Origin of the sequence: Mesorhizobium sp. M0119 (genome assembly GCF_040322615.1) — a bacterium.
In the GTDB taxonomy this organism is placed as follows: domain Bacteria; phylum Pseudomonadota; class Alphaproteobacteria; order Rhizobiales; family Rhizobiaceae; genus Mesorhizobium.
Genome location: NZ_JAMYTU010000038.1, coordinates 1 through 50702, shown reverse-complemented (window position 1 = coordinate 50702; position 50702 = coordinate 1). Strand labels below are relative to the sequence as shown.

Genomic DNA, 50702 nt, shown 5'->3' with positions numbered 1-50702 from the left:
TCCGATGCTGGCCTCCACTCCAGCCAGCATCTTGAATCACAAAACAGATAAATCTGGAATCCCCTTTGATTCCGTCAAAGGGGGAACCGCTCTAGTCGGCCGCCAGAGTAGAATTATCAAAAAGGTTCTAGATGAACTGCACCTGGACTATCTCATAGCCCCTGGCGCCGCCCGGCGCATTGACCTCGATGGCATCGCCGACTTCCTTGCCGATCAGGGCACGCGCGATCGGCGAGGAGATCGAGATGCGGCCGGACTTCACGTCCGCTTCCTGGTCGCCGACGATCTGGTAGGTCTTTTTCTCCTCGGTGTCCTCGTCGACCAGCACCACGGTGGCGCCGAACTTGACCTTGTCGCCGCTGAGCTTGGTGACGTCGATCACCTCGGCCCGCGCGATCAGGTCCTCGAGTTCGTTGACCCGGCCCTCATTCAGGCTCTGTGCCTCTTTTGCCGCGTGATATTCGGCATTTTCGGAGAGGTCGCCATGCGAGCGCGCTTCGGAAATCGCCTCGATAATACGCGGCCGCTCCTGTTGCTGGCGCCAGCGCAGTTCTTCCTTCAATGACGCGAACCCCTCGCCTGTCATCGGGACCTTGTTCATAATGCCTGACCTTTCCTGCCGCCGCCCCCGCAATCGGGAGCGACCTTGTCGATGGTACAAAAAGAAAACGGTCCGGCAGCCTCGCTAACGGAACCGTCTCACCACAATCTTGCAAGATATAGCAATCTTCGCGGGTTTTTCACGTCCAAAAAGTCGGATTTTGAAAAATCATCCACCGATGGCGCGGCTGACCTAACGTCAAGGAGCGCATCACGTGTACCGTGAGGCCAATTCCGGTTCGGGGCAGCATGTGCAGCACAGTAAAAAACCGGCTGCGATCGCCGCAGCCGGTTATGAGCAGCGTTCCGGAGGTCGGATCAGCTCCTCATGAAATGATCGATCTGCTCCGACAGCATGCCGTATTCGCGAGACCCCTTGCCCGTGCGCTTCTCGATTTCGCGGAGCTGTTCCTGGGCGCCGGCAAGATCGCCGATCTGCAAGTGCGCCTCGCCGAGATATTCGCGTACCAGCGTGTAATTCGGGTCGATGCGCAGCGCTTCCTCGTAATAGCCGAGGCCGACGGTGATGCGGCCGGAATGGCGGTGCGAATAGCCGAGATAATTGAGGATGCGCGGGTCCTGCTTGTTGGCGGCGAGGCTGAGCACGGCGATCGCCTCGTCATAGCGTCCATCCATCGCCAGCGCGCGACCGGCATCATAGATGCTGTCGTCGTCCAGCATGCCTTGCTTCGGCGAGACACATTTCTTCTGCTTCTTGTCCCAAACCGCCCCCTTCTTGCACTGCGTCTGGCCGCCATCGCTGCCGCCCCCTCCGCCTTCACCAGCCGAAAACGCCGGCGCCACAAACAGCGGCAGGGCGGCGATGGCCATGACCTGAATCAGCAGTCGTCTGCGCATTACACTCTCCTTTGAACCTGACAATGCAACACTAACGCCGGGCCAAAGCCGTTTCGTCCCGGAAAATGCCATCCTATCTCAAAACCGCGATCTCTCCCAGCAAAGCCGTCTTATCCCGGGAACAGAAGGCATCGGAAATCATGCTTCACGATTAACGCCGACGCGCAAGAGAACGTGACGAGCGCTGCAAATCCGCTATCATCGGGCTGACCGAGCACGAAGCAGGAGACGGCCGGTGCAGCAACGCGTTGAACGAGACTGGGAGCTTTCGATCGGTCCCGACACCGTGCGCCTGTTCATCCTGAAGGCGAAGGCGCTCAGCGCCGCCGTCAACGAAGACTATGCCGACGGCGCCGAGCACGAGGTAGAGCTCGACGGCAACGCGCACGACAACCACCATCATGACGGCCTTGCCGAGGAAAGCTCCGAAGACCTCACCGAGGAAGAACTGCGCGAGCTGATCGACGATCTCAATGTCGACGAAGCGGCCGAACTGATTGCGTTGGCCTGGGTCGGCCGCGGCGACTATGACGCGACGGAATGGACGGACGCGCTGACCGCCGCCCGCGAGCGCGCCAACAAGCGCACGGCAAAATATCTGCTCGGCATGCCGCTGCTGGCGGACTGGCTCGAGGAAGGCCTGGAAGCGATCGGCGCGTGACGGCGCGGTTACCGATTGTGATCGGCCGCCCCCCTCGCCCAAGGCAACTTCCCCGCATTCTGGCCGTTGCGAACTAATGGCGGCGTTTGGCTTCTTCAGATTGGGCAGATTGCTGCTGGCCGTTGCGGCTACGCCGCTGACGGGACCCGTTTTAGCCAAGGCGCCCGAGCTGCCGCAAACCGCACCGGTTCCGCAGTTCAACCAGGAAGCCACCCCGCCGCCACCAACCGAGATCCCGGTCCCCGAACCGCGCCCGGCGGATGCCCCGGCGGCTGAGCCGCCCCAGGCCACTCAGCCGCAAAGCGGTCAATCTCAGAACGGCCAGCCCCAGAACGGCCAGCCCCAAAATGGCCAACCAAAGACCGAGCAGCCGGAGCCGCCGGCGATTGCACCGCAGCCGCCCGAAAAGCCGGCACAGGCTGAGCCGCCGGCAAGCCCACCGGGCGCGCCACCAAACCCGGCAGAGGCAGACGAGAAGGCGGAGCAAAAAATCCTTCCAGATCCTCGATCGGTCGCCATTGCCGGGAAAGAAATGCCGGCCGAGGAATTGGCCTGCCGCAGGCGGCTGAAGTCGATGGGCGTCGATTTCGAGGAGCGCAAGCCCGAGCATGATACGGCGGTCGGTTGCTCGATCCCCTACCCGATCGTGCTGAAGACACTCGGCAAATCCATCGCCATCGGCCCGGAGCCCGAGCTGAATTGCCAGATGGCGGAAGCGGCCGTCCGCTTTGCCGCTTCGGTCATCCAGCCTGCCGCAAAGGCCGAGTTCGGCACGGATATCAAATCGATCGGCCAGGCCTCCGCCTTCGTCTGCCGGCCGCGCCACGCCGGCGGCAAGCTATCGGAGCACGCCTTCGGCAACGCCCTCGACATCGCCAGCTTCACGCTTTCCGACGGGAAGGAGATCGATGTCGGTCCGACGCCACCGGAGAAGGAAGCGAAATTCCTGGATGCAGTGCGCAAGGCGGCCTGCGGTCCGTTCAAGACCGTGCTTGGCCCCGGCAGCGATGCCGACCATTCGATGCATCTCCACCTCGACCTCGAACCGCGCCGCAATGGCGGCACGTTTTGCCAATGACCTCGGGCGCCGATAGGAGGCGCCGCAATTTGGCCGCAAGCGTGAACGGTACCGCTGATTTTTCCTTTACTCTTCAGGTTTAGAGTCTGTGCCATCTGGGGACAGGAACCCTTCCGATGGCCGGGCTACTTCGCGCTGCGTTTGCCGCTGCGCGGCACACAGAATGCGCGCGCATAGCCGGCAGGCTTGCCGCGCTGCTTGCCATTGCGGCGGTCTCGGCCTGCAACACCGGCAGCGTGCTGTCGCTGCAGCCGGCCGTCGATGTCGGCAGCCAGACCGCTGCCGTCCCGCCCAATTCCGACCCACAATATTCCGGCCCCCAAGATTCCGGCCCAGAATATTCCGGCATGCAGCGTCTCGTCCCGTCCAATCCCTATATGACGGCCGCCTATCCGCGCCTGGACAACCCGATGTCGCCGGCCGAACAGATGCCGGCCGCAGAGATCGATTGCCGCAAGGAACTGAAACGCCTCGGCGTCGTCTACACCGACGTTGCGCCGATCCATGAAGGCCAGTGCGGCATCGACTATCCGGTCAAGGTCTCGGCCGTCGGCAGCGTCGAGATGAAGCCGGCCGCGACGCTGACCTGCGATATGGCCGCCACCTTTGCCGGCTGGACCAGGAACGAACTCGTCCCGTCGGCCCGCTGGCGCTATTTTTCAGGCGTCAGGACCATCCACCAGGGCTCGAGCTATTCCTGCCGCAGGATTGCCGGCGAAGGTGTTTTGTCGGAACACGGCAAGGGCAATGCGCTCGACGTGATGAGCATCGAGCTCAACAATGGCGACGACATCGACGTCCGCAAGCCCGGCCTGTTCGCCTTCCGCACACGCGGCTTCCTCAACAATGTGCGCGCCGACGGCTGCCAGTATTTCACCACCGTGCTCGGCCCCGGCTACAATTACGACCACCGCAACCATTTCCATTTCGATATCAAGAACCGCAAGAACGGCTATCGCGCCTGCCGGTGATTGCAGCCCCTGCCCAAGACTTGCTGCGCCGGTTAAGGTGGTGCGCAGACGCTTGGGTGGTGCCTCTTGAGCCAACGAAGCCTTCGACGACGTGCAACGACCTGGCTGGTGGCATGCTGTGCCGCTTATCTTTCGCTCGCCTATTTCGCCGCGCCTGAGTTCTGGACGTTGCGGGACCGCAATTTTCGCAATCAGCAATTCGAGATGGTGACGCACACGCCGCAAGGCATTCCGGGCGATCCGATCAATGTCGGCCTTGTCGGCACCAAGAAGGAGCTTGTCCATGCTTTTGCCTTCGCCGGCTGGGATACGGCAGACGCGGTCACGCTGAAGACCGCCATCGAGATCGGCGAAAGCGTGCTGTTTAACCGCCCCTATCCCGACGCACCGGTCAGCCGTCTGCTGTTCGAAGGCCGCGCCCAGGACCTCGCTTTCGAAAAGCCGGTCGGCGACAGCGCCGACCGGCGCCACCACGTCCGCTTCTGGCAGACCGATGCGACCGGAGACGACGGCCGGCCGCTTTGGCTTGGCTCGGCCAGCTTCGACCAAGGCGTCGGCCTCAGCCATGACACCGGCGCGATCACCCACCACATCGGCCCCGACATCGACGCCGAGCGCCATGCGCTGATGCGCGACCTCACCGCAGCCGGCATGTTGATCCAGACCAGCGAGATACCAGGCGTCGGCGCCACAAAGACCGGGCGCAACGGCGAAGGCGATCCCTATTTCACCGACGGCAAGGCCATCATCGGCGTCCTGCTGCAACTCCCGTAGGCGCGCAATCGGCCTTCCCGTCTGACAGCCATTTTCGTCCCGACGAGGTCAGGGCACGGTGATCACGATTTTGCCAAACCGTCCCGTCTCCAGGCGCTCAAATGCCTGCGGCACCTCGTCGAAGCCAAACACCTTGTCGATCACCGGCTTGATCGCGAGCGTCTCGATCGCCTGGTTCATTCGCTCGAAAGCGCGGCGGTGGCCGATCGATATGCCTTGTACGACGATCCGGTTGCGCAGGAACGGAATGATCGGAAAACTGAGCTCCATGCTGCCGAGAAGGCCGATGAGCGACAGCCTGCCGTCGGCGCCCAGCGCATTGAGCGAGCGCCGCGCATTGTCGCCGCCGACCATTTCCAGCACATGCCTGACGCCGGCCCCGTTTGTCAGTTCGCGCGCCGCCTCGTCCCATGCCGGCTGGCTGCGATAATTGATCCCCTTCCAGGCGCCGAGCGCCTTCGCCCGCTTGAGCTTCTCGTCGCTGCTCGAGGTGACGATGGCGCGCAGGCCGAAGGCGGCGGCAAATTGCAGCGCAAACAGCGACACGCCGCCGGTGCCCTGGATGAGAATGGTTTCGCCCGGGATCGGCTTGGCCGCCTCGACCAGCGCGAACCACGCCGTCAGCGCCGCGATCGGCAGCGTCGATGCCTCGACGTCGCTGAGCGACGGCGGCGCCGCCACGGCGGCATCCTCATGAAAAAGCACATGCTCGGACAGCGTCCCGCGCAGTGACGAACCCAACGTATGCTTGTGCAGCACGGGCGGCGCGTCGCCGTCCGGCCAGTCGGCGATCACCTGGCCGAGCACGCGCTGCCCGATGCCGAAGCGGCTGACCTTGCCGCCGATCGCCACCACCTCGCCCACCGCGTCCGATGTCGGCACGAACGGAAAGCTGAGGTCCGGTATCAGCACGCCATCGACGATCATCCTGTCCTTGTAATTCAGCGATACCGCTGTGACGCGTACCAGAAGATCGTGCGGCCCGGGTTGGGGCAGCTTTCCCTCAGCCGGCTTCAGCCTGGACAGGCCGAAACCGTTCATCTGCCAGGATCTGTTTTCGGTGCTCATTTGGTTCGCGCTCCGTGGTTGATGGTTGCGCGAGACATTTACGCCGTTTCACTATGGAGAAAAGTGCTTCCATGTGGCATGTTATGCAACAGATTAAGGAGCAAAACTCTACAATAGGAGCGCTTCATTGGAATCGGCCAATTTGCAAGGCATCGTCGCATTCGTTCATACGGTGGAGGCCGGCAGCTTCACCGGCGCCGGCGCGCGGCTGCATGTCACGAAATCGGCGGTCGGCAAGTCGATCGCACAGCTGGAACAGCGGTTGGGCGTTCGCCTGCTCAACCGCACCACCCGCAGCCTCAGCCCGACCAGCGAGGGCCTGAGCTATTACGAAGCCTGCGTCAGGGCACTGGCCGAGATCGAAGCCGCCCAGTCTCTGTTGGCATCGCGCAAGCAGGTGCCTTCCGGCCGGCTGCGCGTCGACCTGCCTTTGGCCTTCGGCCGCCGGTGCGTCGCCCCGGTGCTGTTCGACATTTCCAAAAAATTCCCGGATCTGACGATGGAAATCTCGTTCAACGACCGGCGCGTCGACCTGATCGAGGAAGGCATCGACCTGGCGGTGCGCATGGGCGACCTCGACGACAGCCTTTCCATCGCCGCGCGCCGCATCTATGCCCAACGTTCGGGCATCTGCGCCGCCCCCGCCTATCTCGACGCCCATGGCAGGCCGCAATCGATCGAGGACCTGGCCAGGCACAGCCTGATCGGCTACGGCCGCGACGGCACGGTCCATCCGTGGACCGTCAGGCATGCCGACGGCCGCCTCGAAAAGTTCGCGCCCAACGCGCGGCTGGTGCTCGGCCACGGCGAACCGATGCTCGATGCGGTACTGGCCGGCTGCGGCATCGTCTATCTGCCGACATGGCTGACGGCCGACAGCATCAGCCGCGGCGAACTCGAAATGGTTCTGTCGGACTGTCTTGTCGAAAACACCGTGGTGCATGCCATCTGGCCGGTAACACGCAACCTCGCGCCAAAGGTGCGCGTCGTCGTCGACACCCTGATCGAGCATTTTTCCGCGCCGCCCTGGGATGCGGCATGGGGTGCCGCCTGATTGCCCCGCTCGCTAAATCTAAAAAGCGCGACCGTCCTATTTTCGAAAGCCGCGCGGCAATGCTATGGACCGGCATGCTTTATGCTGAAATTGCCATCGTGGTCGTCCTCATCTGTGTGAACGGCCTTCTGTCGATGTCCGAGCTCGCCATCGTCTCGTCGCGGCCGGCGCGCCTCAAGACGATGATCGACCGCAACGTCAAAGGCGCCGGCCGGGCTCTGGCGCTCGGCGCCAATCCGGGAAAATTCCTGTCCTCGGTGCAGATCGGCATCACTTTGGTCGGCGTCTTGTCCGGCGCGTTTTCCGGCGCCACGCTCGGCGAGCGGCTGGCCACCTTCCTGGCGTCGGCCGGCGTCCGCGAAAGCCTCGCCGACCCGCTCGGCGTCGGCATTGTCGTCGCCATCATCACCTATGGCTCGCTGGTCATCGGCGAATTGGTGCCCAAGCAGATCGCATTGCGCGACCCCGAACGGGTCGCCGTCAGGGTCGCCCCGGCGATGACCATCCTCGCCAGCGTTTCGGCGCCGCTGGTCTTCCTGCTCGATTTTTCCGGCCGCGCCCTGCTGTGGCTGCTTGGCCAGCACGGTCAGAGCGAGGATAAGGTCACCGACGAGGAGATCAAGATGCTGGTCGCCGAAGCCGAGCACCACGGCACCATCGAATCCGACGAACGGCGGATGATCGCCGGCGTCATGCGGCTCGGCGACCGTGCTGTGCGCGCGGTGATGACGCCGCGCACCGAGGTCGACTGGATCAATCTGCAATCCGACGAGGCGGCCATCAGGAAGCTGCTGATGGACACCCAGCATTCGCGCCTGCCGGCCGGCGACGGCGGCGTCGACGCCATGATCGGCGTCGTCCAGACCCGCGACGTGCTGGCGGCGATGCTCGGCGGTCGCGCCCTCGACCCGCGCCGGCACGTACGCACCGCCCCGATCGTGCATGACCAGGCCGACGCGCTGGACGTGCTTGCGACGCTGAAGGAATCCGACGTGCCGATGGCGCTGGTGCATGACGAATACGGCCATTTCGAAGGCATCGTCACCCCGGCCGACATACTGGAAGCGATTACCGGCGTCTTCCGCTCGGACCTCGATGCCGGCGACGAGGAAAACGCCGTCAAGCGCGAGGACGGCTCTTGGCTGCTCGCCGGCTACATGCAGGCCGACGAGATGGCGGAGGTTCTCGGCATCGACCTGCCCGAGAGCCGCGACTACGAAACCGTCGCTGGCTACGTGCTGTCGCATATGCACCATCTGCCGGCGACCGGCGAATGCGTCGACGCGCAAGGCTGGCGCTTCGAGGTGGTCGATCTCGACGGCCGCCGCATCGACAAGCTCATCGCCACCCGCCTGCCCGGCCGCCACCGCGAGGTCGTGCGGTAAGAAGCGGCGCGACTTGTGGGCTATATGCTCGCGGCGACACCGCTCGCACAGTCAAAGTTGATTGGGAATACCGCCTATGGTCGATCACCTTTTCGCCGACCCATATCTCGCTGCCGTCTACGATGCCTGGCACCCGAGATCTGCGCGCGACGACTATGATTTCTACCTGCCCCGCATTCTAACAGCAGACGCGGTGCTTGATGTCGGATGTGGAACGGGCACCCTCCTTCACGAGGCACGCCTGGCCGGACATTCAGGGCGGCTCTGCGGCATCGACCCAGCACCCGGCGTGTTGAATCGCGCACGAACGCGCACGGATATCGAATGGGTCCTCGGCGATCTCCAATCGGCGGGCTGGACAGCCGAGTTTGATCTCATTGTGATGACGGGGCACGCATTCCAGGCCCTTGTCAGCGACGAAGACCTGGGGGATTTCATGGCGGCTGCGCAACAGGCCCTTGTGCCAGGCGGATGCTTTGCGTTCGAAACGCGGAACCCTTCGGTGCGGGCGTGGGAACGCTGGACACCCGAAAATGCGGTCGTCGTTGAGCTACCTGACGGGTCTCTGGTGCAGATCACAACAGAGGTGATCATGCCGTTCGACGGACAGACGGTGACATTCACCCACAGGTTCGGCGGAAAGCATCCGAGCCTTCCGCAAGTTAGTCGCAGCACCTTGCGATTCCTCGACATGGACGCCTTATCGAGCCTGCTGGGGAACGCGGGGCTACGGATCGAACAGCAATTCGGCGGCTTTGACGGCAGCCCACTTGGCCCTTCGAGCCCCGAGATCATCACGTTCGCGACGAGATGAAAAGGAGCATCCGCTCTCCAGCCTGCAAGGAATGACAACTCGCGGACCCATTGCGGACGTGGAGCCGTATTTCGGGGCGACTGCCACCGACCGTAGGTCAGAGCCAAGCTTGGCAATCGCAGGATTTGGCGATCAATCGATTGCCTCGATGCCTTGCGCCTTCAGCCGTTCGAGATGGTCCTTCATCTCCTTCAGCCGCTCGGGGGAGTGGCCCTGCCACTCGGTGACCTCGCCCGTGATCCTGAGCGGCTCGCGGCAGCGATAGGACTGCGTCGGATTGCCGGGAAATTTCTTGTCCGTAAGATTGGGGTCGTCCATGATCGGGCCGGTTGGCTCCACGATATAGATCCTTTCCCGTCCGTCACCAGCAGCCAGCTCTGCACCCCAGATTGCCGCATCCAGAGTGCCGGTCAGATAGACCCAGGCTGCCTGCTTTCTCGCTCCGTAATTGGAGCTGTAGCCGGCTTCGATCAGGTCTCCCGGTTTAAGGTCGGCCCGGGTGCCGTGGTAGAATTGGCGCGGCTTGTCGGGGGCTGTCATCGGCTCGCTACTCATCCTCGCTGTCTCAGGCATCACGGTGTCGTGACGCGCACTATTTCATGCACGTCACCAAATCAAGCATCTGGCCGTGCGGTTATCGGCTCCCGACACCCATTCCGGTTATCCCGCCCGATGCACGCTATCGGTTGGCTGCCGGCGCGGTTATTATCGGCGCCCTGTACCGTCGCTATGGTGGAAAAATGGATCTGCAAACCTTCAGGGATTCGATTGCCAAACCACAGCCGCCAGCCGGCTTGAGCCCTGCCCTGCAGGCGCTGTGGTGGGATGCAAAGGGCGATTGGGCTAAGGCGCACGAATGCGCGCAGCAGCGCGACGATACGGCGGGCATGCACGTGCATGCCTATCTCCACCGCAAGGAAGGCGACCAGTCGAATGCGGAATACTGGTATCGCCGCAGCAATGCCGCGCCGTCGACCTCAACGCTTGACGAGGAATGGCAAGAGTTGGCGCGTGCACTTCTAGGGCAAAGCTGACGCCTGTTCGCCAAAAATAGCCAGTCCTGCAACCACTCGCCGGGGCTTCAGCTGGCGCCCTGTGGCTTGTCCCTGCCGTTCCATTCCGCATTGCGCGCCCGCGCCTCTTCGGCGATCAGCTTGAACTCCCGCATCTTCGCAGCCTCGATGGCGAATGCGCGGCTTGGCAGGACGCCAGGGTCCTCCTGACTGTTCTGAAACTGAAAACGGGCCTCCAGTTCGGCCCATATTCGCTCGGGCGCCCTATCCTTGCTGGCAAGCAGCGCGACGACCAGCGCCAAAGTCTCGCGCTGGGCGTTCAGCCGCCCTTCGATCTCTTCATTCGGCAATTCGGACATGCGGGTCGCTTCCAGTTTCTGGCTCAACGGCAAAATCGCACCCTTGTTCCGGAATTCAGCGCCGGCGCGTGAGCAATTCCGACAACGCGAGCAACAGTTTTTCCCTTAACCGACAGGGTCCGGCCGGGGCTGAGGTTCCGCACCGTCGACCGCTCCAGGTTGACAGCGCAGGCCCATCGATTTAAGTTCGCGTTAGTGGCCACTAACGCGAAATATTGGACAGCGCTCGGAGACTCGACGAGGCGCACGATATTCGAACTGTTGGTTGAACAGCCTTGTTCGGTCAGCGGACTTGCTCGTGTGATGCCTGTGACCAGGCCGGCGGTCTCTCAGCACTTGAAAGTACTCAAGGAGGCCGGGCTTGTGGCCGACACGCGCTCCGGTAAGGAACGAATATACCGTATCGATCCGGACGGCCTGGCAAGTCTGCGCGCGGAAATCGATCAGTTCTGGAGCAAGACCCTGGCGAGCTACAAACTGGCCGTCGAGCACCCAAAGAAGGACCAGCCATGAGCAAGCATGCTGCAACCGCGCCCGTAAGGCATTTCGTCGTTGTCGAGGCACCTATCGCGCGTGCGTTCAAGGTCTTCACCGAGGATTTCGGAAGATTCAAACCTCGCGAGCACAATCTTCTTGCCGTGCCGATCGCAGAGACGATCTTCGAACCCTGGGTCGGGGGTCACGTTTACGATCACGGCGTGGACGGCAGCGAGCGCCGCTGGGCTCGTGTGTTGGCTTACGATCCCCCCAGCCGGCTGGTTCTGAGCTGGGACATCAGTCCTCGGTGGCAGATTGAGAGCGACCTGAACAAGACCAGCGAATGGGAAGTCAGGTTCACGGCTGAGACGGAGAACCGAACCCGGGTTGAGATCGAGCACCGGAATCTCGAACGCCATGGCGAAGGCTGGGAGGGCGTGCGCGGAGGGGTTGATAGCGATCAAGGCTGGCCGCTGTACCTGCGGCGGTTCCAGGACCTTTTCCCTGGTGCGGCGGCCTGACCGTCCGCGCCTTTGCGAGCATGACTCGCAAGCACCGTCTGGTCCACTGCGATGCCAGGGAGCGGAGACAACATGGAAGTCTATTGGTTAAGCATTCTCGAAGTGCTCGCGCTCTGTTTGCTATCGGCAGTATTGGCAGTCTACTCGGGTTCGTCCAGGGGGTTTGCAGGAGCGCTGGCAGGACCGGTAGTCCCGGCAGACGACGACAACCGGCTCTATAGGATCGACCGGGTTCACATGAACTCGGTCGAGGCACTGGCGGCCTTTATCGTGCCCGCGGCGCTAGCGATGATGGTTGGTGTTGGAGCGGCCACTTTGGCGACATTGGTCTGGACCCACGTCGCGATACGCCTCCTCTACCTGCGTGGCGGAAACGCCGCCAAGGGAGATAGTGTCAGGACGATCTTGTACGTCTCTGGAGCGTTGGTCACGTTTGCCCTTATTCTTGTGACTGGATGGGCAGCGCTCAATTAACGTTGGCCCACTCCGTTTACGCTACAGTTCGCGACACTCGGCGGCTGACGCTATGAAACCTTCTGATTTTTAAGCCGTTATCGCCGGATGCCCGAGGCTAAATTCAAGCCGAAATCGGTTGACGGCGCCCAATCGCGCGATGTCGAGAAGTCGCGCCACGAGAAGCAATCGACCGTCGAAGTCGCGTCAGAGGTCGTCGGCGAGCCCGCGCCGCCGCCGGATTTCATCGAACCCGATCCGGAGCTGACACCTGAAGAGGCCGAGCAGGCGCGCAAGAGATATCTGCTGAAGCGCTTCTGGATCAGCGCGCGCGGTTATTGGGGCAGCAGTGGCGACAGGGTCGCTTGGCCGTTGACGATCGGGCTGTTGGTCCTGATCGTCACCAATGTCGGCTTCCAGTATGGGATCAATGTCTGGAATCGCGCAATTTTCGACGCCATTGAGCAACGCGATGCCCACACCGTATATTGGCTGAGCGCCGTTTTCGTGCCACTCGTGCTCGGAAGCGCCAGCCTCGTGGTGGCACAAGTCTTCTTTCGCATGAGGATACAGCGCCGCTGGCGTTCCTGGCTCACCACTGCGGTCATCGCACGTTGGCTCGCAAGCGGCCGCTACTATCAGCTGAACCTGGTCGGCGGCGACCACAGCAACCCCGAAGCCCGCATCGCCGAGGATTTGCGGATTGCCACCGAATCGCCCGTCGATTTCATCGCCGGTGTTATCGTCGCATTTCTGTCGGCCGCGACCTTCATCGTGGTGCTCTGGACGATCGGCGGCGCCCTGACCCTGACAATCGCAGGTTGGACCGTCACCATTCCCGGCTTCCTTGTCATCACCGCGGTGCTCTATGCCGCGATCACGTCCACCTCGATGACGGTCATTGGCCGCCATTTCGTCCACCTCTCCGAGGAAAAAAATCAGGCGGAAGCCGAGTTCCGCTACACGCTGACGCGCGTGCGGGAAAACGGCGAGAGCATCGCATTGCTCGGCGGCGAGGAGGAGGAGCGCAGCGGCATGGACAAGACATTCGCCTATGTGCTCAGGCAATGGGCGCTCCTTGCAGGCCAGCACATGCGCACGGCGCTGGTGTCGCAAGGGTCGAGCCTGTTTGCGCCTGTCGTGCCGGTCTTGCTTTGCGCTCCAAAGTTTCTCGAAGGCAGCATGACACTTGGACAGGTCATGCAGGCTGCCTCGGCGTTTGCCATCGTGCAGGGCGCGTTCGGATGGCTGGTCGACAACTATCCCCGTCTCGCGGATTGGAACGCCTGTGCACGGCGCATCGCCTCGCTGATGATGTCGCTCGACGGGCTCGAGCGGGCGGAGCAGAGCAACACGCTGGGACGCATAAAGCGGGGCGAAACCGGAGGCGATGCGATGCTCAGCCTGAACAATCTCTCCGTGTCGCTCGACGACGGCACCGCCGTGGTCAAGGAGACCGAGGTCGTGATCGAACCGGGCGAGCGGGTGCTCGTGGCCGGCGAATCCGGCTCGGGCAAGAGTACGCTGGTGCGGGCCGTCGCAGGTCTGTGGCCATGGGGCAGCGGCAGCGTCAACATCCGCGCCGACAGGCGGTTGTTCATGTTGCCGCAACGGCCTTACATCCCCACCGGGACGCTTCGCCGCGCAGTCGCCTATCCAGGCGCCGCCGACAACTGGACGCTGAATAAGATCAAGGCTGCCCTCGACAAAGTGGGACTCGATTATCTCAACGACAGGATCGAGGAGGACGCGCCATGGGACCAGACGTTGTCGGGTGGCGAAAAGCAGCGCCTCGCCTTCGCACGTCTGCTGCTGCACCGCCCCGATATCATCGTGCTGGATGAGGCAACGTCGGCACTCGATGAGAAGAGCCAGGACAAGATGATGGAGATGATCATTCGCGAATTGCCGAAGGTCACCATCATAAGCGTAGCGCACCGCGCCGAGCTGGAAGCCTTCCACAGCCGCAAGATCACATTGGAGCGGCACAAGGGCGGCGCAAAACTTGTCAGCGATATCGAACTCGTCCCCCGCAAGGACAGACGGAACTTGCTCATGCGCCTTCTGAGGCAACGGCGCGCCAACGGAAGGCCAGCACAACCTTGAGCAAAGCGGCGCTGCCCCAGACAAAAAGGGAAGTCCGCCGGTCAGGAACCCGGCGGACCGTCGCCCGTTCGAGTCACTGCCCGCATCTGGTCCTGAAAGCACCAGCCGTGATAGCTTGATTCCGTGCAGGTGTTGCTGTCGGAACGTCGATGGCACGAGCGCATTTCCATGTTTGTGGTGCAACGCCGATGCCGGCTGTGAAAACCCGGGTTGATTTCAAAAGCCCAGATTGATTTCGAAAGCAAAGGGACCAGCAATGACAATCGCCAAGAACACGATCTGCCTTTGGTACGACAAGGACGCCGAGGCTGCGGCTCGCTTCTATGCCGAGACTTTTCCCGACAGTTCGGTGAAGTCCGTCCACCGCGCTCCCAGCGACTACCCGTCCGGCAAGGCGGGCGACGTGCTGACCGTCGAGTTCACGGTCGCCGGCATCCCCTGCCTCGGCCTTAATGGCGGGCCCGCGTTCAAACACAACGAAGCCTTCTCCTTCCAGATCGCCACCGACGATCAGCAGGAGACCGACCGCTACTGGAACGCCATCGTCGGTAATGGCGGCCAGGAAAGTGCCTGCGGCTGGTGCAAGGACAAATGGGGCATCTCCTGGCAAATCACGCCGCGCGTGCTGACCGAAGCGATGGCTGCCGGCGGCGATGAAGCAAAGCGCGCATTCGAAGCGATGATGGAGATGAAGAAAATCGACGTTGCGGCCATCGAGGCGGCGCGGCGCGGCTGACAGTTCGGGGGTGGAAGTCGGTGCATAACCCGGCCGAGGAGGTCATCGAACAGAGCGGCGCCAGCAATGCCGTACCCAGTCCACGAACCAGTCTTTTACGGTCTGGACGTCGATGCTGCCTATGACCCTTTGCTTGGCCTGCAACTGGTAAAGGATCCGCTCCCCCGCGCGGATGTGGATGTCGATGCGGCGCTGCGGTGGTTGCGCGATCTGCTCGACGCGCATTTGACCGCGGGACGGTGTGCTTTTTGACTCGCGCGCCTAGATCATCACCTTATTCGGGGGAGCAGATATTCACCGGGCCGTTTTGCGGACATTTCACCTTTAGGCGAATCTGTCTCCTCCGCTCGGGCCTCCGATCAACCCATTTGCGGCGTGACTTCTGAAAGCAGCCAATCCCGAAAAGCCTTGACTTTGCGCTGACGGATCGCCTCTGGCGGGTAGACGAGATAGAAGCTGGAGGGGGATTTCAGGGCGTGGCCGAAGGGGCGGACAAGCCGCCCGGCGGCGAGGTCGGCCGCAACCAGCATGGTCCGGCCGAGCACCACCCCCTCGCCCTGTGCGGCCGACTCCATGGCAAAGGTGGCAGAGTCGAACGTAATCCCGCTCTGCGGGTCCACGCCCTCGACCCCGGCGCTTGCCAGCCAGGTCGCCCAGTCGATTGGAAAGCTGTCACGGATCAGCGTGTGGTGTCTGAGGTCCTGAGGCGTACGGAGCGGATGTGCGCCCTCAAGAAGCTTTGGGCTGCACACTGGAAACACCTCCTCGCCGGTGAGGAACTCTGACGTGAGCCCCGGACAGTTTCCGCTGCCATAGCGGACGGCTACATCGATGCCGTCACCGAGGAAGTTGGTCAGTTTCCCGCTCGTCGAAACCCGCACATCGATGTCGCCATGCGCACGGTGAAAGCGATAGAGGCGCGGCACCAGCCATCTCCCCGCGAAGCCATCGGAGGTACTGACGTTCAATGTCGAGCTCGAATAGCGGTCTGTTGCCGCAGCGGTGGCAGTGGCCAACTGGTCGAGCACCTCGCGCACCGCCCGCGCATAGGGCTCGCCAACGGCTGTCAGGCTCACCGAACGCGTACCGCGCTCGAACAGCTGCACACCGAGCTGATCCTCGAGGTTCTTGATCGCCCGGCTGATGGCGCCGTGGGTGACATGAAGTTCCTCTGCCGCCTTGGAGAAACTCAACAGGCGCGCCGCCGCTTCGAAGCTCGGCAAGGTGGTGAGGGGAGGCAGCTTCCGGGGCATGGATCGATACCTGTATGTGTGAGTGATGCTCACACATTGTCGCCGATAAGTCGTTTGTCGTCCAGGCCGGAAGACGGCATGTTTGCTCGCGTGATCAGTCATTCACCGCGGCTGCAAAAGGCGAGTTCGGTGTGACTGATACTCTCGCTGACGAAGGTCGCGGGGCAACTGCTGAAACCAAAACTGCCGCCATTCTGGGAGAGCACCATGACCGCCAAACGAGTTGAACCCATCGTCGACGTCCTGACCGGCATGGCCGGCCGCATCCTCGCCTCGAGCAGGCGGCGCCGGACCGAGCGGCAGATTGCACGCTTCTCGACGCGCCGGCTCGATGACCTCGGATTTGCCCGCGACTGGGACGGCTCGGTCTATCGGCCGTCGGACCACCGCTAGCCTGAACGAAGCAACAGCGGACAGGCTCTTCGCCAAAGATCGCTGTCGCAAGGAATTAACGGAGAACGGACATGGCCACCATCCACCCATTCCTCTGGTTCAACACCGACGCCAAGGAGGCCCGCGATTTCTATCTCTCGGTCTTCAAGAACGGCAAAGCGCTCCGGACGATCGAATACGCAGACTGGGTGTCAGGAACCGACAAGACGGTCCCGCATGCCACCTTCGATTTCGAGCTCGAGGGTCTGCACCTTACAGCGCTCAATGCCGGGCCGCAGCCGCCCTTCAACGAGCGGCTCTCGCTCTATATCGAGACCAGGGACCAGGCCGAGACCGACTACTACTATGAGGCGCTCACCGCCGGCGGCGGCAGGGCACAACCCTGCGGCTGGCTCACCGACAGATACGGCGTCTACTGGCAGGTCATCCCGGAAATCCTGCCGCGGCTCAGTGCCGATCCGGATCGCGAAAAGGCCAACCGCGTCCGGCAGGCGATGTACGGGATGCGCAAGATCATCATCGCCGACCTCGAAGCCGCCTACGCCGGCAAGGCTTAACCCTCCCACCGCAATCGCAACGAATGGAGAGCCCCATGACATCGCTCGTGGACAAGAAAGTCATCGTCGTCGGCGGCAGCTCCGGCATCGGTCTCGGGGTCGCGGAAGCTGCTCTCAACGGCGGAGCGAAGGTCGTGATCGTCGGCCGGTCGCCCGAGAAACTGCAGGCTGCCGAACGGACGCCCAATGCAGGTAATCGCGTGACAAGCGTGGTCGCCGACATGACCAACGAAGCAGACGTTGCTCGCCTGTTCGAAGAGGTCGGTCCCTTCGATCACCTGATATCGACCGCCGGAACACTGCCGCCCGGCGATCCCATCGGCAGTACAGACATGGAGGCTGTGCGAGGCTTCGTCGATAACAAGCTGATTGGCGCCGTGATGCTCTCCAAGCATGCTGTGCGCACCCTGAAAGCCGACGGCTCCATGACCTTCACCTCGGGTATCAACAAGGACAAGCCGCCGGTGCCGGGAGGCTCGGTCGTCTCCGCGATTGCCGGCTCATTCAGCTACTTCGCCCGCGCCCTGGCGCTCGAACTGGCCCCGACGCGCGTCAATGTCGTGTCGCCCGGATGGGTAGACACACCGATGTGGGACATCGTTGGAGAAGCCAAATCCGGCTTCTTTGCCGACATGGCTGCCCGGTTGCCATCGAGAAAAATTCCGACCGCTGCGGACGTCGCCGCCGCCTACCTCTACCTCATGGAAAGCGACGTCACGACCGGCGAGACAATCCGCATTGATGGCGGCCATAACCTGATCTAGCCGCCATTTGCACGCCGCCTGAATGGGTTGAGCCGGCATGACCGCTAGACCGGCGCACTCCTGCCGAAGGCGACGAACGCCGCGGATCATGCCGGCGTAGCCCAATCGGGGTTTACATCGGCAGCCAGGTCCCTAGTTTTAGCGTTTCGCGCCGCGCACCCGAGTGCGTGGATGATCGAGGACGGGACCGTGAGCTTTGCCGGCCCCTCGAAACTTTCAAAGGATGGCTATCATGACACAGGCCAAGAATGGCGACACCGTGCGCATCAATTACAATGGCCGCCTGGCGGACGGCACTCAGTTCGATTCTTCCGGCAACGAACCGCTGCAATTCACGTTGGGTGAAGGACAAGTGATCGCCGGTCTCGAAACCCATGTCGAGGGCATGGAGGTGGGCGCGAAAAGCACCGTCACCATTCCCGCCGAGGCCGCCTACGGCCCCCACCGCCCCGAAGCGGTCATGACCGTCGACCGCGCCCGCGTACCAGACAACATCAACGTCGATATCGGCGCTCGATTGCAGGTCAGAACCCCAGAAGGGCGCCCGATGCCGGTAACAGTCGTCGGCGTGGACGACACCAGCGTCAAACTCGACGGCAATCACCCGTTGGCCGGACGGGATCTGGTGTTCGACGTCGAACTGGTCGAGATCGTTCAGGCGGCGTAGGACACCGTCAAAGGCCGCGGTGGCTATGATTTCGGGTGACGCACTTCTGCTGGTGGTTTCGGCGGTGCGTCACCCGTCGAAGGGAAAGACCGCGACGGCGGAAATCGTGTAGCTTGCAGCAACCCATAGAGACATTCGGCATCTGGAATGTCCAATTCAGCGTCGCAGTCTCGAGGACCTGTGGAAGACCTCGCTTGACAGCCGACTTCTCGTGACAGCAAAGTCTCGTGATGCGGGCGATTGGCTGGAATAGAATTGCGCGTGCCGGGGCAATCGTGCTGATGATTGGCACAAATGTTCCTGTTCCGGCACGTTCCGACTCGCTCCTTCTCACAAGCCCGTCCCAGCCAGCCAATGTCGGCGATGCGATGCTGGCGGCTGCCAATTATCATGATTCCGGCGACTATGATCGCGACCTTGCCGCTGTGGCGAAGCAGGCCGGCGATTGGGTCGTCAAGCGCGCATTGGAGGTGCCTCGCCCCGCACTGGTGCTCGACATCGACGAGACGGCTTTGGCCAACTGGGAAGTGATCACACGTGACAATTTCGGCCGCCCGATCGGCGGTGCCTGCGACATCGCAATCGACGGTCCCTGTGGCTGGGCCGCCTGGGACCAGCTTGCGAAGGATCCGGCTATCGACCCGGTGCTGGAGGTTTTCCGGCAGGCGCAAACGGCGAAAGTCGCGGTATTCTTCATCACCGGACGTCCGGAGGACCAGCGTCAGGCAACCGAACAGAACCTGCAGTCGGCCGGCTATGCCGGCTATGAGCACCTTTACATGGTCCAGCCTGGGGCCAAATACGGCTCCGCCGCAGATTTCAAGGCACCCGTAAGGGCCGAAATCGAAAAGGCCGGCTACACGATAATTGCCAATGTCGGTGACCAGCCATCCGACCTGTTCGGGGGGCATGCCGAGAAGCTGTTCCTGCTGCCAAATCCGTTCTACCGGGTTCGCTGACGGCCGGAACGGCACAAGCCCGAATCCTCGGCTCCTTGCCGAGCACCTACTAAGGTATCAAGACGACCTTGCCGGTCGCGCCGCGCTCGTCCAGCAGGCGATGCGCCTGACTGGCCTGGTCGAGCGGGAAGCGACCGCCGTTGATCACTTTAAGCTCACCACTTGCCGCCAGACTGAAGAGCTCCGACAGGTCATCACGGAGCAAGTCTGCAGAGAGCAGCGGCAGCAGTGCAAAACCTCTCAACGACTGGTTGCGGCCGATCATCGCCTCCATCTGCGGGGCGCCGAGCGCATATCTGCCAAGTGCGGCAAACACCAACTCTCCGCGAGGTGCCAGAGCCTCCAGCGCAACCGCCGTCAGCGGGCCGCCGACAATGTCGTAGATGATGTCGACGCCAGCGCCGCCTGTCGCTGCCCGGACGTGCTCCGGCCAATCCGTCTTGCTGTAATCGACGGCAGCATCGGCCCCCAGCGACAAAGCAAGGTCGAGCTTGGACTTGCTGCCGGCAGCCGCGATGACACGGCTGGCACCGGCGCGCTTGGCAAGTTGGACAAGCAACGAACCGACGCCGCCCGCGGCAGCGGCGACCAGCACCGATTTGCCGGCTGGCGGGCTTTGCCGCGATAGATGCAGCGCCGTCAGCCCTTGCACCATCAATGCCGTCGCGTCTTCGAACGAGACCGCATCCGGCAGCGGCACGGCCAGGCTTGCGTCGATCGTCACATAATCGGCATAGCCGCCAAACGGCCGGCTCGAAGCGAACAACGGCGCGGCGACGCGCATGCCGAGCAAGGAAGCCTCCACCCCATGCCCGAGCGCCTCGACGATCCCGGCGGCCTCGACGCCAGGGATCATCGGCAGCTGCGGCGTCACCGCATAGAGATCCGCGCGCATCAGCACTTCGAAGAAATTCACTCCGGCCGCCCGAACGCGGACCAGGACCTCGCCGGCTTGCGGCTCAGGCTTCGGCACCGCGACCATGTCGAGAACGTCGGGCCCGCCGAAACGGTTCAGTTGAATGGCTCTCATCGCATGCACCGTTCGTTGTTGGCATCGGCCGCTGTTTGCCACTATCTGCCTGGCTTCGACTACACACCGATTTGTCGGCTGCTGACCGGGAGGTGACCATGGCCAAGCTGATCAAGAGACTGCCGATGCTGCCGGCGGAGCGCGCGCTGAAAGTGATTTCGGGCCGCTGGAAGGCGGTCATCCTGTACCATCTCTTCGACGGGCCCCGGCGGCTGTCGGCGCTGCAGGCGCTGATGCCCGGCATTACCCAGAAAGTGCTGATCCAGCAGCTTCGCGAAATGGAAGAGCACGGCCTCGTGCGCCGCGAGATCTTTGCCGAGATCCCCTCGCGCGTCGAATATTCGGCGACGCGGCTCGGCGTCAGCCTCGAGCCCATCCTGCTGGCACTTTGCCAGTGGGGCCAGCATCACGCCGACGAACTGAATGAGATGGACCGCCTTGCCGATTGCATTATCAGGCCACGGCAAGCGCGGACGTCCATGCCGTATGAACAAAAAGGGCGGCGCATGCGCCGCCCCAATGCTTGGGAGAATTAATCCTTGGGAGGACTGTTCGAACCTGTGCTCAGGCCGCCTTGACTTCCTCGGCGACGGCATCGGCCTGACGCGCCGTCTTCAGCACCCTGGCCCACCATGCAATGTCGTTGACCAGCGCGGTTGCCGCCTGGTTGAGGTGCTCGAACTCATCGAGCTTCTTGTCGCCTTGCTTGACGGCAAGGAAATCGGCCCAGGCGATGTGTACGGCGGACTTCACCGGCGCCATCTGCAACTCGACCGCATGCAGCCTCAGCTGCTCGACCGCGCGCGCGCCACCGACGCTGCCATAGCCGACGAAACCGGCCGGCTTCTTGTTCCACTCGTTGGCGGCGTAGTCGATGGCGTTCTTCAGCACGGCCGTCGGGCCATGATTGTATTCCGCGGCGGTGAAGATGAAGCCGTCGAATCCGGCGACCTTCTTTTGCCAGCGCTGCGCCACTTCGTTCTGCGACGGCACCCAGGCGGAGGATGCGACCTCATCGAAGAACGGCAGCGGGAAATCGCGCAGGTCGACGACTTCAACGTCGATGTCGGCGTGCGACTTGGCGATCTTGGCAATCCATTGGGTCGGGACATCGGCAAAGCGGGCTGCGCGGGTAGAACCAATGATGATGGCGATTTTGGGTTTTGACATAGAGGGGGCTCTCCTTACGGGAATACTGGTATCGTTTAGATACCTGAGCTATATGAGTAACTGGCCGCTCAATGTGCAAGGAGGCACTTTTTTGTTACCAAGGCACCCGCACCGCACCGAGGACTGCCGCGCCATCTCGGAAATCCTGCAGCGCGTCGGCGACAAATGGACCGTGCTCGTCGTTGGCAAGCTCGGCAACGGGCCGCTGCGTTTCAACGAGCTGCGCAGCGCCGTCGGCGGCATTTCGCAAAAGATGCTGACCACGACCTTGCGCGGGCTCGAGCGCGACGGCTTCGTCACCCGCACGGTATTCCCGACCATCCCGCCGCGGGTCGACTACGAATTGACCGATCTTGGTTACGAGCTGCTGGTGCCGGTCGATGCGCTCGGCGAATGGGCACGCAAGAACACCGAGCGCGTCAAGGCCGCGCGCGAGAAGTTCGACGCCATGCACAGCTGAACCCTTGCTCTGCAAGGGTTTGAACCTGTCGGGGATGCTGCGAATAAGCCCTACTGCTGTAACTGCATCTTGCTCTTCGGCAGCTTCTCGATCCGGTTCCATTTCGGGTTGGGACTGACCACCTTGCCGCCAATCGTGCAGGTCGTGGTCGTCTCCTTGCGGCAATTGCTCACCGTCGTGCCGCTGGTGTCGCATTTCGTCGCCGAGCAGATCTCGCACTTGGCCGCTTGCCCGTTGATGGTGCGGTTTTCCGACGTGCAGGTAGCGCCTGGATCGCCTTTTTTGACCTCGGCAAAAGCGCTTGCGGACGACAGGCAGAGCAAGGCTGCAAAGGCACCCGCCAGGGCAGCGTTCAGCATGTATTGACGCATTGTCTTCCTCCCAAGATCCCGCCGGTCGCGCTGCAGGCGCGCATGCGGGAACCCGTTGGCCAAAGACCACGCGGGATCGCTGTCCGCATCCGCCGCGCGGGAGAGACGGCTGTTTAAATCCGTCTTCTGGAACAGGCCGGGTCAGCCTTCGGCCGGAACCGCCTTCGGCTTGCCTTCGCCGTCCAGCGCCACCATGACGAAGTCGGCGTGGGTGACCTTCTCCATCAGGTCGGAGAGATAGCGCTGCGCCCAGGCCTCGACCTTGAGCGTCATCGAGGTGCGGCCGACGCGTTCGACATGCGTATAGATGCACAGCGTGTCGCCGATCTTCATCGGCTTGGCGAAGGACATTTCCTTCACCGCCGCCGTCACCACGCGGCCCTTGGCGCGCTCGGCGGCGCGGATGCCGCAGGCGAGATCCATCTGTGCCATCACCCAGCCGCCAAAAATGTCGCCTGCCGCATTGGCGTCGGAAGGCATGGCCAGCGTCCTGAGCGTCAGATCGCCGATCGGCCGCCCGTCCGCGTAATGCACCATGGCCAAATCCTCTCGAAGCCGATTGTCCCGATCCCGTACCGTCATGGCACGGACAGGTCAACGCCACTGAATGGTGTCGCAGCCTGAAGTTCGGGTATCGGTCGACAGTGTTGAAAAGATGCGGCGCGAAGCTAGACGAGCGCAACCATTAGGATTGCATTCCGTGGCGGAGCTGGCAGCGTATTCGTGATACGCGATCAACCTCGTCCTGAAACTAAATTCTAACGGAATGTGTCAGGCGGTTGGCTGGGTGACTTTTTCAACAATATGGGCGGAAAGCGGTCAATCGATATGGGCTATGGCGCTCTATAGCACGCCATAAACCCACTCCTTTCAAACCAGCCGTCCTTGAAATTGCGACACAGGAACCGACCTGTGTAACCTTCAGAATATCCAAGGACGAGCACGATCGCGAGCACAGTTGAAGCGGCCAAGACTCGTCTCCATTTCATGGTTCCATGCTCCTGCTCCGGCAATCTTGTAACCGAAGTTCGCCGTTCTCTAAATGGCTGCAACGAGAAAGCTGGCGCGCCCGATGGCGCGACAGAACCAAGCCCCCGCCGATAGGCGTGCTTCACAAAGTGGGCCAGGGGGTCGGGACGTAGGCGCAGGTGTTGCCTTCGCGGATAACATGATCGATGCCTGGGAAGGGCAGGTGACTGTGGATCAATTCGGGCTGAAAAGAAGCAAGGTTCTGGCTCCATGACGGCGGCAGAGCCGATGGTCCCGCCAGCGCAATTACTTTCTCTGCCCGTTTCGGACCGACGCTTTTCAGAACGCGAAATCCGCGGACTGAACGACATCGGCTGGGAGCCAGGTTTCATGAACCTGCAAGATCTCGGGCCCGCGGCTGTAGCCGCGATCGCGGACCACCATCGTCGTGACCCGGCCATTGTTCGGTTCATCGGAGTCCTTCGCGTCGCGTTGCCATTCGTGGTAGTTCACGACCGCCAGGTCGGCGCTTTGATGGCTGATCCGGATGTCGCGTATTTTGATACGGAAGGCCGGATTCGATCCGTAGATGCTCTTCATGTAACCTGCGAAGTCTTTTTTCCCGAACGCCCTGCCGCCTGGCATGATGGCGACCAGATCGTCGCTGATCCGGTCGAGCGCGTTCTTCTTGAACGTCGCGTCGTCGCCAGGGCATCGGCCCGCCACCCAGTCGGCGAAGAATTCGTGGATGTCGTGGATCGTCGCCTCGATTTCCTTCGTTTGAAGGGGCATTTTTTCCTCCTGTCTCAAGATGATGCTGGATCAGGCGCTTTACGCCGTGGCTTGCCCCGACCGGACGCTGCTTGAGGACAGCCCGTACCACGCGAGCCACAGGCACATGAGAAGCGAGGAAATCAGCCAGATCGGACCCCCGATGCCGATCCCGAGCTGCTCACCGAGTGTCCACCCGGTTGCCGAAAGGATACCGAACGCCGAGCCGACGATCGCGGCCCATCGGGGCAGTATCCCGACGTTATCGCGGGCGTCGTGATACGCGACAAGCGCTGTCGCCAAGGCCAGCGCCCAGAATCCGTTACCCATGCCGCCGGAAAACGCCCACCAGGTCATGAAGGCGTTGGTGTCACCCCGGTCGGCCGCGACCGCGACCACCGATGCCTCGGCGACTGCGGTGGAAAACGTGGTCAGGGCGCCGAGAGCCATCACCATCCAGGCGGAACTCAGCATCGGCGAATGCCGGACCCGGGGGTTGAGCGCCAGGTTCAGGAACGAAGCGCCGGCGATCAGGAACAGCGCCGCTGCCGCCGTCCAATGGACCGTAGCCCATCGCCCATGGCCCTCGGCGATATTCTGCATCTGAACAGACAAATCCGCGTCCGGTGGCCCGTGAAAGACGAGCGCAGCCGCCAGCAGCAGCGTTCCGGTGGCGAGCCAGACACCGCCCGGCCCGCTCATGCTGTTATTATTCGTTTGCATCGGGAAAACCTCCTGTGGCCTTTACCACGCCATGAAGTTTAGACCCGCGCCACCGTTGCCCGCTTCGGCGTAAATACCCACGCAGCGAGAAATTTTGGCTTGGGCAGGATTACCCAGATACGCCCATGCCGATCAGGCCGTGCTCGACCGCAAAGGCCGTGGCTGCCGCGCGCGTGCGCACGTTCAGCCGCGTCAGGATATCGCTAACGTGACGGTCTACCGTCCGCTGGCTCAGACCGAGCTCGCCGGCAATTTCCGGATTGGTCAGGCCTGACGCGATCAGGCGCAGAACCTGCGTCTGTCTGGGGGTGAGAGCTTCGCTGCCTGTCGCCGTCATGGTAGCCCGCAGCTTGCCGGCAACGGCTTCGTCGGGGCGCGCGCCGAGCTCGCGGAAAAGTCTTATCGCTTCGTCCAGTTCGGTCTGCGCCGCTTCAGTATCGCCGGTTGCGAGACAGGCCCGCGCTGTCACCACCCGCATCCGGGCAAGATGATAGGGCGCCCGAAGGTCCCAGAGGATTTCCACTGCGCGCCGGATATGGGCCAATGCCTCCGCGGCTCGACCAGCATGGATCAGCACCCGCGCGGTAGCCTCGGCGGCTGCGGCGCGGACTGCATCAGCGGAATATTGGCGCGCGCAGTCGCGCAGTGTTTCGCACAGTTCCCAGGCGTCATCGGCCGAACCGACAGCGAGAGTGATTTCCACCGCAGCCGGCAAGAGGCGGAGTTTGCCGGACATGTCGTCGACCGACTGCAGTGCGCGGCGGATCGCCGAAAGGGCCGGCTGCTCGTGCCCCTGCTGCAATCGCATAAGCGCCAGCCCCGGCTGCGGATCGAACCCGAGCCTGCTCGCTGCGCGATAGGCGACATCGGCCTCGTCCCATTGGCCGCGGAGGCGAAAGACCTCGCCCTTCTGGTAGAATGCCGGACCGGCGTGGTGCTTCGAGGGCCCCTGCTGAAGGCGGATGCTGGCGACACTGGCCTCGCGGCCGGCCTCGTCCCAGTGGCCGTCGAGGATCAGGATTTCGGCCCGGTGGATCAGGCATCGGCCGGTGAAGGCAACGATGTCGGGCTGTCCCGCGCACCATCCGACCAGCGCCGATGTCCATTCCCTCGCCCGGCTCGTGGCATGAAATTTCTGACAGATCTCGATCACGCTGCAGTAGACCAGCCCGGTAACGATCGGTGAGAGCCGGCCCGAGATGACCGAAACCATCGCCTCGTCCAGCAGTTCGAAGCCGCGCACATAGTCACCGCGCAGGATCAATATCCGGCCTTGAAGGTGGCGCGCGATAGCCAAGAGGTCCGGATCTTCGCAGCGCTGTCCGATCTCCGCTGCACGTGTTGCGTGGGCGAATGCTTCGTCCAGACTGTCGGCGGCGAGGCATTGTTCGACCATTGGAAGCTGAAGGTAGCCGTGTTCTGCACATTCCGGCGCATGATCCGCGACCAGCCGGTTGGCACGGGTCAGCCATCCGCTGCCTTGGGCGAATTCGCCGCGAAACATCAGGGTGAGCCCGATCCAGAAGCCGCAACGCGCTGCAGATCGTTCGCGTCCGTTCCGGACATGCTCTTCGAAGGCCCTCTCGTAGTCCCGAACGAATTCCTCCTCGCGCCCAAGCATGTAGGCGGCTTCCCCGAGGCGCTGGAGCTCGGCGCCGCCAAGTTCACTGCGGCGGTCTCTGTCTGACAGTTCGCGGTGAAGCCTGGACCAATCTCCGCGATTGGCTAGCTCCGCATACGGATCCGATGCAACTGCACCGTCTTCCGGCGACTTGTCGGGTGATCGGTCGGAGGGCGCGGGCATATCCTCAGAATAGCACATATCTTGCTGAGGAGGTTGCGGCAGGTTACCGATGTGGCAGAAGTTCGTTTCGGGCTCAATCGAGCCGTTCATCGCGTCCGCCGCCGAGGACCGGGAAGGGTCGCACTCTGCCGTCTGCAAGGTGTTTGTCCAGCGACTGTTGTGTGGCGATACCGGCTAAAATCCCTGTCGTGTGAAACTTGTCATGGCCGCTTAGGGTGTCATTTCGCCCTCTACCGGAACCGCCCCCAACGTCGGCGCCTCTTGCTCGATATGATCCCACAGACGGTTCGAGATCGGCCCGTGCGGCCGGTCGCGGCGGCGCGCCACCACCAACTCCTCGGTACGGCCTGGCAGATGACGACCGGCAATGGATTGCAGGCGTCCGTCGCGCAGCTCATCCTCGATCAGGAAGCGGGGCATGTGGCCCCATCCGAGGCCCTGCAGGATGATTTCCTTCTTCATCCCCTGATCGGCCACCATGCATTGAGGCGCACCCTCGATCATGAAGTAGTCTTGTTGCGGTGAATGGCGGGCCGTGTCGCGCATGACACATTGGGTGAACGCGTGCATCTGATCCGGCGTGATGGGGTGCTTGATGCGCTCCGGCAGAAAGCCCGACGCCACAACTGGGACGAATGGCACCTTGCACAGATCGATCCATTCCACCCGCGGATCGCTCTTGTCGATCCAGTGCAGGATCAAATCGGCTTCGTCATCGAAGAGGCGCTCCCACGGGCCGCCCACCGCCTCGAAGTGCAGATGCAGGCGTGTGCCCGGGCACTGGGCGAAGAACCGCCCGAGCATGCCCAGTGCCTGCGGGCGCGGGCACAGGTCGCCGATCACCACATGGATCTCGCTTTCTTCGCCCATTGACAGCTGAGCAGCATGAAGCCGCAAGCCTTCCAGCTCGCGTAGCAGCGATTGTGCCCTGCGATGGAACGACAGCCCTGCCTCGGTGGGGCGCACGCGATAGCCGCTGCGATCCAAAAGGACGAGGTCGAGTTGCCGCTCCAGCTTTGCAACGGCGGCGAACACCGCCGGATGCGAGCGATGCAGCATGGCCGCCGCAGGCTGAAAGCCGCCGCAGCGGACCACGGCATCGAAGCATTGCAGGTCGTGCAGGGTGAATTCGGCCATGTCAGCTTCTATTACAGAGATGGTCCCATCTTTGTAATATCATCAAAAGCGCGCCGCAGCTAGGCTTTGCCACATTCAACACTGCAAGAAGGAAGGTGTATTCACCATGAATGAGCTGGATTTCGTGACCGTCGGCGATGGTACCCGCATCGCCTACCGCATCGACGGCGACGCCGGGAAACCCGTGCTGATGCTGTCGAATTCCATCGCCACCACACTGCGGATGTGGGACATGCAGGTCGACGAGCTGTCGAAGCATTTCCGTGTTCTGCGCTATGATTTTCGCGGCCATGGAGGGTCTAGCGTTCCGGCCGGCGCTTATTCGCTCGACCGGCTTGGCCGCGACGTGATCGAGTTGCTCGATGCCCGGGGCATTGAACGCGTACACCTCCTCGGTCTGTCGTTGGGCGGCTTCGTCGGGCAGTGGCTCGGCATCCACGCGCCCGAGCGGATCGAGCGTTTGATCCTGAGCAACACCTCGTCCTATCTCGGACCGGCAAAGCAGTTTGACGAGCGGATTGCCGCCGTGCTGCAGGCGCCGGACATGTCGGAAACCGCCGAGATGTTCCTGGGCAACTGGTTCCCCGCGCGGATGCTGGCGGCCAACGAGCCCGTCATCGAAGAATTTCGCGCCATGCTGCTGGGCATCGACCGGCAAGGCTTGGCTGGTTTGTTCGCGGCGGTTCGCGATGCGGACCTTCGCCGAACCATAGCGCTGATTTCTACGCCGACGCTGGTGATCGCCGGCCGCCACGACACGGTGACAGCCGCCACCCATAGCGAGCTGATCGCGGCGACGGTGCCTGGCGCGAAACTGGTTGTCCTGCCCGCGGTCCACTTGTCGAACGTCGAGTACCCCGCCGAATTCATAGAGGCCGTGCTCGGTTTTCTGCGCTGAGCCGGAGCACGGCGGGGATGCTGAGCGAATGCTGTTTTCGAACATCACCCGCATGGACCGCAACCGATGATGCGCTAACGCGCAGTGCAGGCTAGACTGGGCAATATCGATAGCGAATGACGGCTGACATGGAACTCAGCATTCGCCCACTGACGCCCGATCTATGGCCGGCGCTCGAGGATCTGTTCGGTGACAGCGCCGTCTGCAGTCGTTGTTGGTGTATGTACGGTCGGATCGGTCGTTCTTACCGAAAGCGACCCGGCGAGGAAAACAAGGCAGCGTTCCGGCAAGCCGTCCAGCATGGTCCGCCTCCAGGTTTGCTTGCTTTCGACGGCGATGTGGCTGTCGGCTGGTGCCAGCTGACGCCGCGAGATGCCCTGCCCTGGCTCGATCGGCTATGGCAGCTCAGGCGCGTGGATGACAGGCCAGTGTGGTCCGTGTCCTGCCTCTATGTGCGGAAACAATACCGCCGACGGGGCGTAACATCCCAGCTGATTGCACAGGCTCTGGAAATCGCAAGGCGCGCAAATGCTCCGGCACTCGAAGCCTATCCTTTCGACGCGGACGTATCGCCGAGCGCTTCCGGCAGCGGATATGCCTCCACCTTTGCGCGCGCCGGGTTCAGGGTCGTCGCTCGCAGAACGCCGGCCCGCCCGATCATGCGCTATGAATTCAAGCAGTGATGGGTCTGCCTGCTCGTCGATGGCAGAACCGCTTCAGGTCGGGTCCCAGTCGCTTTTTTCACAAGCGATGCCGGAAGCTCCGGTGATGGCGGCGGTCTGCGGCGTCTAGGCTGGGCGAAAATTCAGGGCCATCTTTATCCACCATGCAGACCTATGACTTCATCATCGTCGGCTCCGGCTCGGCCGGCTCGGTCCTGGCCGAAAGACTGTCGGCTTCCGGCCGCTTCTCGGTGCTGGTGCTCGAGGCCGGCGGCAGCGACCGACGCTTCTACGTCCAGATGCCGCTCGGCTACGGCAAGACCTTCTTCGACCCGGCGGTAAACTGGAACTACAAGGCCGATCCGGACGCCGGCCTCGCCGGCAATGTCGACCACTGGCCGCGCGGCAAATTGCTTGGCGGCTCGAGCTCGATCAACGCCATGGTCTGGATCCGGGGCGCGCGCGAAGATTTCGACGCCTGGGCGGCCGCCGGCAATCCCGGCTGGGGCTACGACGATCTGCTGCCGGCTTTCAAGGCGCTGGAGGACAATGAAGCCGGCGCCGACCGCTGGCGGGGCACCGGCGGGCCGCTGCACATCACCGACTGCTCGAATTCGGTCCATCCACTGACCAGGCGGTACCTTGCCGCCGGCCAGCAGGCCGGCCTGCCGCTCAACCCCGATTTCAACGGCGCATCGCAGGAAGGCGTCGGCATCTACCAGATCTCCACCAGGAACGGCCGCCGCATGTCGGCGGCGCGCGCCTTCCTGCGCCCGGCGATGAAACGCAAAAATGTCCGCGTCGAGATGAATGCGCTGGCAACCAGGATCCTCTTCGAGGGCAAGCGCGCCGTCGGTATCGAATACCAGCAGAACGGCGCAAGGAAAAAAGCCCGCGCCGGACGCGAAGTGATCCTGTCGGGCGGCTCGGTCAACTCGCCGCAATTGCTGCAACTGTCCGGCATCGGCCCCTCGGCGCTGCTCAAGGGGCTGGGCATTCCGATCGTTCACGCCAACGAGAATGTCGGAGCGAACCTGCAAGACCATGTCGGCATCAACTACACGTTCAAGGGCAGACTGCCGACGCTCAACCAGATCCTGCGCCCGTGGTGGGGCAAGCTGCTGGTCGGCATGCAATACATCCTGACGCAGTCCGGCCCGCTGTCGCTGTCGATGAACAATGCCGGCGGCTTCTTCCGCACCGACCTGGCCGCTAGCCGGCCCAACATGCAGCTCTACTTCCAGGCCTTCTCGACCGTCATTCCGAAAAGCGGCGAGCGCCCGATCCTGACGCCCGATCCCTGGCCGGGCTTTTCCATCGGCCTGTCCAATTGCCGCCCATCGAGCCGTGGCGAGATCATGATCCGCTCCAGCAATCCGCGCGACTATCCCAGGATCACCGCAAACGCCTATTCCACCAACGCCGATGTCGATGAAATGTTGGCGGCGGTGAAATTCGTGCGCAAGATCGCCTCGATGCCGGCGATGGCCGAGATCATCGAGGAAGAGGTTTTGCCCGGCCCGTCGATCCAGTCCGACGCCGACCTGATCACCGACTTCAGGAAGCGCTCAGGCACCGTTTACCACCCGGTCTCGACCTGCCGCATGGGACCGGACCCCACGCGCGCCGTCGTTGATCCGCGCCTGAAAGTGCACGGCCTCGACGGCTTGCGTGTCATCGACGCCTCGATCTTTCCCGACAACATCACCGGCAACACCAACGCCGCCGCGATCATGACCGGATGGAAGGGCGCCGAACTGGTTCTGGAGGATCAAAAATGAAAATCACCGACGTCAAGACCTGGGTGGTCGGCAATCCGCCGCCCGGCATCGGCGGCAAGTATTTCATCTTCGTCAAGCTCACCACCGATGGCGGCGTCGTCGGCTATGGCGAAGCCTACAACGCCACTTTCTCGGCTCATGTCACCGCAAAAATGGTCGAGGACATGGCCGAGCGCTATCTCGTCGGCCGCGATCCGCACGACGTCGAAAACTTCTTCCGCCGCGCCTATTCATCCGGCTTCACCCAACGCCCCGACGTGTCCGGCATGGGCTGTTTCTCGGCGCTCGAAATCGCCTGCTGGGACATTATCGGCAAGGAAGCCGGCAAGCCGGTCTACAAGCTGCTTGGCGGCCAGGTACACGAAACGCTGCGTTCCTATACCTACCTCTACCCGCACAGCGGCAGCGTCCACTCCGAGGACGCCCGCGGCAAGAATGTCTACAACGATCCCGATCTGGCTGCAGCCTGCGCGCTCGAATATGTCGAGCAGGGTTTCAACGCCGTCAAGCTCGACCCGGCCGGCCCTTACACCGCCTTCGACGGCCACCAGCCGCGCCTCGTCGACATCGACCTCTCCGCCCGCATGGTCAAGGCGATCCGCGAGGCGGTCGGCACCCGGGCCGACATCCTGTTCGGCACGCACGGCCAGTTCACCGCTTCGGGCGCGCTGCGCCTCGCCCGCGCCATCGAGCCCTACGATCCGCTGTGGTTCGAGGAGCCGGTGCCGCCCGACATGCCCGAGGTCATGGCTCAAGTGGCGCGCGGCACTTCGATCCCCATCGCAACAGGGGAGAGACTGACCACCAAATTCGAATTTGCCCGGGTCATCGAGAACCGTGCTGCGACCATTCTTCAGCCCGACCTTGGCCGCTCCGGCGGCATTCTCGAAACCAAGAAGATCGCCGCCATGGCCGAGGCCTATCACATCCAGGTCGCGCCGCACTGCTATTGCGGACCGATCGTCGGCGCCGCCAACATCCAGCTCGCGGTGACGCTGCCCAACTTCCTCATTCTGGAATCGCTGAAGCAGTGGGACGGTTTTCACGCGAAGCTGCTCAAGAAGAAGATCGAATGGCAGGACGGTAACGTTATCCCGTCGATGGAGCCCGGCCTTGGCGTCGAGCTCGACGAAGCCGTCTGCGAGGCGCATCCCTGGACCGGCAAGGACCTGCATTTGCAGATGATGCAGACGCCGTTGATGCCGTGATCTGTCGAGCGGGCGACAATGTCACACGATTTCAACGTGTTGGACGTAGGGCTGGAATCACCGGCGAAAGAACTTGAATCGATCCCTCAACGGCTTGATTCAATATCTCAGCGTCAGCGCACCGGGCAGGATCTCGAAGGTCGCCGGTATGCGACCCGGCGATTCGCCGTCTATGTCGATCAGCGCGGCGTTCTTTTGCAGATCGCCGAGCGGCTCGACAACCACTTTCTTGCCGCGCAGGATGGTGATCGCCGGATGGTTGCGGTGCCGCCCGCCATAGAGCAGGCGGATGTCCCAGATCAGCTTCAGCTTGCCGGCGGCGCGCAGGATGACGATGTCGAATTCGCCGTCGTTAAGCTCGGCGTCGGGCGCGATCATCATGCCGCCGCCGAAGAATTTGCCGTTGGCCACCGCCACCAGCGCCATGCGCGCCTCGACCGGGGCACCGTCGTCGACGGTGATCGCAACCTCCTGGAATCGATAGCGGAGGAACTCCCAGACCGTGCGCCAGTAGAACAGTGCCTTGGCCGAGACCTTGCCCTTGCGCTTGTCGGCGTTGACGGCACGGTCGGTGGCGCCGGAAAGCCCGAGGCTGGCGATGTTGATGAAATGGCGGCTGGCCAGCGCGCCATGGTCGTCGACATAGCTGATGCAGCCGGCATCGACCTTGCGCCCCTTGGCCTCGGCAATCCGCTTTAGTGTCAGATCGACATCGTTCGACAGGCCGAGCCCGCGGGCGAAGTCGATGCCGGTGCCGCAAGGCAGCAGCCCGAGTTCGGCCGTCCGGCCGCTTTCCCGGAAAGCCTTCAGCAGCCCGTCGGCGACTTCGCTGGCCGTGCCGTCGCCGCCTGCCGCGATCACCAGCTCGAAGCCGATGGCGGCAAGGTCGAGCGCCAGCCGTTCGGCATCGCCCTCGGCCTGCGTTTCACGCAGCTCGAAATCGCCGAAATGTCTTTTCAGCGAAGCCGCAACCTCGGGCCAATGCCGCTTGAGCCTGCCGCCGCCGGCGATCGGATTGAGAATCACCGCGACCTTCAAGCCTGCCTCCCCAAGGGCATCGAACACGCCTTCCAATCATTTGCCGGCATTGAAGCCCGCGCCGGGCCGCGGGGCAAGGGTCGATCGCCCGACAATGCGGCTTCGGCATCGAGGCGGCAAATCCCGACCGGCGGCGGCAGGGATCGGAAAGTCGCTATTTTGGCAGGGTCAGTCCCCGATAATCCCGCTATCCACAGGCTCGCCGCGGTTTCGCCAAACGCTTATCCGGCATACATTAAACCCATCTCAGGCGGCTACCGATCGCCACGCCGAAAGGCAAAGCGGAACGGCGGATTTCCTGAGGCCCGTACGGCACTGAACGAGAACAGGCTTGCCTGTTGGAGGGATGGACGCCGAGACCTACGGGGCCGCGGAAAGCGTGCGAACGCCGACGGCGCACCGATGCTGCCATGAAGGACGGCAAAAACCTTCGATGGCGCGCTGGGCAAAGCTCGCAAGAGTGGAGACCGGCGTGGTCCGGAACGGACGCTGCCCTCGGGTGGCGACTGGCAGGACCGTCAAAATCAAGGCCGGCATGGCGCGATATCTTTCGGGAGTTGCTGCCGCGACCGTGTCCTGATCTGACAGGGAGGCGCTGGGAGAAATCCCGGCGCCGACTGTCTTTGTGGCCCCGCCTGACGATTTTGCCGGCGACGCTTCACGCTGCGCCAAAATCAGCTACTATCCAATTGCCGTCGGGGACCGTTTAAAAGGGCTAACGGCAGGGGGACATTTTCATGACGCTCATCCAGAAGCTTGCTGTTGCCTATGCTTTCCTGTTCTTCGGTGTTGTTGCGATCGGCTATGTGCCGGCCTTCAACGATGCCGGCGGCAATCTGTTCGGCCTGTTCTCGCTGCAATGGTATGACGATTTGCTGCACGCCTTCTCCGGTGTCTGGGCGCTGGCGGCCGCCTTCATCTCGCACCGCCAGGCGGTGTTCTATTTCAAGCTGTTCGGCTCGGTCTATCTGTTTGACGGCGTGCTCGGCCTGGTCACCGGTTCCGGCTGCCTCGACGGCGGCATTTTCATCAACGGCTTCCGCTCCTTGAACGACATCGAATTCCCGGCCCGCTTCTTCGCCAACCTGCCGCACATCATCATCGGCGGCTTCGCCGTCTATGTCGGGTTCTGGCTGTCGAAACGTGTGTACGACCATTTCGCCACGGCCTGACCGGCCATGTTCCTGTTCCGCTGGCTGAAGCGCATCATCAAGGCGATCCTCTGGCTCGTCGTCATTGTCGTGTTGATCCCGATCGCCGGGCTGGCCTACGGCTTTCTCACGACGCCGTCGCTGGACACAACACCATTGCCGGGCGTCACCGAGGGTGCCCCGCCGAAGGCGCTGGCCGACAAGGTCCGTGCCGAGATCCCCGGCTACCAGCGGCCGGAGGAATCGACCTTTCTCACCTATCCGGAATGGGCCATCGTCTACGCCGCCCGCGAATATGCCGGCTTCGTCGACAAGAACCAGCCGAGCGGTTTTCCCTATCTCTCCTATATCGGCCGCTTCTGGCAGGACTATGCGATGGTCATCCGCGCCAGCTCCACCTACAAGTTCAACCTCGACAACCACCAGATGCTGGTGGTCATCGGCACCAGCCACACGATCGAGCACGCCATCCAGTGGGCCTATGAGAATACGGTCGGCCGCATCACCGAAGCGACAGCCGGCAAGCGCACCGCCGTCGACATCTACCAGGCCAAGGTGGCGGCCGATTATGCCGGTTTTCTCGACCAGGTGCCGTGGTACCAGTTTCCCTATGCCGAAAAGCGTGCCGGCCTGTTTGCCGTCCAGCCGGCAGCGGACGACAGCGCCTTCCGCACCAGCGAACGCAAGCTCGCCTTCGGCCTCGCCGACACCATCAAGCAGGGCTACGCCGATCTGATCAAGTCGGCGCTCGCCGCCACCACCGACCCGGCCTTGCTCGACATTCACGTCTGGGCCAAGGGTCCGGTCAGCGAGGTGACGCGCAACGAGCCCGACACCTTGCTGGAGCGCGATCTCGGCGCCGACGGCACGGTCTTCGTCACCAGGCGCTACCAGGTGTTCACCGACATGATCCCGCGCCTGATCGGCAAGGGCGTCTCCTTCGTCGAGATCGGCGGCAATGACGAGATCATGGTCACCATGCTTTCCAATGACGAGATCAATGTTCCCGAAGGTGCACGCACCTTGTTCAGCTACCCGCTTCCGGCGGAGCCTTCGACGCGCCGCACCGGCCTGACCGTCGCCGTGCGCAAGCTGCACATCGTGCTGCCGGCGCTGATGACGGCGGGCGCCAGGCTCGAGCACGTCTACGATTACTGAGGCCTTTCGGTCACAGCCGGCCTCGGCAAGACGTTGCGTGATGCTCCGCCACGCTCATTCCACAATCGCGGCCAAATCCCGCCTTGTTCCGCAACGATTGATGACGCCGTAGCACTTTGATCTTGCGCACATGCGCCAGGCAACTCGGAGGGACAAGACCGTGATCAAGACCGCCCTTGTCGCCATGACCATCGTCGGCTGCGATTGCGACGCCAGGCTTTGCGAGTATATCGGCGAGACGCCCGCCAAATGGTCGACCATCGCCGAATGCGAAGCGGCGATGAAAAGCCAGATGCTGCACGAGCGCAATTTCGATTATCCGCTGGTCTCCGGCATCTGCCGGACACAAAACTCGTCTTCGTCATCGCAGCTCGCGGCGACCACTTCCGAGCCCGCATTGACGACGGCCAGCACGGCCGCGACAGACCCGCTGCCACCGGAACTGAGCCACCGGCCCAGTGCTGCGGTCGGAACGCAGACCACGGCGACGGAAACAGAAGCCGTCCGGCCGGTCGCCTATGAAGCGGCGGTCGATGGCGGCAGTGCCGTGCTCTACCGCACGAAGACCGGCTACGCCGTGGTCAAGACCGATCTCGGCCGCGCCGCAGCGGCAACGATCGGCATCGCCAAGCGCTCGGCGAACTGGCTGGCGGCGAAACTGCCTGACGGTCTGTAACCGGCGCTTCAAACCGTGCCGATCAGTGCCTTGACGGCGCGATAAAACGTCGACGAAAACAGCTCGTCCGGATCGTATTGCCGCTTCTTCACCAGGAAGGACGGCAGTTCCGGATAGGAGGCAAGCAGTTCCTTGCCCGTATAATGAAGCTGGTAGGGCAGGAAAAAACGCCCGCCATGCTTGATCGTCACGTCGATCAGCGCCCTTGTCAGCGCCCGCATCCTGGCATTGCCGTCGGCGTCGGTCGGCTGATTGATGTAGAGCACCAGCGCATAGGCCGGCTCAGGCGCATAGTTCAGCGCCACATCCTCCTTGTGGACGATGCGCACCGACGCGTTGAGCACCGGCAGGCTCTGGTTGCGCAGGATCTCGCGCGCTTCCGCGATGAACGGGCTATAGGCCGCCCGCGGGATGAAATACTCGTGCAGGATGTCGGTCTCATCGAGCAGATCGTTGAACAGATACGGCACTGAATCGTGCATCGGATTGTTGCGCATGACCAGGCAGGCCTCGCCCTCGGCCATTGCCGTCGTCCGCGCCACCGTGCAGCTCTCGAATTGCGGCTCCAGCGTCTTTTCGGTGAACCATTTCAGCTCCTGGAACAGGCTGCCCCATTTCGCCAGGTTGATGATCACCCGCTTGAGCCCGACCGAACCTGGTTCGCCGATTGCCGGCTGGTCGGCCGGCGGCTGGTCGGCCACCTTGTCATAGCGGTAGACGATCATATCCTCGAGGAAATTGCCCGGCGCAGTCGACAGATGCCCATAAAACAGACCGATCGCCCTGTTTGGCTCCAGCACCTCTGCGAAGAACTTTGGAAAGTCGTCCGATTTGATGATCTCGCGCGAGGTCCGGTAGACGGCGTTGTCGACGATGTCGAGCGTCGCCTCCAGCACCACGCCGAACAGGCCGTAGCCGCCGACGACGTGGCGGAACAGCTCGGTGTTTTCGGCCGGTGAGCAGGTTGTCACCGAACCGTCCGCCAGCATCACCCGCATCGAACGGATCGAGCCGGCGACCGAGCCGGCTTGGTGGTCCATGCCATGCGCGTTGACCGACAGCGAGCCGCCCACGGAAAAGATGTCTGTCGACTGCATCGCCTTCACGGCAAAGCGCGGGTGCAAAAGGTTCTGGATGTCGTGCCAGCGCGCGCCAGGCTGCAAGGTCATCGTCTTCGCCGCCGCATCGACGCTGACCCTGTTGAATTTGCGCATGTCGAGGACCAGTGCATTGTCGTCGAATGCGTGTCCGCCCATCGAATGGCGGACCGCCGCGACCGAGACTTTCAGGCCATTGGCGCGGGCAAAGGCCAGCGCGCTCGCAATGTGGTCTTCCTCGCTGACTTCGACGACGCCGTAGACCGGCGTCATCGACAGGCCGCTGGCATCATTGATGTCGCCGCCCTTGGTCAGCCATGCCAGTGACGGATCGTAGGCTGGCGGGCCCTCTAGCGGCTCCTGCGTCAGGTCAATTCCATCAATGTCGGCGATGCGCCCCGAATTCTTCTGCCCCGACGGACCGCGCGCCAGCCGCGCCACGGTCGTCCCGCCCCATAGCATCGCGCCGCCGACCACCGTCGCACCAAGCAGCAGCCGCCGCGACAGGCGAAACCCCTTGCGTTCTTCGACCATAGCCCCACCCCCGCTACGCCAGGAATAGCGCGAGCTTCCGGCAAAAACCATAGCCGGAGTGCGTAGCAGAATTAGAGCGGCAGTTGCGGCATCAGGAGCATTTTCTTATGGTTGCAATGAAGGTATTTTTCGCGCTACGATTGAAAAAACGAACGGATCCATGATGATGCTGACCATTGTAAGGGCGCCCATTCCATGAAGCACGTGTCCCGCGCGATACTGTCCCTGATGCTAGCGCTTGCTCCGATATCCGCCGAGGCTCAGGACTCCAGTCAGGGCGACGACAGCGTCGTCGCAGTCGCGCCTGATGATCCAGATATGGCGGCGGCGACTGCACAGGCACGTGCCAGCCTGGATGAATTCCTGGCATTATCCCAGACACCGCCACCTGGAACGGACACATTCAAACTGAAGGTGATGATCAAGGACGGAAATGTGACCGAACACTTCTGGGTCATCCCGTTCCAGCGGAACGAAACCGGATTCGTGGGGATATTGGCGAATGAGCCACATAGTGTCCACAACGTCGTGGCTGGCCAGTATATCGAATTCAACCGGGACGATATTTCCGACTGGGGATACACCAGAAACGGTCACCAGGTTGGCAGTTTCACCGTTTGTGTGATGTTCAAGTCGATGTCGAAGGAAGAAGTCGACTACATGCGTAGCCAACGCGGCTTCGATTGCTGACCGCCCAGCCGGACTAACCCGCCTCCTCGTCCCTCGCCCCGATCTTGCGCACCAGCGCCGCTGTCGCCAGCATCGCGCCCATGTCGGCGATCATCGGCGCGACATGCTTGGTGTAGTCGAGGCGCGTGGGGATATCCGGCAGCTCGAAGAAATTCCTTTCCTGCGGCAGCAGCAGGAAGCCGTCACTGCCGCTGAGCGCCACGCGTGCCGGATCGTTCGGCCGGGTCTCGCCGAGCCATTGCAGCGCCTGCGCCAGCCGGCCGGTCACCAGCGGCCGCGCCGCCTCGATGTTGTCGGTGCGGAACTCGTAGGCGGCATCGAGCTCCGGCACGCCGCTGGACAATTCCTGCATCTTGCTGCCGAAGATGCCGCGGAAGAAGCCGACGGCTTTGTTGGTCCGGCGCGCGGCGACCAATGTGCCGGGGAAGGGCACGATCGTCTCGAAGGCGACGATGACGCCCTTGAACACTGCCGTCGTGCTCTTGCCCGTCCCTTCCCGGAGCTCTGCTTCGTACAGCTCGAACGGAAACCCTTCATAGCGGCCGGAAAAAGCATCGTCGAAAGACTGTCGGTTGAATGGGCCAACCGTCTCGCGCGGCAGCCGGTCGAACGAATTCGGCTTGACGTTGTGCCGATACTGCATGTCCTCGATGAAACCGAAGATGATCGGCAACAGCGTGCTGCGAAACGACTGCTGCAATTTGCTCGCCGGCTTGATCGCCCGGAAATAGAGCAGGATCGCCGCCAGGAATCCGCCGATATAGAGGAACACATGCGGGGTCGAGAACCACTGCTCGTTCGGGTCGGCAACCCCGTTGAAGAGCCAGGCCACAAAGACCACGAACACCAGCACCAGCCCGATGAAAAGTGGCACCCGCCAGCGCGTCCGGCGATGGGCCGAAGCTCTTTGCGCCTCATACGCCTCGATGTTCTTCCTGAGGCCGGCGATCACCGCTTCGCTCGGCATGAAATCCGCAGTTTCCATCACCCACCGCCGCCACAAGCCTGCCCGCGTTGGGCATGATAGCCGGTTTGGTGGACCGCGTCAGCGCAGCCGTCGGCGCCTGGCACCGAAGATCGCATCGAGGCGGGCCAGAACCCTTTGCCTCGATTTTCCCGCCAGCGCTTCGACCGGGACAAGCCGCTCGTGATCGCCGGCGCGCAGCCGCATGAAGGCATGCAGCCGGTAGGCGGCGATGGCCCCGCGCGTGCCGGGATCGGCGCTGATGTCGACGACGAGAATGGCGCCGATGCGGCCGGGCCATGGCTGCCGCGCAAAGGCGGTGCCGATGAAATCGCCGAGCCCATAGGCGACGAGCGTCTTGCCGATCGGCTCGATCGGCTGCACGACATGGGCATGATGTCCGGCGACCAGGCCGACGCCATAATCGGCCAGAAGCCGTGCCAGTGCCCGCGTCTTCGCACGCGGAAAATGCCGGAATTCCCAGTCCCAATGCGGTACCGCGCAGAGGAGATCGACACCCGAAGCGGCGTCGCGCGGCCATTGCGTCGGATCGCCTAGCATCGAGACTCGGCCCGCAAACTGCGCCGCGTCGGTATTGCGCCACAAGGTAAAGGCGGCAAGGCCGATTGTCAGCGCCCCGACTGCAAACCGCTCGACCGGAGCCGCAGTGCCGATCGTGCGGATGCCGAGCCGCTCCAGGGCGGCGACCGTCTCATCGAAGCCGGCAATACCCTGGTCGAGCACATGGTTGTTGGCCAGCGACAGCACCAGTTTTTCACGCGAAATGCCGGCGGCGGCCAGCGCCTCGGCAAGAAACCGCTCGCTCATCGCGTGGCGCGTGCCAAGCCTGGTGCCCAAAACAGCACTCGGCCGTTCCACCACCGGGCTTTCGCAATTGCCGACCACCAGATCGGCCGAGGCAAGCAGTGCCGCAATCGCCGGATCGCAGTCCGGCGCGCGGCGATTGGCCACCGCCGAGATATCGCCGACGAAAGCCAGCCGCACCGTCCGCACCGGCGGCGGTTCGAGCAGGGTTGCGGCCGCCGGAGCAAAACCGCGCGCGTCGCCATCGAGCGAAGGCCGGAGAAAACGCGGCAGCCACGACAGTTTGTAGGAAAGCGGATAGTTCGACACGCGACGGCCCAATGGTTTGCCTTGTGTAGACCGCCAGCCGGATTGATTGAAGCGCAGACTGTTATCGGTGAACCACAGGGCTACAGGCGCGCGAACCAAATGCGTGTATGATCCACTGCGGAGCGACAAAAGGGGCGATCACGATGAAGCGTTTTTCCAGGCTGGTGGCGTGCGCCATCATTCTTCTCCTGCCGCTGGCTTCACCCAGCGCCGCGGCTCCCGAAGCCGCGGCCCTGTTTGAGGCAAAAACCGTAGCCGAACGCGACAGTGCTCTTGCCGCGCTGGAAGCCACCGCGCCCGGCGATCCGGCAGCGACCTACGCCGCCGGCGCCGGCGAATTTTTCACCGCACTGGAGATCCTGGCCGGCGGCCTGCACCGCCACGGTTTCGAAAGCCCGCAATCATTCATGCTGCCGCTGATGCGGCTGCCGGTGCCGGACAATGCCAATCCCGAGCCGCTGACCTACGAGCAATTCCGCGCCATTCTCGTTGCCTTCCGCGACCGGCTGGAGAAATCCGCAGCCACGCTGGGTTCGGTACCCGCCGACGCGGACATCGGTATGGTCATCGACCTCACCCGCCTCGGCATCGACCTCAACGAGGACGGCCAGATCGCGCCGGACGAAAGCGCCGCGGCGATCATGGCCTCTCTGTCAGGCACGGGCGGCGCGCCGGCCGATGCCGCCCTCGCCTTCCGCTTCGACCGCGCCGACGGCTATTGGCTGCAGGGCTATGCCGAGTTCCTGATGGCGCAGGCCGACTTCTGGCTGGCACATGATTTCAGCAACACGTTCGACGGCTCCTTCCACATGCTGTTCCCGCACGCAAAACTGCCGCTGCAGGACACGCTCGTGCCGCTGGACGGTGGCATGGGCGGCGGCATTCTGTCGTCCGAATGGCGCATCGCCGATTTCATCTCGCTGGTCCATCTCATCAACTGGCAAGTGGTCGAGCCTGAGCGCCGGCAAGCGGCACGCCGCCATCTCATGGAAATGATCCGGCTGTCGCGCGAGGACTGGAAAGCCATCCGCGCCGAAACCGACAATGACCGCGAATGGCTGCCCGGGCCGCAGCAGAAAGGCGCCAGTCCGCTGACCGGTCTGGAAGTCGGTGAGCAGCAGGTACAGGCCTGGCTCGCCGCCCTGGCCATGGCCGAGGATCTGCTGGAGGGACGCAGCTTGCTGCCACATTTCCGCATCGCCGATAAAGGCATCAACATGAAGCGCTTCTTCGACGAACCAAAGCCCTTCGACCTGGTGCTGTCGATCACCGGTCCGGCCATCGCGCCCTATCTCGAGCGCGGCAAGATTCTCACCAGCGAGGAGTTCAACCAGATCCAGCGCCAGTTCGGCGGCGCCGGGTTTCTGACGTTCGCGCTTTGGTTCAACTGAGGGAGTGCTTCGACGTCACTCCTGACAGCCTGCTGTCAGGAGCCAAATTGCGCCTCGCGCCACCCGCCACTCCGCTCTTTCCATTTTGGCCGATACCTCCCATATTCGGGCCATGGCCAGACTCTCCGACAAGAAAACGCCGCCGCCGGCGAATGACGAGCGCGCTTCGCCGCCCAAGCGGCGCAGTCCGCTGACCGATTTCCTCGATGCCTCGGAGCCCCTGTACAAGGGCGGCTTTGCCGAGGCGCCGCAGGCCGAGTTCACCGGCGCGCCGCTGACCGGCTCGATCGCCGACTGGGCCGAGCAGATCGAGCAGGAAGCCGAGAAGGAAGGGCGCCAAATCTCCCCCCTGAGGGGGGAGATGTCGCCGAAGGCGACAGAGGGGGTCGGCAAAGGAAGCGCTCGACATGAAGGGTCGCCGAGCCCGGACGCACCGACCCCACCCGGCGGCTCCGCCGCCACCCTCCCCTCGAGGGGGAGGGAAGGCGCCAAGCCGGCGAAGAAAATCCCGGAGCGCTCCTCTTCCCCCGGCCGTACCGCACGCGGCACCTCGATGGGCGGCGCGGCTTCGGCGCGGGAGCGCACTGCGGCCGGTCTCAACCCTGTCGCCGGCCTCGATGTCTCCCTGGAAGAGGCCGAGACCATGGCCTCGGGCGGCGTCACCGCCACCGTCGCGGCGCTGTCGGCGCTGATCGAATCCGGCAATCCGCTGCACAAGGACGGCGTGCTGTGGACGCCGCACCGTCCTGCCCGGCCGGAGAAATCCGAAGGCGGCATCGCCATCAAGATGGTCTCGGATTTCGAGCCAGCCGGCGACCAGCCGACCGCGATCAAGGATCTCGTCGAAGGGGTCAACAGCAACGACCGCACCCAGGTGCTGCTCGGCGTCACCGGCTCGGGCAAGACCTTCACCATGGCCAAGGTGATCGAGGAGACGCAACGCCCCGCTCTGATCCTGGCGCCCAACAAGACGCTTGCCGCGCAGCTCTATTCCGAGTTCAAGAAATTCTTCCCGGAAAACGCCGTCGAGTATTTCGTCAGCTACTACGACTACTACCAGCCTGAGGCCTATGTGCCGCGGACCGACACCTACATCGAGAAGGAATCCTCGATCAACGAGCAGATCGACCGGATGCGCCATTCGGCGACGCGCTCGCTGCTCGAGCGCGACGACGTCATCATCGTCGCCTCGGTCTCCTGCATCTATGGTATCGGCTCGGTCGAGACCTATACGGCGATGACCTTCCAGATGCAGATCGGCGACCGGCTCGACCAGCGCGCGTTGCTCGCCGACCTCGTCGCCCAGCAATACAAGCGCCAGGACATCAACTTCGTCCGCGGCTCATTCCGGGTGCGCGGCGACACGATCGAGATCTTCCCGGCCCACCTCGAGGACCGCGCCTGGCGCATCTCGCTGTTCGGCGACGAGATCGAGGCGATCACCGAATTCGATCCGCTGACCGGTCAGAAGACCGGCGAGCTGAAGAGCGTCAAGATCTACGCCAATTCGCACTATGTCACGCCGCGCCCGACCTTGAATCAAGCCATCAAGTCGATCAAGGAAGAGCTCAAGCACAGGCTGGTCGAACTCGAACGGGCCGGTCGGTTGCTGGAAGCGCAGCGCCTGGAGCAGCGCACCCGCTTCGATCTGGAGATGCTTGAGGCGACCGGTTCCTGCGCCGGCATCGAGAATTACTCGCGCTATCTGACCGGCCGCCAGCCGGGCGATCCGCCGCCGACCTTGTTCGAATACATTCCCGACAATGCGCTGGTCTTTGTCGACGAAAGCCACGTCACCATACCGCAGATCGGCGGCATGTATCGCGGCGACTTTCGCCGCAAGGCGACGCTGGCCGAATATGGGTTCCGCCTGCCGTCCTGCATGGACAACCGGCCGCTGCGCTTCGAGGAGTGGGACGCCATGCGCCCGCTTTCCGTCGCGGTTTCGGCGACGCCCGGCGGTTGGGAGATGGAGCAGTCCGGCGGCGTCTTCGCCGAGCAGGTCATCCGTCCGACCGGCCTCATCGACCCGCCGGTCGAGGTGCGCGCGGCCAAGACACAGGTCGACGACGTCGTCGGCGAAATCCGCGAAACCACGAGGGCCGGCTACCGCACGCTGGTCACCGTATTGACCAAGCGCATGGCCGAGGATTTGACCGAATATCTGCATGAGCAAGGCATTCGCGTGCGCTACATGCACTCCGACATCGACACGCTGGAGCGCATCGAGATCCTGCGCGACCTGCGCCTCGGCGCCTTCGACGTGCTGGTCGGCATCAACCTGTTGCGCGAAGGCCTGGACATTCCCGAATGCGGCTTCGTCGCCATTCTCGATGCCGACAAGGAAGGCTTCCTGCGCTCGGAGACATCGCTGATCCAGACCATCGGCCGCGCCGCCAGAAACGTCGACGGCAAGGTCATCCTCTACGCCGACCAGGTCACCGGCTCGATGGAGCGGGCGATGGCGGAAACCAACCGCCGTCGCGAGAAGCAGATGGAGTGGAACGCGGCCAACGGCATCACCCCAGAATCGGTCAAGTCGCGCATCTCCGACATTCTGGACTCGGTCTACGAGAAGGATCATGTCCGCGCCGACATCTCGCAGTTCACCGACAGCGCCGGCGCCATGATGGGCAACAATCTGAAAGCCCATCTCGACGCGATGGACAAGCAGATGCGCGACGCCGCCGCCAATCTCGACTTCGAGAAGGCGGCCCGCATCCGCGACGAGATCAAGCGGCTGCGCGAGATGGAGCTGTCCATCTCCGACGACCCACTCGCCAAATACGCCGACATGGAAAGCCCGGTTTCGGGCCGCGAAAAGGGCAAGCACAACAAGGGCGTGGCCAAACATCGTACGTCAGAGGAACAGGAGCGTTTCCGCAAGCTCGACGAGGCACGTGCCACCGAAGAAGCGGCCAAGGCTGCCCGGCCCAACCTCTTCCGCAAGCCCGCGCTCGACGAGATGGGCGCCGACGGCGCCGTGCCGGTCAAGAAGCCGCTATTCGCAAAACCTTCGCTCGACGCCATGGGCCCGGGCACCGACATGCCGACGCCGGCCGGGGCGGTGTCCCGTTCGCTGTTCAAGAAACAGTCGGCCGAAGAGGCGCACGGCTCCGATTTCGGCATCCCCGGCGACTCGACCAAACCGCTGTTCAAGAAGAACTCGCTCGATGAGATGACGGTGCGGCGGACCGAGAAGCCGGTCGAGGGAAAAGAGCCGGCGAAACCACAGCCAATCTCCCCCCTTGCGGGGGAGATGCCCGGCAGGGCAGAGGGGGGCGCGAAGGAACGCGACGATTCCGCCAAGCCGATCGTTCGCCAGCGCGCCGGCATTGGTTCCTACGAGGATCCGGGCGACGCTCGCCGCGAAAAGCGCCGACCCGGCAAGACTGGTCGGCCGGGACGGTAATTCTGCCGTGGCGTTACTTGAGCGCCGCATGTATCTTCTCGCCATCGGCTGGGTGGCTACAGATGATAACACGCCGTTTCTTTGGGCTTCTCGCCGCAGGGTTCTTGCCGTCCCGCGCGGCGTCTCAAACAACAAGCGCGCCGCGGCGCTTGCAAGACGACATTCCGATAGCCGCGCAGTGGATATCCAACGCACTGCAAAGTTCGGGCTTCGGCGCGGATTTCTCACCGCAGAGCATATCCGAGGTGGAACGGTTTTTTCGCGAGCAGACGAAGGATGGAGAGCCCATCTCCGGCGGTTTGATATCACAAGATATCGGGCCGCGTTTGTTTGCATTGGGATGCTACTGTGGCGAGGTGCTTCGCAAGGAACTCAGCGGGCATTGGCTGACGAATGACGACGATCCCGAAGGGGAAATTAACGCGGCTCTCGAAGTCGGAAGCGGCGTTACTTGCTGGCCCATGCAACGAGTCATGAAGCGGCTGCGCAACAGCGAAGACGACCTGGTGGCTTGGGCCGAAGGGATCAGGCGGGGCTGAAAGGCCGAGTATCCAACCTACGACAACAATTGGCAGCAAACCTAGGTTCGATGCGGCAACAAGGCAAACTCCACATTCTGCCCCTGATTTTAGGCAGTAAAGACACGCCTTTGCGGGCTGGCGCCGATCTTGGACCGGTGCAGAAACACCTTGGCTTTCCGAAATGGCTGTATGTCTATCAGGATCAGCCATGCGGCTTTCTTCTGGGTTATGGCGATCTGGAAATCAACATTTTGATCAGGCGCGATCGAGCGCGAGTGCACCGTATCAGCATCAAACTTTGGCACATGCCTCATGTGCCCAAGTCCTTGCCTTTGAAATGGAGCGGCAACAGCCAAATCGATCTCGACGGCTTTAGTCCAGCCATGACGTTTTCGGCCGCCAAGACGCTCCTCGCAAGTCTAGGGCTGCAAGCCGAGGAATATAAGATGGAAAGCGGATATGAAACTGTCCGTCGGCTCGTGCTCCCTCATGCCGAACTTCATTTCTTCAAGGGACCGGAAGAACCGATCCTGATGGAGATTCACTTCGAAACGCCACAGGAAATCCAGCGAACCAAGGGTGACTTTATATTCCCTCTGCCAGACTAAGGCCTGCCTGCAGAGGACACACTTGCAACCCACCCCGCCTTTGGTGTAATCGCTCCGCACACTCGACCGTCTTGAAAGGAGGGCTGCGTGTCTTTCGACCACCACCGTCAGCGCGGCCCTGTCTCTGCCCTGCGAGCTTGCTTGCAGGGCTGACCAGAGACGGTCCGGGTTTTTCTTCCCGCTTCGATTTTCTTGGTCTGCCCTTCGTGGTGCTGCAACGCCGAGCCTGATGGCCAGCTTGCGCACCGTCAAAGTGCATTGAACCGGAGTTTTCTCCGGACAGACCAGAGAATTCAAAATGGCCCTGATCAGCCTCAAGTCCCTCGGCGTCACCATGAGTGCGCCGCTGTTTTCCAATCTCGACCTCACCATCGGCACCGGCGACCGGCTCGGCATCGTCGCCGCCAATGGCCGGGGCAAATCCACCTTGCTCAAATGCCTCACCGGCGAGATGGAGCCGACCACCGGCGACATCACCCGCACGCGCGGCCTGCGCATCGGCCATGTCGAGCAGGCGGTTCCCGCGACATTGGCCGAGCGCAGCTTTCAGCAGGTGGTGGCCGATGCCTTGCCGCCCGACCAGGCCGATAGCGAGCAATGGCGCGTCGACGTCGTTCTTGACTCGCTTGACGTGCCGGAGCCGATGCGCGGCCGGCCGATGCGGGCCTTGAGCGGCGGCTGGCAAAGGCTGGCGCTGATCGCCCGCGTCTGGGTCACCGATCCGGATGTCCTGCTTCTCGATGAGCCAACCAATCACCTCGACCTGGCCAAGATCAGCCAGCTCGAAGCTTGGCTGAACGCGCTGCCGCGCGAGGTGCCGGTGGTGATCGCCAGCCACGACCGGGCGTTTCTCGACGCGACGACCAACCGGACGCTGTTCCTGCGCCCTGAGCAGTCGCCGGTGTTTGCCTTGCCCTACTCACGGGCCAGGGACGCGTTGGGCGAAGTCGACGCCTCGACGGAGCGAAAGTTCCAACGCGACATGAAAGTAGCGCAGCAATTGCGCCGGCAGGCCGCCAAGCTCAACAATATCGGCATCAATTCGGGCAGCGACCTTTTGACGGTCAAGACCAAGCAGCTCAACCAGCGCGCCGAGCGCCTGGAAGATGCGGCGGCCCCGGCGCATCGTGAGAAATCGGCGGGCGCGATCAAGCTCGCCAATCGCGGCAGCCATGCCAAGGTGCTGATCACGCTCGACGACGCGGCGGTGGAAACGCCCGACGGCACGCTGCTGTTCAGGACCGGCAAGCGCCACATCTGCCAAGGAGACCGCATCGTCCTGCTCGGCCGTAACGGTGTCGGCAAGTCACGGCTGATCGGCCTGATCCGGAATGCCATCGTCGAGCCGCAAACGGCAGCGCAAGGCCTGAAGGTGACGCCGTCGACCGTGCTCGGCTATAGCGACCAGGCATTGTCGGGCATCGGCGGCGACGACACGCCGCTGGCGATGCTCTCGGGCAGATTCGATGTCGGCGAGCAGCGCGCCCGCTCGCTGCTCGCGGGCGCCGGCGTCAGCATCGACATGCAGGAGCGCAGGATCGGCGTGCTGTCGGGCGGGCAAAAGGCGCGGCTGATGATGCTGGCGCTCAGGCTCGCCAATCCCAATTTCTATTTGCTCGACGAGCCGACCAACCACCTCGATATCGATGGCCAGGAGGCGCTGGAAGCGGAATTGCTGGAACATCAGGCGAGCTGCCTGCTTGCCTCGCACGACCGCTCCTTCATCCGCGCGGTCGGCAACCGCTTCTGGCTGATCGAGAAACGGCGGCTGACCGAGGTCGACAGCCCGGAAGGGTTCTTCCGGGAGGTTGCCGAGGCAGGCGGTTGACGATTTTGCCCCATGAATGGCGAGCGGCTCGGCACACTTTCCCGCTCGCCGGAAAAGGCGCATCCTGAGGTCTTGCAAACCGAGGGAGGAAACCGGTCATGCGTGGCGCGGACGTCGTCAAGAAGCTGTATGATGCCTATGCAAAACGTGACATCGAGGGCGCGCTGGTCGACTGCGCCGATGATGTCGTCTTTCGCTGGATCGCCGATCCGGTGCAGTCGCGCTATGCCGGAGTGGCCCGCGGCAAGCAGGAGTTTCTTGCCCGGCTTGTGGCGCTGGACAGCGATTTCGAATACCGGCGCTTCATGCCGGTCGAGATCATCGACGGCGGCGACAAGGTTGCTGCGCAGGTCGAGATCCATTTGACGAGCCGAACCACCGGTGACGAGTTTGTCCTGCGCACCGCCGATTTCTGGACGGTACGCGACGGCAAAATCATCGAACTGGTGGAATATTACGACACCGCTCTGGCCGCATCTGTCATCTGAGTCCAGTCCGTCGGACGGCACGCAGCTCAGCTTCCGGTTGGATGTGCGCTGACTTGGCGGTCGTCGCTCGGTTCCCGGCGGGTGAGTAACGCCGTCTTCGACTGAATCCGGCCTTGCGGAAAAAAATTCCGGCGCCCTGTCGGATGATGATCGCATGCCACGTCCTTGGGACGCCGACACGGTGATGCCGGCGCCAATCGAGGAGAAAGCATCATGTCTATTCTGTCATCCATAGGTCACGCCGTAACGCGTTACTCGGCGGCTCGCGCCCGTTATCGCAGCGAACGCGCCATCCTTTCATTGCCGATCGAGCTGCGCAAAGATATCGGCTGGCCGGAAATCGTCGACGACGCGCAAAACAGCCCGCGGATTCGCATCGAAGGTTGAAAGGTGGCAGTTGGCCGTCGCGGCAGGCGCCATTTCGAATCCAAAAAACCATCGGCCGTGTAGGATCGTCGCCGTTCCGTTCGTCCTGTGGTTCGCAAAGGCAAACCAGACGCAAGGAGGAGCATGACATGAATGACCAGCCGCAGACCCAGCCCGCCGCCAAAGTGCTTGGCGGATTGACGCCCTACCTTCAGCTGGACGGCGCTTTCAAAGCCGCAGAATTTTACCAAAAGGCCTTCGGTGCCGAGCAGGTCTTTGCCTATCCGCCGGACGAACAGGGCCGCACCATGCATATCCATCTCCACGTCAACGGTTCGACCCTGATGCTTTCCGACTTCTATCCCGAGCATGGAATGGCCGCTGTGAAGCCGCAGGGCTACACCATGCAGCTCCATCTCGGCAGCGACGACATCGACACCTGGTGGAAGCGGGCCATCGAGGCAGGCTGTGAGGAAGTCGTGCCGTTGCAGGTGATGTTCTGGGGCGACCGCTGGGGCAATATGCGTGATCCGTTCGGCGTCGAATGGGCGATGAACGCACCGGTGAAGAAGGCTTAGCACATTCTTCCTTCGCCCTTTGCGGGAGGAGGAAAACCTACCCAGGAGGAAATCCAATGTCTTATGTCGATGGTTTCGTACTTGCCGTGCCGAAGGCAAAGCTCGATGCCTACAAGAAGCTGGCGGAAACCGCCGGCGCCGTCTGGAAGGAGCATGGCGCGCTTGCCTATGTCGAATGCGTCGGCGACGACGTGCCCTATGGCGAGATCACCTCGTTCCCGCGCGCCGTGCAGGCCAAGGACGACGAGATCGTCATCTTCTCATGGATCGTCTATGAATCCAGGCAGAGCCGCGACGCAGTGATGGCCAAGGTGATGGCCGATGAGCGCCTGAAGGCCGACTGGTCGACCATGCCGTTCGACGGCAAGCGCATGATCTTCGGCGGCTTTCAGCCGTTTATGGAGCTTTGAATGCATGTCGCGCAAAAGTGTGCAGCGGTTTTGCGGTAACGACATGCGTCAAAACAAGAATCTAAAGTATCCGTTTTGATCAAGGGGTTTTAGGGGCCCATTTTCGCTGCGCCTTGAGGAGAGCGTTTGCGAGGATGATGAGCTTTCGCATCA

56 protein-coding genes are annotated in these 50702 nt (G+C 62.7%); 37 read left to right on the top strand and 19 right to left on the bottom strand.

Annotated features, from left to right (window positions below):
• Positions 1 to 127: 127 nt before the first annotated feature.
• Complete coding sequence (gene greA, locus NKJ40_RS25690; RefSeq protein WP_023719113.1) at positions 128 to 601, bottom strand: transcription elongation factor GreA; 474 nt, start codon at positions 599 to 601, stop codon at positions 128 to 130.
• 317 nt (positions 602 to 918) lie between these two features.
• Entirely contained in the window at positions 919 to 1458 is a 540-nt protein-coding gene (locus NKJ40_RS25685; protein WP_352468478.1) for a tetratricopeptide repeat protein, read from the bottom strand.
• Positions 1459 to 1693: 235 nt separating this feature from the next.
• Here NKJ40_RS25685 and NKJ40_RS25680 point away from each other — a divergent pair, with 235 nt between their 5' ends.
• The 4 genes from NKJ40_RS25680 (at position 1694) to NKJ40_RS25665 (ending at position 4942) form a co-directional block, all read left to right on the top strand.
• Positions 1694 to 2119: a DUF3775 domain-containing protein gene (locus tag NKJ40_RS25680; RefSeq protein ID WP_254819248.1), complete on the top strand. Its 426-nt coding sequence runs from the start codon at positions 1694 to 1696 to the stop codon at positions 2117 to 2119.
• 76 nt (positions 2120 to 2195) lie between these two features.
• On the top strand, positions 2196 to 3197 hold the full coding sequence (locus tag NKJ40_RS25675) for an extensin family protein (protein ID WP_352468477.1): 1002 nt from the start codon (positions 2196 to 2198) through the stop codon (positions 3195 to 3197).
• A gap of 116 nt (positions 3198 to 3313) precedes the next feature.
• Complete coding sequence (locus NKJ40_RS25670) at positions 3314 to 4168, top strand: extensin-like domain-containing protein (protein WP_352468476.1); 855 nt, start codon at positions 3314 to 3316, stop codon at positions 4166 to 4168.
• A gap of 66 nt (positions 4169 to 4234) precedes the next feature.
• Positions 4235 to 4942: an LssY C-terminal domain-containing protein gene (locus NKJ40_RS25665; RefSeq protein ID WP_352468475.1), complete on the top strand. Its 708-nt coding sequence runs from the start codon at positions 4235 to 4237 to the stop codon at positions 4940 to 4942.
• 48 nt (positions 4943 to 4990) lie between these two features.
• On the opposite strand, the gene NKJ40_RS25660 is transcribed toward NKJ40_RS25665, so the two are convergent.
• Positions 4991 to 6010 (bottom strand): zinc-dependent alcohol dehydrogenase family protein, encoded by a 1020-nt coding sequence (locus NKJ40_RS25660; RefSeq protein WP_352468474.1) that lies wholly within the window; start codon positions 6008 to 6010, stop codon positions 4991 to 4993.
• Positions 6011 to 6137: 127 nt separating this feature from the next.
• Between NKJ40_RS25660 and NKJ40_RS25655 the strand changes: the two genes are divergently transcribed.
• The 3 genes from NKJ40_RS25655 (at position 6138) to NKJ40_RS25645 (ending at position 9263) form a co-directional block, all read left to right on the top strand.
• The gene (locus NKJ40_RS25655) at positions 6138 to 7064 is read left to right on the top strand and encodes a LysR family transcriptional regulator (RefSeq protein WP_352468473.1); all 927 of its coding nucleotides are present in this window, start codon (positions 6138 to 6140) and stop codon (positions 7062 to 7064) included.
• A 74-nt stretch (positions 7065 to 7138) separates the two neighbouring features.
• The gene (locus NKJ40_RS25650; RefSeq protein WP_352468472.1) at positions 7139 to 8449 is read left to right on the top strand and encodes a hemolysin family protein; all 1311 of its coding nucleotides are present in this window, start codon (positions 7139 to 7141) and stop codon (positions 8447 to 8449) included.
• Between the two features lie 76 nt (positions 8450 to 8525).
• Positions 8526 to 9263 carry a class I SAM-dependent DNA methyltransferase gene (locus NKJ40_RS25645; RefSeq protein WP_352468471.1) on the top strand — a complete coding sequence of 246 codons (738 nt, stop codon included), beginning with the start codon at positions 8526 to 8528 and terminating at the stop codon, positions 9261 to 9263.
• Positions 9264 to 9395: 132 nt separating this feature from the next.
• Here NKJ40_RS25645 and arr read toward each other — a convergent pair whose 3' ends face one another.
• Complete coding sequence (gene arr, locus NKJ40_RS25640; RefSeq protein ID WP_502903758.1) at positions 9396 to 9803, bottom strand: NAD(+)--rifampin ADP-ribosyltransferase; 408 nt, start codon at positions 9801 to 9803, stop codon at positions 9396 to 9398.
• Between the two features lie 200 nt (positions 9804 to 10003).
• On the opposite strand from arr, the gene NKJ40_RS25635 reads away from it, so the two are divergent.
• A complete protein-coding gene (locus tag NKJ40_RS25635; protein WP_352468483.1) occupies positions 10004 to 10297 on the top strand; it encodes a hypothetical protein in 294 nt (97 codons plus the stop codon).
• A 47-nt stretch (positions 10298 to 10344) separates the two neighbouring features.
• Here the strand turns inward: NKJ40_RS25635 and NKJ40_RS25630 are convergent, their stop codons facing one another.
• Positions 10345 to 10635 (bottom strand): hypothetical protein, encoded by a 291-nt coding sequence (locus NKJ40_RS25630; RefSeq protein ID WP_352468470.1) that lies wholly within the window; start codon positions 10633 to 10635, stop codon positions 10345 to 10347.
• Between the two features lie 195 nt (positions 10636 to 10830).
• Here NKJ40_RS25630 and NKJ40_RS25625 point away from each other — a divergent pair, with 195 nt between their 5' ends.
• The 5 genes from NKJ40_RS25625 to NKJ40_RS25605 all read left to right on the top strand — a co-directional run bounded on the left by NKJ40_RS25625 (position 10831) and on the right by NKJ40_RS25605 (position 14928).
• Positions 10831 to 11148: an ArsR/SmtB family transcription factor gene (locus NKJ40_RS25625; RefSeq protein WP_352468482.1), complete on the top strand. Its 318-nt coding sequence runs from the start codon at positions 10831 to 10833 to the stop codon at positions 11146 to 11148.
• Positions 11145 to 11633 carry an SRPBCC family protein gene (locus NKJ40_RS25620; protein ID WP_352468469.1) on the top strand — a complete coding sequence of 163 codons (489 nt, stop codon included), beginning with the start codon at positions 11145 to 11147 and terminating at the stop codon, positions 11631 to 11633. Before NKJ40_RS25625 ends, NKJ40_RS25620 begins: the two co-directional genes overlap by 4 nt.
• A gap of 72 nt (positions 11634 to 11705) precedes the next feature.
• Positions 11706 to 12107 (top strand): MAPEG family protein, encoded by a 402-nt coding sequence (locus NKJ40_RS25615; RefSeq protein WP_352468468.1) that lies wholly within the window; start codon positions 11706 to 11708, stop codon positions 12105 to 12107.
• An 87-nt stretch (positions 12108 to 12194) separates the two neighbouring features.
• Entirely contained in the window at positions 12195 to 14192 is a 1998-nt protein-coding gene (locus NKJ40_RS25610) for an ABC transporter ATP-binding protein/permease (RefSeq protein WP_352468467.1), read from the top strand.
• A gap of 262 nt (positions 14193 to 14454) precedes the next feature.
• Complete coding sequence (locus tag NKJ40_RS25605; protein WP_352468481.1) at positions 14455 to 14928, top strand: VOC family protein; 474 nt, start codon at positions 14455 to 14457, stop codon at positions 14926 to 14928.
• A 42-nt stretch (positions 14929 to 14970) separates the two neighbouring features.
• Here the strand turns inward: NKJ40_RS25605 and NKJ40_RS25600 are convergent, their stop codons facing one another.
• Positions 14971 to 15153 (bottom strand): hypothetical protein, encoded by a 183-nt coding sequence (locus NKJ40_RS25600; protein WP_352468466.1) that lies wholly within the window; start codon positions 15151 to 15153, stop codon positions 14971 to 14973.
• Positions 15154 to 15287: 134 nt separating this feature from the next.
• Positions 15288 to 16181, bottom strand: coding sequence for a transcriptional regulator GcvA (locus NKJ40_RS25595; RefSeq protein WP_352468465.1), 894 nt, complete (start codon positions 16179 to 16181; stop codon positions 15288 to 15290).
• A 207-nt stretch (positions 16182 to 16388) separates the two neighbouring features.
• On the opposite strand from NKJ40_RS25595, the gene NKJ40_RS25590 reads away from it, so the two are divergent.
• The 5 genes from NKJ40_RS25590 (at position 16389) to NKJ40_RS25570 (ending at position 19521) form a co-directional block, all read left to right on the top strand.
• The gene (locus NKJ40_RS25590; protein ID WP_352468464.1) at positions 16389 to 16574 is read left to right on the top strand and encodes a DUF1127 domain-containing protein; all 186 of its coding nucleotides are present in this window, start codon (positions 16389 to 16391) and stop codon (positions 16572 to 16574) included.
• Positions 16575 to 16645: 71 nt separating this feature from the next.
• Positions 16646 to 17131: a VOC family protein gene (locus NKJ40_RS25585; protein ID WP_352468463.1), complete on the top strand. Its 486-nt coding sequence runs from the start codon at positions 16646 to 16648 to the stop codon at positions 17129 to 17131.
• Between the two features lie 35 nt (positions 17132 to 17166).
• Complete coding sequence (locus NKJ40_RS25580; RefSeq protein WP_352468462.1) at positions 17167 to 17895, top strand: SDR family oxidoreductase; 729 nt, start codon at positions 17167 to 17169, stop codon at positions 17893 to 17895.
• Positions 17896 to 18127: 232 nt separating this feature from the next.
• The gene (locus NKJ40_RS25575) at positions 18128 to 18562 is read left to right on the top strand and encodes an FKBP-type peptidyl-prolyl cis-trans isomerase (RefSeq protein WP_352468461.1); all 435 of its coding nucleotides are present in this window, start codon (positions 18128 to 18130) and stop codon (positions 18560 to 18562) included.
• 281 nt (positions 18563 to 18843) lie between these two features.
• Positions 18844 to 19521, top strand: a complete 678-nt coding sequence (locus NKJ40_RS25570; protein WP_352468460.1) for an HAD family acid phosphatase — start codon at positions 18844 to 18846, stop codon at positions 19519 to 19521.
• A 49-nt stretch (positions 19522 to 19570) separates the two neighbouring features.
• On the opposite strand, the gene NKJ40_RS25565 is transcribed toward NKJ40_RS25570, so the two are convergent.
• A complete protein-coding gene (locus NKJ40_RS25565) occupies positions 19571 to 20551 on the bottom strand; it encodes a quinone oxidoreductase family protein (protein ID WP_352468459.1) in 981 nt (326 codons plus the stop codon).
• 98 nt (positions 20552 to 20649) lie between these two features.
• On the opposite strand from NKJ40_RS25565, the gene NKJ40_RS25560 reads away from it, so the two are divergent.
• Positions 20650 to 21087 (top strand): winged helix-turn-helix transcriptional regulator, encoded by a 438-nt coding sequence (locus tag NKJ40_RS25560; protein ID WP_352468458.1) that lies wholly within the window; start codon positions 20650 to 20652, stop codon positions 21085 to 21087.
• A gap of 28 nt (positions 21088 to 21115) precedes the next feature.
• Here the strand turns inward: NKJ40_RS25560 and NKJ40_RS25555 are convergent, their stop codons facing one another.
• On the bottom strand, positions 21116 to 21721 hold the full coding sequence (locus NKJ40_RS25555) for an NADPH-dependent FMN reductase (RefSeq protein WP_023678377.1): 606 nt from the start codon (positions 21719 to 21721) through the stop codon (positions 21116 to 21118).
• Positions 21722 to 21812: 91 nt separating this feature from the next.
• Between NKJ40_RS25555 and NKJ40_RS25550 the strand changes: the two genes are divergently transcribed.
• Positions 21813 to 22181 (top strand): winged helix-turn-helix transcriptional regulator, encoded by a 369-nt coding sequence (locus tag NKJ40_RS25550; RefSeq protein WP_023678378.1) that lies wholly within the window; start codon positions 21813 to 21815, stop codon positions 22179 to 22181.
• Positions 22182 to 22231: 50 nt separating this feature from the next.
• On the opposite strand, the gene NKJ40_RS25545 is transcribed toward NKJ40_RS25550, so the two are convergent.
• The 6 genes from NKJ40_RS25545 to NKJ40_RS25520 form a co-directional block, all read right to left on the bottom strand.
• The gene (locus NKJ40_RS25545) at positions 22232 to 22552 is read right to left on the bottom strand and encodes a hypothetical protein (RefSeq protein ID WP_352468457.1); all 321 of its coding nucleotides are present in this window, start codon (positions 22550 to 22552) and stop codon (positions 22232 to 22234) included.
• Positions 22553 to 22693: 141 nt separating this feature from the next.
• Positions 22694 to 23089: an acyl-CoA thioesterase gene (locus NKJ40_RS25540; protein WP_023678380.1), complete on the bottom strand. Its 396-nt coding sequence runs from the start codon at positions 23087 to 23089 to the stop codon at positions 22694 to 22696.
• Positions 23090 to 23860: 771 nt separating this feature from the next.
• A complete protein-coding gene (locus tag NKJ40_RS25535; protein WP_352468456.1) occupies positions 23861 to 24313 on the bottom strand; it encodes a nuclear transport factor 2 family protein in 453 nt (150 codons plus the stop codon).
• Positions 24314 to 24352: 39 nt separating this feature from the next.
• Positions 24353 to 24994 carry a hypothetical protein gene (locus NKJ40_RS25530; protein WP_352468455.1) on the bottom strand — a complete coding sequence of 214 codons (642 nt, stop codon included), beginning with the start codon at positions 24992 to 24994 and terminating at the stop codon, positions 24353 to 24355.
• A 130-nt stretch (positions 24995 to 25124) separates the two neighbouring features.
• The gene (locus NKJ40_RS25525; RefSeq protein ID WP_352468454.1) at positions 25125 to 26636 is read right to left on the bottom strand and encodes a helix-turn-helix transcriptional regulator; all 1512 of its coding nucleotides are present in this window, start codon (positions 26634 to 26636) and stop codon (positions 25125 to 25127) included.
• Between the two features lie 393 nt (positions 26637 to 27029).
• On the bottom strand, positions 27030 to 27956 hold the full coding sequence (locus NKJ40_RS25520; RefSeq protein ID WP_352468453.1) for a LysR family transcriptional regulator: 927 nt from the start codon (positions 27954 to 27956) through the stop codon (positions 27030 to 27032).
• Between the two features lie 106 nt (positions 27957 to 28062).
• Between NKJ40_RS25520 and NKJ40_RS25515 the strand changes: the two genes are divergently transcribed.
• The 4 genes from NKJ40_RS25515 (at position 28063) to NKJ40_RS25500 (ending at position 32505) form a co-directional block, all read left to right on the top strand.
• Positions 28063 to 28854, top strand: coding sequence for an alpha/beta fold hydrolase (locus NKJ40_RS25515; protein WP_352468452.1), 792 nt, complete (start codon positions 28063 to 28065; stop codon positions 28852 to 28854).
• A gap of 128 nt (positions 28855 to 28982) precedes the next feature.
• Positions 28983 to 29537, top strand: a complete 555-nt coding sequence (locus tag NKJ40_RS25510) for a GNAT family N-acetyltransferase (protein WP_352468451.1) — start codon at positions 28983 to 28985, stop codon at positions 29535 to 29537.
• A 143-nt stretch (positions 29538 to 29680) separates the two neighbouring features.
• The gene (locus NKJ40_RS25505) at positions 29681 to 31297 is read left to right on the top strand and encodes a GMC family oxidoreductase (RefSeq protein ID WP_352468450.1); all 1617 of its coding nucleotides are present in this window, start codon (positions 29681 to 29683) and stop codon (positions 31295 to 31297) included.
• Positions 31294 to 32505, top strand: coding sequence for a mandelate racemase/muconate lactonizing enzyme family protein (locus NKJ40_RS25500; RefSeq protein WP_352468449.1), 1212 nt, complete (start codon positions 31294 to 31296; stop codon positions 32503 to 32505). Before NKJ40_RS25505 ends, NKJ40_RS25500 begins: the two co-directional genes overlap by 4 nt.
• Positions 32506 to 32604: 99 nt before the next feature.
• Here the strand turns inward: NKJ40_RS25500 and NKJ40_RS25495 are convergent, their stop codons facing one another.
• Positions 32605 to 33543 carry a diacylglycerol/lipid kinase family protein gene (locus NKJ40_RS25495; protein ID WP_352468448.1) on the bottom strand — a complete coding sequence of 313 codons (939 nt, stop codon included), beginning with the start codon at positions 33541 to 33543 and terminating at the stop codon, positions 32605 to 32607.
• Between the two features lie 737 nt (positions 33544 to 34280).
• On the opposite strand from NKJ40_RS25495, the gene NKJ40_RS25490 reads away from it, so the two are divergent.
• The 3 genes from NKJ40_RS25490 (at position 34281) to NKJ40_RS25480 (ending at position 36528) form a co-directional block, all read left to right on the top strand.
• Entirely contained in the window at positions 34281 to 34715 is a 435-nt protein-coding gene (locus tag NKJ40_RS25490; RefSeq protein ID WP_352468447.1) for a hypothetical protein, read from the top strand.
• Positions 34716 to 34721: 6 nt separating this feature from the next.
• Positions 34722 to 35852: a hypothetical protein gene (locus tag NKJ40_RS25485; RefSeq protein WP_352468446.1), complete on the top strand. Its 1131-nt coding sequence runs from the start codon at positions 34722 to 34724 to the stop codon at positions 35850 to 35852.
• A gap of 160 nt (positions 35853 to 36012) precedes the next feature.
• Positions 36013 to 36528: a hypothetical protein gene (locus tag NKJ40_RS25480; RefSeq protein ID WP_352468445.1), complete on the top strand. Its 516-nt coding sequence runs from the start codon at positions 36013 to 36015 to the stop codon at positions 36526 to 36528.
• 8 nt (positions 36529 to 36536) lie between these two features.
• On the opposite strand, the gene NKJ40_RS25475 is transcribed toward NKJ40_RS25480, so the two are convergent.
• Positions 36537 to 38159 carry an FAD-binding oxidoreductase gene (locus NKJ40_RS25475; RefSeq protein WP_352468444.1) on the bottom strand — a complete coding sequence of 541 codons (1623 nt, stop codon included), beginning with the start codon at positions 38157 to 38159 and terminating at the stop codon, positions 36537 to 36539.
• A gap of 195 nt (positions 38160 to 38354) precedes the next feature.
• Here NKJ40_RS25475 and NKJ40_RS25470 point away from each other — a divergent pair, with 195 nt between their 5' ends.
• Positions 38355 to 38849, top strand: a complete 495-nt coding sequence (locus NKJ40_RS25470; protein WP_352468443.1) for a YegJ family protein — start codon at positions 38355 to 38357, stop codon at positions 38847 to 38849.
• Between the two features lie 13 nt (positions 38850 to 38862).
• Here NKJ40_RS25470 and NKJ40_RS25465 read toward each other — a convergent pair whose 3' ends face one another.
• On the bottom strand, positions 38863 to 39834 hold the full coding sequence (locus NKJ40_RS25465; RefSeq protein ID WP_352468442.1) for a hypothetical protein: 972 nt from the start codon (positions 39832 to 39834) through the stop codon (positions 38863 to 38865).
• A gap of 60 nt (positions 39835 to 39894) precedes the next feature.
• Complete coding sequence (locus NKJ40_RS25460; RefSeq protein WP_352468480.1) at positions 39895 to 40947, bottom strand: CapA family protein; 1053 nt, start codon at positions 40945 to 40947, stop codon at positions 39895 to 39897.
• 143 nt (positions 40948 to 41090) lie between these two features.
• On the opposite strand from NKJ40_RS25460, the gene NKJ40_RS25455 reads away from it, so the two are divergent.
• The 9 genes from NKJ40_RS25455 (at position 41091) to NKJ40_RS25415 (ending at position 50549) form a co-directional block, all read left to right on the top strand.
• A complete protein-coding gene (locus tag NKJ40_RS25455; protein WP_352468441.1) occupies positions 41091 to 42338 on the top strand; it encodes a hypothetical protein in 1248 nt (415 codons plus the stop codon).
• 112 nt (positions 42339 to 42450) lie between these two features.
• Positions 42451 to 45750, top strand: coding sequence for an excinuclease ABC subunit UvrB (uvrB, locus tag NKJ40_RS25450; protein WP_502903757.1), 3300 nt, complete (start codon positions 42451 to 42453; stop codon positions 45748 to 45750).
• Positions 45751 to 45812: 62 nt separating this feature from the next.
• Positions 45813 to 46289, top strand: a complete 477-nt coding sequence (locus NKJ40_RS25445) for a hypothetical protein (protein WP_352468440.1) — start codon at positions 45813 to 45815, stop codon at positions 46287 to 46289.
• Between the two features lie 29 nt (positions 46290 to 46318).
• The gene (locus tag NKJ40_RS25440) at positions 46319 to 46879 is read left to right on the top strand and encodes a hypothetical protein (protein WP_352468439.1); all 561 of its coding nucleotides are present in this window, start codon (positions 46319 to 46321) and stop codon (positions 46877 to 46879) included.
• A 298-nt stretch (positions 46880 to 47177) separates the two neighbouring features.
• Complete coding sequence (locus NKJ40_RS25435; protein ID WP_352468438.1) at positions 47178 to 48707, top strand: ABC-F family ATP-binding cassette domain-containing protein; 1530 nt, start codon at positions 47178 to 47180, stop codon at positions 48705 to 48707.
• A gap of 98 nt (positions 48708 to 48805) precedes the next feature.
• Entirely contained in the window at positions 48806 to 49195 is a 390-nt protein-coding gene (locus NKJ40_RS25430) for a nuclear transport factor 2 family protein (RefSeq protein ID WP_352468437.1), read from the top strand.
• Between the two features lie 213 nt (positions 49196 to 49408).
• Positions 49409 to 49582 (top strand): hypothetical protein, encoded by a 174-nt coding sequence (locus NKJ40_RS25425; RefSeq protein WP_352468436.1) that lies wholly within the window; start codon positions 49409 to 49411, stop codon positions 49580 to 49582.
• Between the two features lie 128 nt (positions 49583 to 49710).
• A complete protein-coding gene (locus tag NKJ40_RS25420) occupies positions 49711 to 50139 on the top strand; it encodes a VOC family protein (RefSeq protein WP_352468435.1) in 429 nt (142 codons plus the stop codon).
• Positions 50140 to 50195: 56 nt separating this feature from the next.
• The gene (locus tag NKJ40_RS25415) at positions 50196 to 50549 is read left to right on the top strand and encodes a DUF1428 domain-containing protein (RefSeq protein WP_352468434.1); all 354 of its coding nucleotides are present in this window, start codon (positions 50196 to 50198) and stop codon (positions 50547 to 50549) included.
• Positions 50550 to 50702 lie beyond the last annotated feature (153 nt).

What these genes read in the sequence shown, in the direction of transcription:
- greA (WP_023719113.1), bottom strand. Translation starts at nt 601, where the DNA reads ATGAACAAGGTCCCGATGACAGGCGAGGGGTTCGCGTCATTGAAGGAA.
- NKJ40_RS25685 (WP_352468478.1), bottom strand. Translation starts at nt 1,458, where the DNA reads ATGCGCAGACGACTGCTGATTCAGGTCATGGCCATCGCCGCCCTGCCG.
- NKJ40_RS25675 (WP_352468477.1), top strand. Translation starts at nt 2,196, where the DNA reads ATGGCGGCGTTTGGCTTCTTCAGATTGGGCAGATTGCTGCTGGCCGTT.
- NKJ40_RS25670 (WP_352468476.1), top strand. Translation starts at nt 3,314, where the DNA reads ATGGCCGGGCTACTTCGCGCTGCGTTTGCCGCTGCGCGGCACACAGAA.
- NKJ40_RS25660 (WP_352468474.1), bottom strand. Translation starts at nt 6,010, where the DNA reads ATGAGCACCGAAAACAGATCCTGGCAGATGAACGGTTTCGGCCTGTCC.
- NKJ40_RS25650 (WP_352468472.1), top strand. Translation starts at nt 7,139, where the DNA reads ATGCTTTATGCTGAAATTGCCATCGTGGTCGTCCTCATCTGTGTGAAC.
- NKJ40_RS25645 (WP_352468471.1), top strand. Translation starts at nt 8,526, where the DNA reads ATGGTCGATCACCTTTTCGCCGACCCATATCTCGCTGCCGTCTACGAT.
- arr (WP_502903758.1), bottom strand. Translation starts at nt 9,803, where the DNA reads ATGACAGCCCCCGACAAGCCGCGCCAATTCTACCACGGCACCCGGGCC.
- NKJ40_RS25635 (WP_352468483.1), top strand. Translation starts at nt 10,004, where the DNA reads ATGGATCTGCAAACCTTCAGGGATTCGATTGCCAAACCACAGCCGCCA.
- NKJ40_RS25630 (WP_352468470.1), bottom strand. Translation starts at nt 10,635, where the DNA reads ATGTCCGAATTGCCGAATGAAGAGATCGAAGGGCGGCTGAACGCCCAG.
- NKJ40_RS25620 (WP_352468469.1), top strand. Translation starts at nt 11,145, where the DNA reads ATGAGCAAGCATGCTGCAACCGCGCCCGTAAGGCATTTCGTCGTTGTC.
- NKJ40_RS25615 (WP_352468468.1), top strand. Translation starts at nt 11,706, where the DNA reads ATGGAAGTCTATTGGTTAAGCATTCTCGAAGTGCTCGCGCTCTGTTTG.
- NKJ40_RS25610 (WP_352468467.1), top strand. Translation starts at nt 12,195, where the DNA reads ATGCCCGAGGCTAAATTCAAGCCGAAATCGGTTGACGGCGCCCAATCG.
- NKJ40_RS25600 (WP_352468466.1), bottom strand. Translation starts at nt 15,153, where the DNA reads ATGCGCGTCGAGCAGATCGCGCAACCACCGCAGCGCCGCATCGACATC.
- NKJ40_RS25595 (WP_352468465.1), bottom strand. Translation starts at nt 16,181, where the DNA reads ATGCCCCGGAAGCTGCCTCCCCTCACCACCTTGCCGAGCTTCGAAGCG.
- NKJ40_RS25590 (WP_352468464.1), top strand. Translation starts at nt 16,389, where the DNA reads ATGACCGCCAAACGAGTTGAACCCATCGTCGACGTCCTGACCGGCATG.
- NKJ40_RS25585 (WP_352468463.1), top strand. Translation starts at nt 16,646, where the DNA reads ATGGCCACCATCCACCCATTCCTCTGGTTCAACACCGACGCCAAGGAG.
- NKJ40_RS25580 (WP_352468462.1), top strand. Translation starts at nt 17,167, where the DNA reads ATGACATCGCTCGTGGACAAGAAAGTCATCGTCGTCGGCGGCAGCTCC.
- NKJ40_RS25575 (WP_352468461.1), top strand. Translation starts at nt 18,128, where the DNA reads ATGACACAGGCCAAGAATGGCGACACCGTGCGCATCAATTACAATGGC.
- NKJ40_RS25570 (WP_352468460.1), top strand. Translation starts at nt 18,844, where the DNA reads ATGATTGGCACAAATGTTCCTGTTCCGGCACGTTCCGACTCGCTCCTT.
- NKJ40_RS25565 (WP_352468459.1), bottom strand. Translation starts at nt 20,551, where the DNA reads ATGAGAGCCATTCAACTGAACCGTTTCGGCGGGCCCGACGTTCTCGAC.
- NKJ40_RS25560 (WP_352468458.1), top strand. Translation starts at nt 20,650, where the DNA reads ATGGCCAAGCTGATCAAGAGACTGCCGATGCTGCCGGCGGAGCGCGCG.
- NKJ40_RS25555 (WP_023678377.1), bottom strand. Translation starts at nt 21,721, where the DNA reads ATGTCAAAACCCAAAATCGCCATCATCATTGGTTCTACCCGCGCAGCC.
- NKJ40_RS25545 (WP_352468457.1), bottom strand. Translation starts at nt 22,552, where the DNA reads ATGCGTCAATACATGCTGAACGCTGCCCTGGCGGGTGCCTTTGCAGCC.
- NKJ40_RS25540 (WP_023678380.1), bottom strand. Translation starts at nt 23,089, where the DNA reads ATGGTGCATTACGCGGACGGGCGGCCGATCGGCGATCTGACGCTCAGG.
- NKJ40_RS25535 (WP_352468456.1), bottom strand. Translation starts at nt 24,313, where the DNA reads ATGCCCCTTCAAACGAAGGAAATCGAGGCGACGATCCACGACATCCAC.
- NKJ40_RS25530 (WP_352468455.1), bottom strand. Translation starts at nt 24,994, where the DNA reads ATGAGCGGGCCGGGCGGTGTCTGGCTCGCCACCGGAACGCTGCTGCTG.
- NKJ40_RS25525 (WP_352468454.1), bottom strand. Translation starts at nt 26,636, where the DNA reads ATGCTTGGGCGCGAGGAGGAATTCGTTCGGGACTACGAGAGGGCCTTC.
- NKJ40_RS25520 (WP_352468453.1), bottom strand. Translation starts at nt 27,956, where the DNA reads ATGGCCGAATTCACCCTGCACGACCTGCAATGCTTCGATGCCGTGGTC.
- NKJ40_RS25515 (WP_352468452.1), top strand. Translation starts at nt 28,063, where the DNA reads ATGAATGAGCTGGATTTCGTGACCGTCGGCGATGGTACCCGCATCGCC.
- NKJ40_RS25510 (WP_352468451.1), top strand. Translation starts at nt 28,983, where the DNA reads ATGGAACTCAGCATTCGCCCACTGACGCCCGATCTATGGCCGGCGCTC.
- NKJ40_RS25505 (WP_352468450.1), top strand. Translation starts at nt 29,681, where the DNA reads ATGCAGACCTATGACTTCATCATCGTCGGCTCCGGCTCGGCCGGCTCG.
- NKJ40_RS25500 (WP_352468449.1), top strand. Translation starts at nt 31,294, where the DNA reads ATGAAAATCACCGACGTCAAGACCTGGGTGGTCGGCAATCCGCCGCCC.
- NKJ40_RS25490 (WP_352468447.1), top strand. Translation starts at nt 34,281, where the DNA reads ATGACGCTCATCCAGAAGCTTGCTGTTGCCTATGCTTTCCTGTTCTTC.
- NKJ40_RS25485 (WP_352468446.1), top strand. Translation starts at nt 34,722, where the DNA reads ATGTTCCTGTTCCGCTGGCTGAAGCGCATCATCAAGGCGATCCTCTGG.
- NKJ40_RS25475 (WP_352468444.1), bottom strand. Translation starts at nt 38,159, where the DNA reads ATGGTCGAAGAACGCAAGGGGTTTCGCCTGTCGCGGCGGCTGCTGCTT.
- NKJ40_RS25470 (WP_352468443.1), top strand. Translation starts at nt 38,355, where the DNA reads ATGAAGCACGTGTCCCGCGCGATACTGTCCCTGATGCTAGCGCTTGCT.
- NKJ40_RS25465 (WP_352468442.1), bottom strand. Translation starts at nt 39,834, where the DNA reads ATGGAAACTGCGGATTTCATGCCGAGCGAAGCGGTGATCGCCGGCCTC.
- NKJ40_RS25455 (WP_352468441.1), top strand. Translation starts at nt 41,091, where the DNA reads ATGAAGCGTTTTTCCAGGCTGGTGGCGTGCGCCATCATTCTTCTCCTG.
- uvrB (WP_502903757.1), top strand. Translation starts at nt 42,451, where the DNA reads ATGGCCAGACTCTCCGACAAGAAAACGCCGCCGCCGGCGAATGACGAG.
- NKJ40_RS25445 (WP_352468440.1), top strand. Translation starts at nt 45,813, where the DNA reads ATGATAACACGCCGTTTCTTTGGGCTTCTCGCCGCAGGGTTCTTGCCG.
- NKJ40_RS25435 (WP_352468438.1), top strand. Translation starts at nt 47,178, where the DNA reads ATGGCCCTGATCAGCCTCAAGTCCCTCGGCGTCACCATGAGTGCGCCG.
- NKJ40_RS25430 (WP_352468437.1), top strand. Translation starts at nt 48,806, where the DNA reads ATGCGTGGCGCGGACGTCGTCAAGAAGCTGTATGATGCCTATGCAAAA.
- NKJ40_RS25425 (WP_352468436.1), top strand. Translation starts at nt 49,409, where the DNA reads ATGTCTATTCTGTCATCCATAGGTCACGCCGTAACGCGTTACTCGGCG.
- NKJ40_RS25420 (WP_352468435.1), top strand. Translation starts at nt 49,711, where the DNA reads ATGAATGACCAGCCGCAGACCCAGCCCGCCGCCAAAGTGCTTGGCGGA.
- NKJ40_RS25415 (WP_352468434.1), top strand. Translation starts at nt 50,196, where the DNA reads ATGTCTTATGTCGATGGTTTCGTACTTGCCGTGCCGAAGGCAAAGCTC.